Here is a 57,671-nt window from a genome sequence, read left to right on the forward strand (position 1 = left end):
CGCAATGCTCTTCAATCCAGCGTGTCGCTTCCTTGATGGTGGATGCAATGTTGGTGCTGGGCGTATCGCCAAGAAGCGGCTCGATCCAACGGCCCGAAAAGGGCATCAGACGCTCTGCGATGCTTTCGGCGGTTTCATAATCGAAATCGTCCTTGATGAGCGACAGGGCGGTAATGAGGGGCGAAGCCGCGTTGATGTCGATCACCAGTGTGTTGCCGGGAGTCGGGCTTAGCTGCCTGCCGGTTGGTCGTATCGGAATGATCGTGCCGCGGGCGTTGGGCAAGTTGGCGCCTTTGAGCAGGAGCGCGCCGCTACCGGCGGCTTGCGCGATCGGCACTGTTTGAAATGCGCACTTGAGCCAGTCCGCCGTCCGGCTGTCTTTAGCAGCAATAGACGCTCCTTGTCCCCCGGCAATGAAAAGCGCGTCGTAGCCGGACGGTGACGAGCCATCAAGCGAACGGGTGTCCATACCGATCGAATTGGAGCATTGCACGCGCCCACCTTCGCGGGAAAGCAACGATACCGAATAATGTGGATCCTCACCTCGCGTGGTGACCGCAGCCGAATTGGCGAGATCGAACGCCCCGAGGACCAATCCTATATCCACGAAAGAACAGTTCTCATAGACCAAAATCGCGATCCGCTTCTTTGTCGGGCATGTATGCCGCCAAGTGCCTTGTTCCGTTGAAACAATGCACCTCGAACCAGCCCAGGATGTTGCAACTGCAAAGTTCATATTTTTAATGTATTAGATAATTATTTGATACGTTTAACTAATATTTGGAAATTTCCTATTCCGTGCATCTCAATGAAGGGAAGAATCTCAGGAATTTCGCTGCTCTTCATGCCGCAACCGCTAAGCGACTAAATCTATAGGCAAAGTCGTGGTGGTTAGCAATCTGCGCGCCGTGTTCAGGTGGGTACGCCACAAATACTCGGACGGCGGCATGCCGGTCTCGGCCTTGAAATGGGGAAGAAATGTGCGCTCGACCATCGATACGCTCTGGGCCATATCGTCGATCGTGATCGGGCGGAAACAATGTTCTTCGATCCAGAGCGTGGCTTCTTTGATCGTGACGGCAACGTTGGTGTTGGGCAGATCGCCGATTAGTGGCTCAAGTCGGCGACCTGAAAAGGGCATCAAACGCTCTGCAATCTGGTAGTCGAAATCGGTTTTGATGAGCGAAAAAGCGGTAACGACCGGCGAACCCGCGTTGACCTTCATTACCGGATCGTTGCCAGGCGACAGCATCGGAATGATCATGCCCTGCGTATCGGGCAAGCTGGTGGCCTCAAGCAGGAACGGGCCGTTCCCACTGGCTTGGACTATCCTCGCTGTCCGAAAAATGCGCTTGAGCCAATCTATCGTCCGACCGTCGCTTGCCGCAACCGTCGCTCCCTCTCCTCCCGCAATGAACAGTGCATCAAATCCTGACGATGATGGACCATCAAGCGCACCGGTGTTGATCCCGATGGAATTGGCGCATTGCGTCCGAACCCATAGTGTGTTTGCGGCACAATTGGCGAGATTGAAAATCTCGATAAGCAGCCCGGCATCCAAGGAAGAACTATTCTTATAGACTAGGATCGCGATTTGCTTTTTTGATGCCTTTTATACTGCTGACTGCTTTGTTCGTTCGAGACCACGCACCTCACCCCCAAGATGCTGCAAGCGCCATGTTGATTTGCCGAGCTGATCGATGTGAAATCGCGAAATATAGCGTGAGTGTACAAATCACTATACCGTGCGTCTCAAAGATGGAAAAATGAGTAATCCGTTCCGGTTCCAGCGACATTACCGAAATAAATTCCAGCGAAAGCCGCTGCGCGGAGTAATTCCGAACGTCTCAATCCATTCTGGCTAGAGCCTCGAATTGGCCGAAAGGGCAATTTCCGCTAGGGCCAGATATCGAACCGACACCAACCGTTCCAAGTGAGTGATAACTCGCCCGGTTCAGGGGTTCTACGGGTGCTCGGCCGGTTCATTCTCGAGGGATTGTTGCTACCGGCTTGCGTCTTGGGGACCGCGCAGTGCGCTATGCAGGTAACGCTCGACTTGATCGCTTGCCGCGGAAAGTGCTGACATGGGCACGCTATGGAGTTGCCAATCATGCAGTGACACAATAGCAGCACACCGATCATAGCCATCAGCCTCGAGTTTCCACTGGCCTGTGCTCATGCCTTTTTCGAATAATGCCGCCATGATGGTCATGAGCGCCGCAAAATCTTCGGCACTGACGTGACCATGCCCGTTTCGGCCGAGGAAATAGGAATGGACGATGATATCGCGCAGGTGCGTGGCAAGATCGAGCACACCGTCACCGGTGCTAAGTGCCTTTAACGATAGATGGGCTGCGAGTGCAAGTTCAACAGCCGTAGCCCGAGGCATGGGCAGAAGACGGGCCTTGTTTGACTGCGCCAGCTGTGCCTGCGGGGAGAGTCGAAAGGGGCGAGAGCATACCATGCAAGGATTAAGGGTTAGGTCTACCCGTTGCCATGTAGACATTGTATTTTCTGACGGGACGGCGTTTGCCGGTTGACATGATATCGCTCGATGATCTCGACTGCAGCCTTGATTGTTTCAGATCGAGGCTGTGCAAGAAGCATTTGGGCTGATCGATCCCGAGCTCGCCGGCGAGCCCCTTGTAACCCTTGTTGCGCGCTTCGCACAAATTGCATCCGCCGCTACGGACTTTTGCTTCGGCCAGCGGTTCGAGCGCCGCGCGCAGCTTCGCCTTCCATTTTCGCAGGTCCGCATTCGTTAGCCACCCTAGCGGCAAATTGCGGCGACTTCGAGCAAAGACGCCAATCGATGCGTCTCATACGGTGCATTGCCACATGGCGCCGCAATAGCCACAAATTGACTCAGGTAGGCTTTGACGGTGCGGACAACTCGCATCTGCTTAAAAAGGCGAGAAGTTAAGCCAAATATAGCAAATGCATAACGGGATTTGCGTGCGCAGCCAACCTTGAAAGCTATGCGATTTTCGTGAGCTGTGCGGGAAAGTGCCTTCAATGCATTGAAGGCGCTCCTGGTCGTCGCGTTCCGCAGTGCCGGCGCGCCTTTATCCGTGTGGATTTCACAAATCGGAACCTGACCAGGCCTCAGGCTTACGCGAATAAAGCCTACAAACCGGTTACTACCATGCTTTCTTTCGGGCAACCCAAAGGCATACGCCGAAAGACACTCAAATCAACCAGCCTTTTCGCCGCTGATTCCATGAGTGATCGCTGAACGATAGTCGCATCTGCCAACGAGCGACAAACGTGAACGACGATTCCATCTTGAAGCTGCGCTTGCTCGAAGCGAACGCGGTGAAGATGTTTTTCAACTTATCCGTCAGCGGAACCTTGCAATTACCCACTTCTTTTAAGTTCAAAGCCCAACTGAATATCGATGAGACGACGTAATCCACGCCGGATGACGGTGTTGCCAGCAGGCGGATCGCTGGCGCGGGCGAGGTAACCCCCGAGCTGTGCGAGCTTGATAAGACTGCGCGATAACGGTGGCGCATGGGCCGTTCGGGCCGTGTCCTTGATCACCTGGTCGAGCAGTTCTACCGCAGCCTGCGTCAGCGCAACTTCAGAGGGTGCATCGGGAGCGTATCGATTGATCATGGTCAACCAAAATATCCGCCAGTTAAGGATACAAAAACACAGAAATCAGGTTGGCCAGCCGGTCGGCCGAGCGCAGCCTCGACTCTTCGGCCTTGCATCCAGACTTCAGAATTTTGCGAAACGTCTCGATTTTCCAGCGCATTGCGTACCAGTCGAGTTTTTCGATAGCGTCGCGACGGGAGTGCACTGGCAAATCCATGATCAACTTCCATTTGATCGGTTTCCTATCTGTCGGTTCACCTCGTTCCGTAGCATGAGTCACCGTCACTTGCAGCGCTGGATAGCGGCTTCGCTTACCGATCGGAGGCAAGACCGTGACCTGACAATATTTAATCTCGAGAAGTGCGTGCGACGAATGGCCTTTCGCGTCTCGGGTCGCTACGCGATGTAGCCCTTTGACCTGCACTGTGGACACTTCATCACTCATGGTGTGCTCGCCGTCGCCGGCCAACCGATCCTGACAGGTTCTCACGAGAAAGTGAGTTCCCAACTCCTTTGCCATACAGAATAATTCGTAGATGTCGCTCTCGCGATCGCCGACATGAATGCAACGATCTGGATCGCTGAAGCGAACTGTCGACTGCTGTAGATTACGCAGCCACCGAAAGCTCTCCTTTTCTTCAATCGGCACGCGTGTTGGATTGATTGCCTTTTTCAGTGCGTTACACCCCATGAATTTTTTGCGATTCCAGAATGTAATGGCTGCTAGTCCCAATGGCAAACCCTCAGGCGTGACAGCGGGGCTTGAATGCATCAGGATGCCGCATGCAGTACGCACCGGTGGATTGCCGCTCACCTGTTTCCTGTAAGGCATCTTGCCGATTGCGCCGATCGACTCCGGCTGGTCGCGTTGGTATGAAAACTCCGTCGTATCCTGCAGCACCAAAATCGGACCTTCCGTTGCGTGGAAGCGAGCGCACGTTGCCTCAAAGTGGCCGCTCAAAATATCGTGCTCGCTCACGCGATCGTTGGATAGAAATCGATAAGCTGCGTTGGTTTGGGCCCAATCCTGGCAAGCGAGCGGAATGCTCTGGCCTACGCTCCTCCACAATCGCTCGAGTAATGTCCGAAATCGTGCGGCGAGTCGGCCGTCCTGAAAATTGCTACCCGCGACCTCGCGGTCCATCCACTCTCCACCATCCGCTGTCGCCACTTTGTCTGCCTAATGTACCGCTTTAGGGTTGATCCGATTTTTCATCTTATCGATATGTAATCCTGATAGATAACAGAAAACCACGGAGATGTGGGTAATTTCAAGCAGCCGAACCCGTTGGGCGTTTGGGCGACTAGATGTCGACGATTTTTCGCAGTAAGGCATAGGAAACACGCCAGTGACCCTCGGTGTCATTGACGGCGATAGATGCTGTCTTGGCGTTTAGCCTGACGACGATTCCGACGCGTTCGCTTAAGTGTTTGTCGGTGAAGCCAACTGTGTCGCCGATGAAGAATTCTTCGCGCTGCGTTCTCAGGGGCAGTGTCGGTTCGACGTGAGGCTGACCACTGGATGTTTCGGGGATGATCGCTGCATAGAGCACGCCCCAACGGCGTCGAGTTACGCTGTCCTGAACCACCACCTGGGTCTGACGCAGTTCGACTATGGTGCCGTGCGCCGGCGGACCAAGTGGGTTGTCGCCAATATAGTTGACGGCCATACCGAGATGCAGGCGCTGACGTATTTCTAAAATGCGTCGAGGGTCATCAAGCATTTTGCCGATCGCAAGGTAGAGGCGATAAAGCTCGGCACTGGGTGCCTGCCGAAGCGAGTCGAGAATGTCCATGTTTAGAGATGTTTTAACGGGCGAGCGGCAACAGTTCGTGCACGCGATTGAGGGGATACGACGGCAATTGTTCAGGCGTCCGTTCGAGCCACGCATAGAGCTCGATACCGTTAAGGCGAGCCGTCCCGATGAGGGAATACATCGTTGCTGCTGCACGAGCCCCCCGGTGGAGAACCCGCGAACCGCCAGTTCGACCTTCCGAGGGCAATGGGCCTGATTTGTCTTTCAAGCGTATTGTTGTCCGGCAACCGGACGCCGTTCTCTGTGTATAGGACAAGCGCCTCCCAATGTCCCAACGCATAACCCAATGCTTTGGCGAGCGGGGCTTGCGGGAGCAAACCAATGCTGTTTGCCTCTAGCCATCGACGAAACTGCGCAAGCACGGGTAACGCCTCCGTTTGCCGGGCCGCAAGTTTGAGGTCCGGCGTTCGGTCTTTAACCCGCGATTCAATTGCATAAAATTTGGCCATCCACTGCAGCGCGTGCGCCGCGAGCCCCGGGTCCTTCTGAGCCTTGGCAATCTCGAAGAACCGTCGGCGACAATGAGCCCAGCATCCGACCTCGATAATATCGCCTTCCTCGTGAAGCGCAGCATGTCCGCTATCCGCGTCGGCCTGCAAATAGCCTCTGTATTCGTTCAGCTACAGCAGCAGATGAGCTCCATCACGCGACTAGGCGAACTGGACACGATCGCTGGCGGGTGACCGATCCAGACGCCACTTTCATTTTCGCTGGCCCGCGCCAAGATAGCCCCATAATCGTGCTGTACGCGCTGAAGGGTGACCTCGCTCGAGCAAAGACAGCGTCGTGTCATCTACGTGCATGCGCGGGGCCTTCAACTGGTGGGCGCGCAACCCGGGCAGCAGTACCGAGAGCAGCTCGGCCGATGCTGGTTTCCACTCGCACAGCGTGGCTCGCGACAAATACACGCCGTGCCGCGCGTAGCACATCTCCTGGCGATTCAACGGCAGATGATCGACATAGGTGTTGACCAGGATGTTGGCGAGCAGGCTGGCGCCTGCATGCTCTTTGGCAACGGCAACGGCTGAGCGCTGGTCACGATGTTGTCCGGCGCATTGCCCAGCGGCCTACCAGCGGCCTATCAGTGGCTGCCACGGCGGCTCCGACCGCCCCTTTATTAGCGCCCTTGTCAATCACACTCGCTCAAGCATAGATCACTTATCCGCAAAATTCCTGACTTATGTAAAGGATATCCAATGGGTTGCTACATTACCAAAATGCATTCACGTTGAAGGGGCCAGTGTGCTGCGTTTGTCTCAGCTATCGCAGCGGCATCGTGTACATGGGAGGGGCCCGGGACTGGTTTAACCGAAGGCCGCGGTGCGAAACATGCATTGTTGTCCTTCCCTTCGGCGTTCGAATCGACGCTCCCGGTGGGTTTTCGCCCACGAAGGCCATTCGTTCGGCTAGTGATCCGATTGAGTAGTCGCATCTTCACTGAACCAATCAGCCTTTGTTGGCGTAAATATAATATGCCCTTTGCCACTATACCGGTAACCGGTCGATGACCTAAAAAGTTCGAGACGAGACTCGTCGCAGGGCGCTGGGTGACAGGCCGAAACGTTCTCGAAAAGCCGTGGAGAAGTTAGCCCCCCCGCCATAGCCAAGAGACTTCCCAATTACCTGGAAGTCAAGCGTCGTCTCGCATACTAGTCTGCGTGCATTCTTCATGCGTTCTTCTCGCAGGTAATCGAACACTGTTACGCCGACGCAACGCCTGAATGCCAAATTCAGGCGGCGCGTATTTGTCCCTACGCTCTGCGCGAGCGCCGTCAGGTCCGGTGTTTCGCCGAGCCGTTCGAGCAGTAACCTGCTAGTCGCGCGAAACAGTACGGCGTCGAATGTACTGGCATCGGCGGTAAAGCCATCACTAACGAGAGGCAAATCGTCGACATTGTCCCTAATGTGAATGCTTAACCGCAAGCGCACTTCTTCGAAATCAAACGGCTTAGTGACGTAATCGATAGCCCCTGCCGCCAGCCCTTCGACTCGCTCGCGCGGCAAGGCAGCTGCAGTGAGGAACATCAGCGGAATTGGACGCGTCAGAGGACTTGCTTTGAGCAAGCGGCAAGCGACAAGCCCATCGCAGACTGGCATGCTGATATCCATCAGGATGAGGTCCGGCAGAAGCGCCTGGGCCTTGCCATATCCGTCATGACCGTCGCCCGCGATATAGACGCGATGACCCAGCTGACTCAGGAGATGCGTCAGCAGCGAACGATCGTCATGATTGTCGTCGACGACAAGGATGCGTAATCGTCTCTTCTTGGGTAGGGCGGGAGATTGCAGCATAGCCGCCATTTTTGCGGATTGCCGACCGCCATGGGAGTCAAGCGGGGAGCGGTTGCACAAGGGCGCAAGGTTTTGTCGTTTTCAGGAAAGGTTTTTTCGCGTGAATAGTGACCGGACGCATGTTTATGAAGCCGCGGCTCGTTGCAGGATCAGGTCGCGCTTTCGAAGCAGGGTTCGATACTTCCCCCCTCGCAACTGACGCGCCCCTATTTTTTGGGCCGCTCGGTGCGTTACAAAATGAATGCTCGGCGCTTTTCCAATTCGGAAAGCTAAGCATCCGATCGAGCCGTTGCCCGGGCAGAGCAACCTGAATGACCGACGCACTGGTCGACGGCAACCCATGTCTTCTGTTCAAAACGGGAAATTCATAAGATATTTTTCCTTTCAACAAAAGGCTTATACATTTACGCAAAGGGGTTGCCCCTCCTGTTGCCGTTTCTCAGGTAGATCTCCCGGCGTCTCGCGCGCAGCCGCGCTGCGGTTGGCAGCTATCGCGATAACGGGCTGATGCCCCCCCCTTGACCATCGTGCCCCGCGCGTGGTCACACGTCCGACCTTCCAGTGGAGTGAGCGGACATCGGGTCAGTAGCGACGTGCATCGCGAGTCAATTACATGGGCCGAAGTCTCCCGTTCGCGCTCGAACTAAATCGACTTTTTCTTCGGCTTATATATGGCATATACATCACATATGGGTTCGACTGATCGCTTCGATCGTCCTGACCACACCGGCCGGGATACAACTGGCGCACGCGCAGGCTTCCTATGCAGGGCAGTCCAAATCCACGTCGACTATCCCAGTCTCGGCCATACCCCCCGGTCTCGGCCATACCAAACGCAGCACCCGCAGGCAGCGCTGAGCCGAGCGATGCCAAGCAGGGCAGCAACGTCGCGACACTGACGGCGTTGAAGTGAGCAAGGCAAAACTACCGAACTGCGGTCCTCCTCGGCAACTGATTACCGGTCCCGGTTGCTCTTTTATGGCGATGGCCTGACGTACTATGCCGCCCTTGTGCAGCACGATGCCTATCGGCGCGTCGTAGTGACTTCGGATGCCAAAAGTACTGAGACCGTCTATGCCTATTTCGGTCAGCGCAGGTTACGTTTGTCTGAGGCGAGCCGGCAACGGCCCGGACTTGACGCTCACACGGCCAAGGTCAAACGGATGATTGCGGATGCGCAGGCTTGCCAGGCGCAGGCGCAAGCAGACTTCGACCACGCTCAGGAACAAAGCGAAAAGTCGACGGCCCTTCAGACGCAGGCAGCGCAAGAACTCACGGTCTTGCGGCAGGAGCAGCTCAGCGAGCAATCCAGCTCGCTGAGGCACGTCGGCAACTGCAGGCTATGCAGATGGTGAACACCAGTTTGCTGGGAAGCACTGAGGTTAAATCCAAGCGCGCGCCGCACGTGAGGGTGAAGCCGATCCGGACGAGATTGCCACGTCCTAACAGAAAATAACCGCGCCAGACGAGTTGCACCGTTATGTCACGGTTTCGTCGATGCTTGGTATTGCTGGCCGCAAGCGTGCTAGCCATCCTGCCGGCAGTGCGGGCCGTGCCTGCTATCCCAAACATCGGCGAATGGGTTTGTCCACGTCCGCCATTTACGTTCTGGCTTCTGCGAGGGCCGCTCCGAGACTTTCCTGACCCGCTGCGCCGTGCGTATGCTCATACTGGCTTTCGCGACGGCAACTTCCTGCGTATGGTCTTTGCGCTTGGTCATGTAGAGATGAACCTGTCGATCGATGATGTGGGTTCCAGACATTGGCGAACTGCTCTTTAGCTGCAGTCGACCATCCTATTCCCGCCGAATCAGCGCTGCCGGTGGCTCGTCGCTTACGGCGGCTACGCCACTTCTCAGAATAATTCGTAGATGTCGCTCTCGCGGTCGCCGACATGAATGCAACGATCTGGATCGTTGCAGCGAACTGTCGACTGCTGTAGATTACGCAGCCACCGAAAGCTCTCTTTCTCTTCGATCGGCACGCATGTTGGATTGGTTGCCTTTTTTAGCGCGTTACATCCCTTGAACTTTTTGCGGGTCCAGAACGTGATGGCCGCCAGTCCCAATGACAAACCCTCAGGTGTGACGGCGCGGCTTGAATGCATCAGGCTGCCGCATACGGCACGCACCGGCGGATTGCCGCTCACCTGTTTCCTGTGAGGCATCTTGCCGATTGTTGCGCCGATCGACTCTGGCTGAGCTCGTTGATATGAAAACTCCGTCGTATGCTGCAGCACCAAAATCGGACCTTCCGTAGCCTGGAAGCGAGCGCATGTTGCCTCAATGTGTCCCCTCGAAATATTATGCTCGCTCACGCGATCGTTGAATAGAATCGATAAGCTGCCCTGGTTTGAGCCCAATCCTGGCAAGCGAGCGGAATGCTCTGGCCTACGCTCCTGCACAACCGACTTTTCATGCGCGGCGACACGCCGCTTACGTCTCGGCTACTCGTACCTGTACTACTCGATGCCCGCACGCTGCAGGTGAGCGCCGTCGGCAAGCAGCCGTGGTATCTGGTGTCGCTCGAAGCATCCAGGCCGCTGCATTTCGGCGACTATGGCGGATGGCCGTTCAAGCTTATCTGGCCACTGTTCGACATCGCGACCATCGCTGTGCTCGGGAGCGGTCTCTTTCTGTGGTTCGCAAAACATCGCGCGCGTATGGCGTGCTGCACAGATCACTGACGATCTGCACAGTCAACTGAAACACAACGCCAACAGAACCCAGACATGACCGCTATGGAAAAATCGCATCGTGTCTGGTCGATGCCAACACTGCTCGCCGCCTCGACGCTCATTGGACTGGCCGCCGCGCTGCTCGGGAACGGCCTTGGGCTCGGGGTATGGTGGGTGGCGCTGGGTATCCCACTCGCCATAGCCGGATACCATATCGCGCGCGGTCGGCAAGACCATCTCCGCAAGCGGCGGAGGTAGATTACCCCGCGCGTGCCGCCGTAAGTGCATGGCGGGTCGATGGCGGCATGAGCACAGTCAGCACTGGAGCCCCGATGCCGGCATGGGCAGGATAATTTGCCGAGAACCCTCGGCAACCAGCACGCCTGAGCATGGCTGCACGATGTTGTCGACTGGCTGCGGTGGCACGAACCGGATCGGGAAACCGAGCTTCAGAGCCGGCGCGCTAGGATAGCAACCATCGCCTGAATTTCTGGCAACGGCTATTGGGTCGCCACTGCGATCACGATGTTCGATTGCGTGGAAGTTGAGCTCAGCCAATCCGCGGGGATAGGTCGACATCGCCCGCGAACGGGACTGACATGTAACCGTGCGTGGGCGATCGGACGCGCGCCAAGTATACCGGGCTCGAATCTGCATTGTCGGAGACGATCAATGCTCCAGGCGCAGACCTGATCGCTGCTGAGTGAATCGATCCTGTTCGCTACTCCCTCCGAAATTTCAGGGTTGTTACCCGGCGCGTCGATCCGTTGACTTGCATCCAGGACAGGTAACTATGCGCCATGCATCAGTAATGCAAATTCCTTCGGAATCCGACTAGTCTCACGTCGGTCCAGCCCGGTCTTGCCGGGCGCCCAATACGCTTTGGTCTGACAATGTCCCGTGCCGATACCCCACTGCCGAAGTAGCCAGCTCACGTGCTGGATGAATCTGAGATACCCTTGCGAGCATCCAGCAAGGGTATCAGCGTTGACGCGCAGCGAATCCCTCAAAGCGTGCTGCGCGCCAAGCGCCGCTCGGTTAGAACTTGTGACGGATCCCGATGCGCACGGCGACCTGGTTGTCCGCGCCTGTACCGGAAGGCTGAAAGAAGCTCGAAGCGGAGCTGCCGATCTGCGCCTGGACGTCCGTGCCATTCGGCAGCTTGCCCGATGCCTGCTGGTAGATTCCTAACAGGTAGACGTCGGTGCGTTTGCTGAGCGAGTAGTCGACCGAACTGTTGACTTGGTTCCAGTGCGCGCTGAACGCTCCAGACGCACGCGAATACGTGTAGCCGAGACCGCCAGCCAACGCTGACGTGATGGCGTACTTTCCGCCCACTTCGTAAGCGTTGTACAGCGTCGACGCACCCGCGATCGGCTCGAAGCGCGTGTTGGTCCATAATGCCCATAGTGTGGCCGGGCCGAACGCATATCGACCGCCGGCACCGAACGTACGCAGGTCACGGCCCGTTCCGGTCGTGATGTTGGCGAGGGCGGTCGAGAACGTCGGCGCTGCCGATCCAGGGAAGGTGATGTCCGTGTACGCGGCGCCGATGCTGAACGGGCCATACGCGTAGTTCGCGCCGAAGCTGTAGGTACGCGACGAACCCGGAGCGGTCGCGCCGGTAGCGGACGAGCCGGCGAACTCGCCCGCCTGGTTTGAGAAGCCGTACAGGCCGCCAAAGGTGAAGCCGGAGAAACTCGCGCTGGCGAACTTGACCGCGTTGTTGATGCGACTCGACGTGAGTTGATCGACGTCGTTCACGTGAAACGCATAGTTGCCCGCGACGGTGTTGGCGCCGGTGGAGTACTGCGCGCCGAGGATATCGGTGCTGAACGAATATTGACGGCCCAACGTCACTGAGCCAACGCCGTCCTTCGTGAGGCCAACGAACGCCTGACGGCCGAACTCCGCACCGCCCTGGCCCAGCGTGCCGGTGCCGCTGTTGAAGCCGCTTTCGAGCACGAAGATAGCCTTCAGGCCACCGCCGAGATCCTCGGTGCCGCGCAGGCCCCAACGGCTGCCCGACGCGACCCCGTCACCATACGAGAACGCCTTGCTGCTGCCCCCCGATGCGTTCTTCGTGTGGTTCACATAGCTGACGCCGGCATCGATCAAGCCGTACAGCGTGACGCTGCTCTGCGCATGCGTCGCGCCGGCAACGGAAGTAAGGACAGCGGCGGCTAGAATTTTCTTGTTCAATTTAATCCCCGACTTTAAGAAAAATTATGAATGACAAAACTATCCTCCGCGGCCATGCGAACGGTGGACGGAGATGTGTTGGCATTGGTAAAGCGAATGGGACAATAAACGGATCTACGAGCGATGTGTGCGAGGCATGTCGCTAATGCGACAAAGAGCTTGCTTTGGACTCGATTTGCTGAAACCATTGTCAGGACAGGCTTTAAAGCGACTAGAACCCAATTTGGCATGATTTGTTCAAGGATTTTCCACCGAGGATTGCTTATAATATTTATATATAAATTTATTCAAACTCACCTCATTTGATTATCTTTTATAAGATTAATGACCTCGTGTAATGAAATCATCTAAGTTGGCTTCGTTCAAACAAGTTGATTGGCGCGGTCAGTCGCAAGGTAGGTTCCGGTCTGAACGATATGGAGTGCAAATTATATTGGGCCAAAGAGTCCACAATCGCATTCTCGCATCGCGCCGCTTTGAGAAGACGGGTCGCACGCTGCATTATCGCCGTTGAGTTATGCACTCAGGGGAAGTCAACAAGTAGGTGCGAATTGGCCCGGTCACCTTGGTAAGCACCGCTTCCCTCGCCGTTGCCGTGAATCCCGTGCCACAGTGCGAAGACACCGTGCCAACCCTGGGCGCGATAACCGTCTCGTGCCCCACAAGGGGGCCGTCCTTATGCGTCCCCTCCGACCTGGTGCGACCGCTACGCGCTCACTATTGCCTCTAAACTAGTTTAACGAGACAATCATTGCCAGCGACAAAATGGGTCACCCTGCACACGCTACGAGCTGTCATGTCTGAAGCGTCAAATTTAAAATGGCGAAAGGCCTGCGTTTCGAGATGTTTATGGGTGGGGGCCTTCCGCCCGACATGTTGTTCGCGCGGGGTCTGATGCTCATCTGTCGGGCGAGGCGCCATTAGCCGAAACCAACGACGCTCAAGATTACCCTCCGGCAACTCGATATCGCCGAGTTTGCGTTTGCCGAAGGCAAATCATCTGGGTGGACGACGCCTTCGTTTTGGTTGTGTGGCTCGGGCAGGCTGACGAGTTCGACCCACGCCCGGTCCCGGCCCGGGCGCGTCTCGCGATAACCGCGATTTGCCGTTGGACGACGGTGTGCCTCGAACTCGCTGCAACGAATTCCTTTGTTGGCCTTTGAGCGGTACCTTGATTCGTGAAAAACTCTATCATCCAACCGAGCGCTAGCCTGCTGTCTTGCAGCGGTTTTTTTTCGCGGCCTGAACACACACCACGCCAACGCCGTTCTTCGGTCCGCGGCGTCAAGACGCGAGCAATTGAGTGAGAGAATAGGCCTCAGCGCACGGCGCTCTGGCTAACCGCTCTGCCATGTTCCTGAAACTATCGGATTGCGCAGATGGTTGAGACACGCCATCATCGGTTGTGGATGTAACCAACCGTGCGATGGCGGCAGTTTCTGGACGGGCCTTGTGTTCTAAACAAAATTCTCATCGCGATCGCGATGAGAATGCCCTGCCGTGCGGTTGAGATCGCCGGCCCCGCTCGATTCGACGATCGGGGCCGGGACCTCGAACAACACGGCCCATGGCCTGGCAACTGACACAAACCTCCGGAGGAACGAGCAGAAACCGAGAGCATCGGGCCGTGCGTCGCCGTGCTCATGCCGATTGTTTTCAGTGGTCCCGCCCGGACCGGGGGTCTCGTTGTGGATACAGTCAACCGCCATCATGGGGTAGTACGCGTTGGATGACTGCCACCCGGGTTAGAACTTGTGTCGAATCCCGACGATCGCAAGCGCTTGAGAATTAGTTCCGGAATTCACGCCGTACGAACCGATGGAGGCTTCCGCCTGCACCACCTGTCCATCACTGCCGAGCGTCGTGCCGCTGGCCTTTTGATAGGCAGCGAGCACATACAGCGTGGTGCGCTTGGATAGCGCGTAGTCGGACCCTAGGTTGAACTGGTTATATTTCGCCGAGGTCTGCCCGCTCAGCTTCGTATAGTTATAACCGCCGCCGAAACGCAGAGCCGGGGTGAGTTGGTAGTTAAGAAACACTGAGCCGCTGTTGAATTTCGCAGTCTCAGAAAACGCGGATAAGGCGTCGCGAGCGTATTGCGTATTGCTATACGCTGCGCCCGCTGTGACCGGCCCGAAGACGTATTGGCCACCGACACGAACGATCTGGATCGACTTCGCCGATGAGAAGCCCTGGTTGATCACCGTATTGAACAGCGTGTCGGAGCTGCTGGTCCACGTGCGAACACCATTCGTCGCTGTCGAGCCACCGTTCGCATGGAAAAAGGCCGCAGCAAGACCTAACGGACCGTTGGCGTAGGCCGCGCCGAAGCTATAGGTCTGTCCATTGCCGGTGCTTCCCGCGACGCCGCCGAGACCGTATAGTGCCTCGACCTGCAAGCCCGCAAAAATGGGACTGACGTATTTGACGGAGTTGTTGACGCGCAGGCTGTTGTCGTAGTTGTCGAGGTCGCCTGGAGACGCGAACGTCCCGCCGTAGTATGCATCTTCGGTATAGGTCTGCACCAGATCCACTACCGGGTCGTATTGCCGACCAATGGTGACCGCTCCCAGCGTCTTGCTGGATAGTCCCACGACCGACTTGCGGCCAAATTCGCGCGAACCCTGGCCCATCGTTCCGTTACCGACGTTGAAGCCATTTTCCAACTGAAATACCGCGGCAAGACCGCCCCCGAGGTCTTCAGTTCCCTTGATTCCCCAGCGACTCCCAAAGGTATTGCCACTGCTGAATTTAAAGAGAGTACTTTGATTCTGGCCGTTGCTGCCTTGGGCGTTGTGCACATAGGCAACACCCGAGTCAAGGATTCCGTAAAGTGTGACGCTCGATTGTGCGGATGCACCGCTAGCAGCCAATGTTGCTAGCGATGCGATCACCAGTGTCTTTTGTTTCATGCAGTGTTCCTTTTGCGGCTGATGGATTTTTGACTATTAAAAACGGCGAATTTAGTCGTAGACGGCCGCCCTTGACTCGCGTCAACTAACGTATGGAAACTGTCGAGAAGTCCTGCCTCCCGAACGGGCTCACCCGGTACCCCGAGACGTTGGTGCGCGTGATGGCCGATGCGGTCGGGTAACCGAGGGGAATCCACAACGCCTGGTCGTGGATCATCTGCTGGGCTTCGGTGTAGGCTTTGGTGCGCTTGGATACATCCGCCGTGGCCTTGCCTTCGCTGATTAAGCGATCGAGCGTCGGATCGCAGAAGCGCGCGAAGTTGATGCCCGAACTCACCGCATTGCAACTGAAAAGCGGCGAAAGGTAGTTATCCGGATCGCCGTTGTCACCCGCCCAGCCCATGAACAGCATGTCGTGCTGGCCCTGCTTCGCTTCCTTGATCAGCTCGCCCCACTCTGTCACCTTCACCTGCGCCTTCACGCCGATCTTTGCGAGATCCGCCTGCAGGAGTTCCGCGCCCACCTGCGGGTTCGGGTTCAGGATGCTGCCGGTCGGCCGCACCCAGATGGTGGTCGCGAAACCGTTCGGAAAGCCGGCGTCCGCAAGCAGCTTCTTCGCACGTTCGACGGAGTACGGGTACGGCGTCACCTGCTTGTCGTAGCTCCAGGTGTTCGGCGGATAGGGATTGACGGCCGGGGTCGCAGTGTTGTCGAAGACCGTCTTCAGGTACGTCGTGCGATCGAAGGCGATGTTCAGCGCCTGGCGGACCTTCGGATTGTCGAGCGGCTTCTTCTGCGTATTCAGCGCGACGAACGCGGTCATGAAGGCGGGTGTTTGCTCCACTTTCAGGTTCTTGTCGGCCTTTGCATCGGTCACATCCTGGGGCTTGGGCGACAGCGCGATCTGGCATTCGTCCGCCTTGACCTTCTGCGCACGTACCGAAGGGTCTGGCGTGATGGCATAGATCAGGCGGTCCACCTTGGGCTTCGTGCCCCAGTACGTCGGGTTGATGTCGTAGCGGATCACGGCATCCTTCGTGTAGCTCCTCAGCGTGAACGGACCAGTGCCGATCGGCGCGCTGTTGAGGTCGGTCTGCTTGCCGGCCTTGAGCAACTGGTCGGCATATTCGGCGGAGTAGATCGATGCGAATCCCATGGTCAGGATCGGCACGAAGGTCGCGTCCGGCTGGTTGAGCACGAACGTCACGGTATCGGCATTCGTCTTCGCCACGGACTTGATCAGCTTCACGAGGCCCATCGACTGCGCATGCGGGAAGCCGCTCGCGCCTGCCACCTTGTGCCACGGATTGTTTGCGTCGAGCATGCGCTCGAACGAGAAGGCGACGTCGTCGGCCGTGAGCTTGCGCGACGGCTTGAAGTAGCCAGTAGTCTGGAACGCGACGTTTGGACGCAGATGGAACGTATAGGTCAGGCCGTCGGGACTCACGTCCCACTTCTCGGCAAGCGCGGGCACCACCTTCTTCGCGACTTCATCGTAGGAGACGAGCGTGTTGAAGATCACGTCGGCCGATGCATTGGTCGTCACGAGCGAATTGAATTGCACGACGTCGAAGCCGTCCGGGCTCGACTCCGTACACACAATCAGCGGTTTGGCAAATAGGAGCGTAGGCAGCGTGGCGAATATAGCGGCAGCGAATAGTTTGATGCGCATTCGATTAACAGTTGAAGGTTCGTTGTTCGGCAAGCGTCGAGATCGCCTATAGGGGTTGAAAGCGCGAGGCGTATCTCGCCAAGGCGCTTCTTCAGGCGCATGAGAAGTTCCTCGTTACGAGGTTGCCCAGGAGAAAATTACAGAAAGGCTCGCGACAGCACAACGAAGTAATCTGCATATCCTTAGGGCACGCTACGGGCGTATCCGCTATTTGGAATCTAGAAAATGGCACGGCACCTTCATTTCTTCGTCAACAAAAGAGAGCACCGGCTTTACATAGGCCGCCGGGATCGTCTGGATAGCTGGCCGGGGTGCGCTCACGGAGGCGAGGTAGCTACGGATAACGGCTTCGCGCTGGGCCTGTTCAACCAATGCCTGTACCTGTGGATTGCGCTCCCAGCCCTTGGTCTTCGCTTCGGCCAGCACGGACTTGTCAGCAAGCTCGCTACGTATGGCATTTTCCAACGGGGCTGGGATTGGCTACCAGACGTGCCCGATCTTGTGCTCCCAGCATGCTTACCAGCGCCGCGGTCCGCCTGCGTCACCGACGCCTGGCCTGTACTGACGACTACATCGCTCGGAGCAGCCTAGACCGGTGACGCCGGCCACGCTGCAGCTAGCATGAGGACGCTTACGGCAGTCGCTTCATTTTTCAATTGCATTTCACGCTGCCCTTCCAGTAGTCGATTTTCATGTATCACGGATTGATATCGAGTCGACTCATAGAGTTCCGGATAGGCTCAGTCAGGTAAAGACTTCACGCTGGACGTTTGCCTCGGTGTTTAAACCCCTTGCTGAGCTGCAACCACACACGAGGGGAAGCCGTGCTGCCTTCCAGTTCAGGCCTGCCACCGATCGGCGCGGCGAGCGAGGCGCTGGCATTCAACTGGTACGGTCTCGCCCAGTTCGGGCCAATGCCCGCCCCGCTCAGATTGGCGATATTGGCGCCCCCGTTGCTATCTTCACTCCCCGATAATCGGGGTTTTGGCCAGCCAGGCTCGGCATGATTCCCGCCCCCAGTCGCCCATGATCCGGGGGGGGTATTGTCACCGGGCCTGGTGGGTGGCTGGTGATCGCTAATAGGGACTCGGCCAGAACATCTTGAGGCCGTCCGTAACGTGGATGCCGAGACTTGCCACCGATTTGCAGGCCAAACCGCTCAACCTGCATAAATTTCAATGCAAGAAAACCAACAACATAACTCGGTCGATGTCTTCATTGGCGTCGATGTCGGCAAAGGTCACCACCATGCCGTCGCCCTCGATCGCACTGGAAAGCGCCTGTTCAACAAAACTTTGCCCAACGACGAGACCAAACTGCGTGCCCTCATCACCGAACAAGGCATACGGCCAACTTCTGTTCGTCGTCGATCAGCCCGCCACCATCGACGCGCTGCCCCTAGCAGTCGCACGTGACGAGGGCGTTCTGGTTGCCTATCTGCTGGGTCTGGCCATGCGCCGTATTGCCGATCTGCATGCGGGCGAAGCCAAGACAGACGCCCGCGATGCCGCGATCATTGCAGAAGCTGCGCGTTCGATGCCGCATACGCTACGCTCGCTTCGACTGGCCGACGAACAGCTCGCCGAACTCACAATGTTGTGCGGTTTCGATGACGATCTCGCCGCGCAGAGCACGCAGACCAGCAACCGCATTCGCGGCCTGCTCACCCAGATCCATCCCGCGTTGGAACGGGTTCTGGGGCCACGTCTCGACCATGCGGCCGTGCTCGATCTGCTTGAGCGATACCCGTCGCCCGCCGAACTTGCCGCGACCAGCGAGAAAACCCTCGCCAACCGCCTCACCAAACTCGCACCGCGCATGGGCCGAAGCCTCGCGGCTGAAATCGTTCAGGCACTCAGTGAACAGGCCGTGATCGTACCCGGGACTCAGGCAGCAACCATCGTCATGCCTCGCCTGACGAAGCAACTCGCATCCTTACGTATGCAACGCGACGAGGTTGCCAGCGAAGTGGAACGCCTAGTTCACCCTCTCTGGCCGGTCCTGACCAGCATGCCGGGAGTCGGCGTCAGGACCGCCGCCCGACTCCTCACTGAAGTCGCCCATAAAGCCTTCGCTTCAGCCGCCCATCTTGCCGCCTACCTCGGTCTCGCCCGGTCACCCGACGTTCAGGTTCGTCCATTCGTGGCGAACACCCGTCCAGACGGGGCAACAAGGTGCTCAGGAGAGCGCTCTTCCTCTCCGCCTTCGCCGCCTTGCGGGATCCAGTATCCAGGGCCTATTACACTCGCAAGGTCCGGCAAGGAAAGCGCCACAATCAGGCGCTCATCGCTCTTGCCAGACGACGCTGCGACGTGCTGTTCGCCACGCTGCGCGACGGCACCTTCTACCAACCGAAATCCGCCCCCAATGCTTGACGAAGCACATAGGGCCCCCCCCCGCAAACCGCGCCTTATTGACCGACACGTGCTCGCTGTCGATAAAGGCGATCGCCCGCCATTGCCCGTACCACATCGCCCGGAACGTATGCCGCAATTCGGCAGTGAACAGATATCCCGAGTTACCCGACACCGCTCTGACATCATAGGCGCGCACCGCGTTCGGACCGCCCACGATCATCTGTTGCGACGGATCCAGATTCGCGCTCGCCCACTGCCCCGCCACGCTCAGATACAGCGCGTCGTATACCCCCAGGCTCGGCAGCCGCACCATGTTGCGGTTCCACTTCGAGAAGCCGCCTTGGGTACCCGCCGTCTGAGCATCGGCTGCCTGGGCCGAGCCGTCATCAAAGCCGACGTGGCCGCAGGTCCAGTTCGCGCTCCACGTGTTTACCGCCCCCGCCAGCGGCCCGTCGCGCACATCCGCCGACAGGCTCGCCGTCACGTTGTCCAGATGTCGGTTGGTCTCAATGCCACTCTACATTCACATTCAAACCCCGGTCGCGCGCGCGTGACGCGCGTGAGACCGGGGAACGGGATCCGATTTAAATCGGCGACAATCAGAGCAGAAGCTTGCTGGAGTGCCAAAAAAAAGTTTGCTGGAAGGAAAAATATTAAAAAATAGTCATTTCCAGCCCTCGAACGTGCAAACCAAAGGCCCCGGGTATGGAAAAATAGCGACATGACCGAATGCGCTACTGCCCTCCCAACCACCCATTTGCATGGACTGCGTGTGTTGATCGTCGACGACAATGACGAGGATCGCATGCTGTTGACGGACTTCCTGAGCCAGCAAGGCTGCCGCGTGTATATCGCCAAGGATGGCCGCGACGGCTGTAGAAAAGCTCAGACTGTGCTGCCCGACCTGATCCTGATGGATGTGGCGATGCCAATCCGCAACGGCCTCGCCGCCTGTCGTCTGCTCAAGGCCCATCAGGCAACGCGCCTCATTCCCTTGATCTTCCTGACAACTGCTGCGCTGCCGCGTGAGCGCGTCGAAGGATTGACCGCCGGTGCCGTTGACTACGTCACGAAACCATTCGATTTCGAAGAAGTACGCCTGCGATTGAGTATTCACCTAAAGGTGGACCTAGACGTCAAGGGCAACCAGTTCGAGGACGCCCCTCTTGATGCTGCCGCGGACGTACTCGACACCATGCTGTTTCGCGCCACCCGCAAACTCCTGCTTGAGCATCTTCACGAGACGCCAGAACTGGCCGTGCTTGCAGAATCGGTTGGTTGCCATTCGCGCCGGCTGACCCTCGCATTCAGACGGTGCGTCGGGGTGACGATGTTCGATTTCCTGCGCGAGGAGCGGATGAAAGAAGCGCGTCGGCTGTTGTCCGACACAGCGGTCGACGTACACACGATCGCTACAACACTGGGTTTCAGCAGTACGGGCAACTTTTCCACCGCGTTTCGGGAGCGCTTTGGGCTGTCACCCAGTAGCCTCCGACAGTCGCAGGAAGGACGCGCATGAGGGTCAGCCATTTGGCGGTCGGCTGCGCAACTCGCCTTCGAATCGGGCTCTGGTTCTTGACGATTGTGCTAACCGGCTTCCTGCTGGGCAGTGTTTCCGCTCAGGCCTCATCACAAGACGACGGCTTAGACCTTGCAACGGTGTCTAGCCACTTGCGCCTGACTCGGCAATTGTCGCTTCTCGAGGACAAAACCGGGCAGCTTGAAGTCACTTCGGCATTGACGGGTGCGGGCTGGCACCTCGCCTCGCCCCGAACGCTTCAGCGCGGCTTTACAGCCTCGGCGTTCTGGCTGAAGGGCACGCTGTACAACAGCAGCAATCAGCCTGTGACGCGTTGGCTGTCAGTCGGCGTGGAGCGCCTGGAAGACGTTCGCTACTTCAGCTTTGCACCCGGCGACCGGCTACCGCGAGAGATGCTGCTGTCAGGCAACCGCGAGCCCCTCGGTCTCCGACCCATCAGGGCCGCCTTGCCGGTCTTTCCGGTGACGCTGGCACCTGGAGAGCGAATAAGCTTCGCACTGAGGATACAGAGCCGTTCGACGATCAATATGGACGTCGATGTATGGAACCCGAGAACATTTCGCCAGGTCGAGGAACGCGACTCGATGATCGAGATGCTTCTCGCGGGCTCCATGCTGACGGTCACGCTCTACACGCTGATTCTTGGCGCCATTCGGCGCGACCGGGTATTTTTGCTGCTCGGATGTGCGGTCGTTGCAGAGGTTTTTTACAGCCTTGCATTCCACGGATTTCTATATCGCTACGTTTTGACTGGCGGGGGCGAATGGGTTCTGCGTTCCCCTACCCTCTTCTCATCCGTTGCAGCCGCGTCGTTTAGCGCAATGGCGGTGGCGTTCATGGGACTCGAGCGCGTCTCGTACTGGAGATGGATTTATCGCGCGCTGATCGGGGCACTGATTGCGGCCACCCTCTGGACCGCCGTTGGCGACTATCGCGCGAGCGCCAACGTCGCAATCGATCTTGTGATCCTGTGCAACGTAGTGTGGGCCGCTTCCGCGCTCGACGGCTGGCGCCGCGGCTTCGCCAATGCGCGCCTGTTCCTATTGTCGTTCGCTCCGGACTGCGTGACGCTGTTCTTGAGAATTGCGGTCATCCTCGGCGCGTTCCCGCAGCGGTGGGTCGCCGGCACCGAGATGGCCTGGGATAATCTGTCCGTTTTACTGATGATGGTTCTGATCATCGCCGGACGCACAACGCAGTCTCATCGGGCACAGCGCCAGGCGCAGCAGGATCTGCTGGACGCGCGGGAAAGGGAGCAGGAGCGCCTGGAACAAGCTGTGAACGAACGCACGCATGAGTTGCAGGACGCGCGGATCGCCGCCGACGAAGCAAACGGCGCCAAGACCGACTTTCTGGCCCGCGTCAGTCACGACTTGCGCACCCCGCTGACGTCGATTATCGGTTTTGCCGACCTCGTGCAGGCCGCCGGGCGCGAGGACGCCGAGCGCGGCCGCATCATTCGCCGCAGCGCAAACCATATGTTGACCATGGTGAATGACCTGATCGACTATGCCGGCGGGTCGAATCCCGATGCCTTACGTCCGGAGCCCGTCTATCTCCACGGCCTGCTCGATTCGATCGCGCAGGAAGGTGCAAGCCTGGCCGACAAGCGTGGCAATCGCTTTGTTCTCGATATCCGCGGCGAGTTGCCGCCGATTCTTGAATTGGACAACAAGCGGATCCTGCAGGTGCTCGGCAACCTGATCGACAACGCAACGAAGTTCACTCAGAACGGCACCATCACGCTGTCGGTCGATTGCCAGGCAGGTACACCCAATGCGCCTGTGACGCTGTTGTTCGTGGTCGCCGACACCGGCTGTGGGATCGCGCCTGAGGATAAGGAGCGCATTTTTGAGCCCTTTCTGCGCCTGGACGCTGCGCGCCATGTCCCCGGAATCGGCCTCGGGCTGGCCATCGTCAGGCAATGGATTTTGCGCATGGGAGGTGCCCTTGAGGTCGATAGCGTGCTCGGGGTGGGCACGACAGTTCGCGTTTCATTGACGGCGCGTCCGGTCGACGAGGCAGAGATCACGCGGCACTATGTTTCAGACGCCATCGGCGTGCTCCCGTTGATCGACGGCAGCGGGCTGCGCATTTGGATCGCGGAAGACACTGCGGAAATTCGCCAGTTCCTCACAGACGAACTGTCCAGCCTCGGCTTCATCGTGGAGGCGCTATCGGACGGGCGCGCCATCATCGAGCGCATCATTGAGTCTGATGGTCCGCCCCCTGACCTGATACTGACCGACCACATGATGCCCGGTGCAGACGGTACAGCCGTGCTCGCTGCCACGCGCCGATGCCTTCCCACCGTCCCGGTAGTCGCCGTGTCAGCCACGCCTCAGGCCGTCAGAGCACGCCGGGATGAAGGCGGACTCGGCTACGATGCATGTTTGCTCAAGCCAGTCAATCTGGCCGAGTTGCGCAATACACTGGCTAGACTGCTTCAACTGACGCGCGCGCCATCCGTTGACGATACCTTGAATGACGAGCCCCTGATTCGACCGTCGACGCAGACATTGGCCGAGACGAAGTTGCTCATCGAGTTGGGCGCAATCTCCGACATCATCGACTGGGCTGAAAAGCTCGCGACCGATGACCCGCAATGCGAGGTATTTGCCCTCAAGGTTCGTCATCTCGCCCGGCTCGGCGACCTGGCAGAGCTGCAGTCGCTCTGCCGAGCACCGTGACTTCGCTGCGAGGCGCGCCCACGAGGGACGAAAGCCGCCCAAACTTTCCTCACGGCCGCCACCGCGTCCGTTTCTATCTCAAGTGTGAACGGCGGTCAGAGAGCAACACTAGATGGCGACGTCGATCAGAAACGCGAAACAATTGTGGTCTTCAGAACGATTTCGCGACGGCTGGCGCGGCTCGTCTCAGATGGCTCAACCGACAGCGACGGCGGACGCGCTATGGTCTGTAGAGCAGATATTGAGGGCTGGCAGCTTCGGTGCCGTGATTTTCTGGCAGCAACACGTCCGGTCAGAGCCGTTGAGACGCCTGATATTGGCCGCTCAGTCGACGGAAACGCTGTTTTTCCTGCAGCGCCCTGTCGCGGACGCGATGAACTCCTCGCCGGCGACGCTCCGCCTTGCCGTTCACCCGCTGAAAACGGCGTGTCGGTCGAGATCGTGAAGCGAAAGGGGCCCGCGTCGGCCGGACCGATCGTCATTCGAACGGATCCGATGCCAACCTTGCTCAGTCCGCACACACGAGCTCGCCGGAGCCAGCCGCGGGAAGTCCTGGGATATGGCAACGATTTGGTCGATGCGAATGTCCTGCCGTGAACCGGTAGGCAGTAGCGCGCGTGGCGCAGCGATGCACAATAGCGAGCATGTGAGGCAGAATTGCTCGCCGCTCTATGAGCGTCGACTCGGCGCTGGGACGACTCGATCGCGGCACCGAAGCCGAGCAGTTTAAAACGCAGAGAGCAATGTGAAATTCAGCTACAAGAGTGTCCAAATCGATATAACGTCGCAAGTGACCGCCACCGGGTTTCGAGCGCGGGCGAAGCTTCAGCGCGCGCAACTCGAGGGACAAGACATGGCAGGAGAGCAACATGCGAGCGACCTGGGAAGTTGTTTGACGGCGCAAGAAGCTGTCGATCGCGCGCGGACGTGGGCCATCGCCTTCTGCGATGAAAACTGGGCCTGACTCGCCGACTTGCGTAAAACGCAATCGGAGGAATTCGACGTGAATATAAAGGTCGGAGCCGCCATCGTGAATGGACCCCCACGTCATGCTCTGAGCCCGACCGGGTGCGGGTCCCGCGACGTCTTTGGTGTGAGGCTAATACTGCCAGAGCAGGCTGTTTCCCCACGGCTCAGACTTACTGATGTCACGCGCATGGGGCCTTAGGGCTCGGCCATCCCTGTGCCGCGATCCAAGGTCAGCGACTTGTTTAGGCCTGAGGCACTTTGCAGGCGCGCGTCAGTTTCCGGTGCAGATCACCGCCTGTTTTCAAGAAGTCAGCGAGGAAAGGATCAACTGTTGTCAATCAGGCAGGCGACGGGGACTCGAGGTGACCGCGTCGTAAAGGAATGCGCAGTCGGGATGGGCCACGAATCTGGCCCATAGCCGTCTCTGGCGCGTGCTCATTGCCTTCTTCGCCAAGGTCGTTGCATTGGCAACACACAAACTCGAGCGAGGCACGGGAACATGACTAGTGCCCAGCATGCTGGGCATGCGCTGACTGTTACCAAACCATGGCCCTGTTCGTCGCGAGCGCTCCGGCCACCGCGCATCGCAGATTGACCAGTTTGAAGCAGCAAGGGCTCGTTTCCGTCGATGAAAGCAGTAGGGATCTTCGCGTCAAGCTCGTGGTTCCGACGCGCAAAGCGTTAGGACGACACACCCGGGCTTTCAGTGACCGGTTAAATCGGGGCGATACTTACCAGACAAACAAGCTCCATGCACTATGGGCGCACCTCATCGCAGAAATTACCCTGAACAGGGGTGTTTTCCCGTATGAGGAGGATTGGTGGTCCGTCGATGGTCTTGTGACACGGATGTCCAGTGCGCCTCTAAAGCAGCCGTTTGTCGTCGCCACACCGAAGGACGGCTTCGGATCGGTACAGCCAACCGATCGCGAGGGTAGGCGACCACTGGAGGTCGCCGCGGCAATCCGCGGCAATCGGACAAAATCCCGCAAGTAAGGAGCGTCAAAATGTTGATTGCCTTCGGAGGAGAACCGGGAACCCGAAAGACAACGATAGCGCAAGCGCTCGCTCGCAAGCTCGCCGCAGTTTATCTGCGTATCGATATGTTGGAACAGGCCTTCGGAGCCGTCATGCGGATATTGGCCCCGCTGGCTATTTAGCCGGTATGCGGTTGCTCACGATAATCTACGTTTTGGGTTGACCGTCGTCGCGAATTCGGTCAATTCGTTACATGTTACGCGTAGCTCCTGGAGAAATGTGGCGCTCAAGGTAGGTGCGCGGACCTTCGAGATTGAGTTGATTTGCTCCGATACAACGATGCATCGTCTGAGGAGCGACGGGCCGACATCCGCGGTCATGAGCTTCCGACATGAAAGAGAGTGCTCGAACGTCAATACGATCCATGGGACTCAGCGCATCTTGTAGTCGACACAGGTAACGTCTCGGTAGAGCAGGCCATCGAAACGATCATCCGTGGTCTGTCGACGCCATCTTTTGAGACTCTGATGCTTTCGCCTACGAATGAAGTCGGGTGCGTCCCTGAATAACACAACGTCCTCTGCTACCGCTTTGGAGCCGCGCATTTGTCTCTTGTCGGTCGACTTCTGCCCCGCGTGGACCGACCAATGGCGGCCCACTGCGCCAGTTCAACGTCGGACCGGGTTCGGCCCATAAACGGTCACTCGACGGTTCGGCCAAAATCGTCAGCGATCTGAGATCCCAAGCGAGAAGCCTGCGGCCGATGCCATTTGGCCGGCGTACGTGGCAACCGTGGATCACATTGATGAGGTGGAACAAAAGTCAAGCCTATTGACTGCAGTCAATAGGCTTGAGACCACGGCGCTCTATGCCCAAGTCGCCACCGACATGCTGCCTGAGGTGGTCAGCCCTCTTGAGAGTTTTCATCCTGAGTAGGTCGCCGTCGTGGCACATTACGCGCGGGAGGTGGCCGACGTTGTTCCGCACATCACAGCGGACCGCCTTACTGGAACCCACCCCGCGAAGCCCGTCAGGCGGCCCCCCTCAAAGAGGCCGCCTGAGCTGCAAACCTGTGTCCAGACAATCCGAGATCCGAGCCGGTCCAGTACCGAGTCGTAGGTTGGTATCAAACCGGTACTGTGACGTTGACCCGGTCGGCCAAAGCTTGAGTCACGAAGAAAACGACGTATCCGCAATATCGATCCAGGCTACGCCGTTACGTAATCACGCGGGAAGAACCTGCATCCACCTTTTCGAGTTCGTTAAGCGCTAGTGCAGACGAGATAACACATCGGGCATCTAAGAGAGAAGCCGCGCGTCCACTCTTTCCCGATACTGGCCATTAGAACCGTGTCACAGCCCGGACAAGCAGGAACGTCGGCAGTGTTGGCGGAACTCCGAATGACCGGGGCGCCATCTGCTGGTTCTGGCGTTGTCTTCTGCTCATCGACAGTCCCGGCGGTCTTGGATTTAATTCGGGTCATCGGAACTCAGTCACATGAAAAAGGAAGTCGAAAACCTGCCAGCAACAACTAATGCTGACAGATCTAGGACGCCCTCAAAAAACGAAACCTTGCCGCAATCCGACTTTTTCATGCTTATAGTTTGCATCGGCGAAACGGAACACGAACTGCTGGCCAAGTTGGCCAAGAGAATTGAAACGTTGATTGCAGCCGACAGCGCCGGCATAGGTGCATTCCCTTATACAGAAGTGTCGTTCCCATAGTCGTCGCGTAAGATGCACCAGCGTAATGTGTCTCGGACACGGGCGAAAGCCTGTGATGCTGTATCAAGGATGGGAGTAGGCCCTGGCCTTCGCGATTACCATCGCCATCGCCGCTGTATCGCCGGCCGTCACCGTACACCGGCTCGGCGCGCGCACTCCATCACCCGGTGACAATTTCCAGCTCCTATCACCCAGTTCGAAGGCGACATACAGCCGGCCGACGATCGTTGTATCTTGCCCTCGAAGGGCCATGACAGGCGTATTCATTTTCGTGCTCCTTTCGAAAAACGAGTGTCTGAATCCTCGTTTTACTCCCCAGAACTTACTTTAGCTGGCCCCTTACATAGTATCTAGTTGTTTGAGTGGCGGTTCCTTCAGCTCGTCGAGATGGCGGCTAAACAGCGACTTCTCGTTCGTCTGCTCTTTTGCACCACAGCCGCCGTTACGATCTCCATTGTCGAACTGTGCGCGCCGCTCTAAGACTGCCATTTCAGCTTGATGAGATCACGTGAATGCGCTAGTTTTTCTTCATCGCTCTCTTTGCATCGGTGTGCGAAATACCCCAATAGGCTTACCACGCATTCCCTCAAATCCGTCAAAATGACGCGGTGGCGAGCGCGGCTCGAACGATCGGCTGCGCTTGAATCACATCACATACCAAAGGAGACAGCACGTGCAATCAAGCAGACTGGCATGCAAGATTCTCAGCGTCGCGTTTTTTGTCGGGTTCGCGATTTCGGCATCAGCTCAAGTGGCAACAGGCGATACGTCATCACTGAAAATCGCGCTATCGAATAACTATGCCGGCAACAGTTGGCGCCAGATGATGCTCAACAGTTGGTCCAATGTAGCGGACGCCGCCGTCAAACAGAAAGTAGTAGCGGCCACGCCCACATTTACCACGGCCGAAAGCCAGGCGACCGAACAAGTCCAGCAGATCCAGAATCTGATCCTCCAGGGCTTCAAGGCAATAGTGGTCGATGCTGTCTCCCCCACCGCGCTCAACGGCGTGATCAAGCAGGCTTGTGCAGCGGGTGTGACGGTCGTATCGTTCGACGGCATCGCAACGGAGCCTTGCGCATACAGAATCGCCGTCGACTTTCAGGGCATGGGCAGAATGCAGGTGGATTATCTGGCGAAGCGGCTCAATGGTAAGGGCAACCTGCTCGAGATCCGCGGACTAGCTGGCGTATCGGTCGATGACGAGATTCATCGCGGCATGGTCGACGAACTAAAAAAATATCCCGATCTGAAGGTGGTCGGCTCTGTGCATGGCGACTGGACACAAACGGTTGCGCAGAAACAAGTGGCGAGCATCTTGCCAACGTTGCCGAAAATCGATGGCGTCCTCACCCAGGGCGGCGATGGTTTCGGCGCAGCGCAAGCCCTGAAGGCCGCCGGCAGGCCGACACCGATCATCATTCTCGGCAATCGCCAGGAAGAACTTGCGTGGTGGGCTGATCAGAAGAAGAGCGGCTATGAAACTATGTCGGTGACGATTCCACCGGGTGCGTCGACCTTTGCCTTCTGGGTGACACAGCAATTGCTGGCAGGCAAGAAGATGCCGCACGATATCCGTATGCCCGTGCTCCAAGTGAAATCGGAAGAGCTAGAAGCTGTGCTGGCGAAAACGCCGCCGGGATCTCTCGCGAACAAGGAATACACGCGCGAGGAAGTGGTTGCAGTCGTGGACGGCAAGTAACGAACGCAGCGCCGGCCGATTTGACTGGCCTGCGCTGCGCGTTATTTCCGCCTCAGCGTGCGGCGCCCCGGACGCCGACATGCAGGGCATAGACCGATGAACTCGCTGTAATGAACAGCCGGTTGCGGTTCAAGCCGCCAAACGTCAGGTTGGCCACCACTTCGGGAATCAGGATCTTGCCGAGCAAGGTGCCATCTGGTGCATAGCAGTGCACGCCGTCTTCCGCGCTCGTCCATACGTTGCCGTGTTCGTCCGTCCTCAGGCCGTCCGGCACGCCGCTTTCCATCTCCGCGAAGATGCGTCCGTTGCGCAACGCGCCGTCGCTGGCGACATCGAAGACGCGGATATGGCGTGGCCCATGCGCATCATGCGACGCACCGGAGTCCGCAATGTACAGACGCGCTTCGTCCGGAGAAAACGCGAGCCCGTTAGGCTTGACGAAGTCGTTGGCAACGATGCGCACGTGCGCATCGTCTGGCGAAACACGATACACATTGCAGCTGCCGATCTCACTCGACGCGCGAAAACCTTCGTAATCGCTCAGGATTCCATAGTCAGGATCGGTGAACCAGATCGCGCCGTGCGAATCGATGACAAGATCGTTCGGGGAATTCAGCCGTCGGCCTTCATAATGCGACGCGAGCACGACAACGCGGCCATCGTGCTCTGTGCGCGTGACCTGACGGCCGCCGTGCTCGCAGGTCACCAGGCGTCCTTCGCGGTCGCGCGTATTGCCGTTACTGTAATTGGCGTTGGATCGGTAGACACCCACGCCCATGCTCGGTGCCCAACGCAGCATGCGGTTGTTGGGGATATCGCTCCAGATCAGCAAGTCGGTGGCCGGAAAGTACACTGGTCCCTCTGCCCACAGGCACTCGGCGGTCAGCTTTTGCAATGGCGCATTAAGCAGGACCAGCGGGCGAAAACGGGGGTCGTGCACTTCAAGCTCATCAGATTTCATTTTCTTGTCCTTTTGAAAGCGCATTCAGCGCAACGCCTTGCCGCCGGCCGCGACCGTCACGACAATGATCAGCGCGCCATACACTATCGAGCGCACACCCGCATCAGCGCCGACCGCATTGAGTACGGCATTCGTGAGGAACAGGAACATCGATGCGCCCCAGACCCCGGCGATGGTCGGCTTGCCACCCGTGACGAGCGTGCCGCCGATCACGACCACGGCGATCGATATCAGCATGTACTCCACGCCCATGTCGAGCGACGCGCCACCGGAGACGGCTGCAAGCAGCAGCGCGGTGAACGCGGCGATCACCGACGACAGCACGTAGGCAATGCACCGTGTCCAATGCACATCGACGCCTGCGAGCCAGGCCGCGCGCGAATTCTGTCCGATGGCGGACAGCCGGCGGCCGTAGATGGAACGATGCAGCAGAATGGCGAGCGCAAGCGACAACACGAGCGCCACCAGTGCAATGTATGGGATATGCGCGAGGCTACCGGTTGCAAACGCGCCGAGCACGGCAGGCGGAGGCGGCAGTTGACGGCCTTGCGTGATCGCGAGCGATTGGATGATGAAGCTCGACGAGAGCGTCGCGATGATTGGCGGAATGCGCAGCAGCCGGATCAGCGCGTAGTTGGCGAGCCCGACCGCGATACCCACGCCGAGCACCGCCGCGATACCCAGCGCGATCTGGCCGTTCGCCCCGTTCATCACGTGCATGCTGACGACACCCGCAAGCGCGATCGTGGACGGCACTGACAAGTCGATGTTGCCCACGCCGGACGTGATGACAAGCATTTGCCCGAGACCGACCAGCACCATGAACACGCCGTACACCAGCGCCGTCTGCACCACGTTGCTCGCAATCGAAACCCCAAAGATCCCGACGATAACCAGCCAGACCAGGACCGCACCCACGAACGACCAGGCCCACGGTGCCTGAACGCTTTTGAGCCGGGCAGCTTCTTTATCGTTGCGCACTTCGCTGGAAGTTTGCGGGCTCATTGGCGGTCTCCGCGTTGCAGCAGCACACGCAACGACAGCACGACGATCAGGATCGCCCCTTGCATGCCGACCTGCCAGTCCGACGAAATATTCAGGAAGGCTAGAAACGACGCGGCAAGCGTCAGCGTGATGGCTCCCAGCACGGCACCGATCACGGACACGCGCCCGCCAACAAATTCCCCACCGCCCAGGATCACGGCCGCGATCGACAGAAGCGTATAACGCAAGGCAAGATTGGCATCGGCGGAGGTGGTCAGGCCCAGCAGCGACAAACCCGACAACACGCCGAACAGACCCGCGATGCCATAAAGCGTCGCCTTGCTGCGCACGAGCGACCAGCCGAACCGACGCATCGCGCGCGGATTCCCGCCGGCTCCACGGATTCGCACGCCCGCCGACGTGCGCATCAGCAGCAGATGCCCGAGCACGGCAATCAGCGCGGACCAGACGATAGGCGCCGCGATCCACGGTGTCTGGTAATTCATCGCTGTGCCGAGCCACTCAGGGCTTGTGCCGCCCGGCGAAGGCACCAGCACGATCGCGAGCCCGCTCCAGACGAACGCCAGCCCAAGCGTCACCACAATCGATGGAATCTGCCGCAACTCGATCAGCGCTCCGACCGCTGCGTATGCCAGCACGCAGCCCGCCAGCGCCAGCGCGCCGAGCCACGGCTGCTTCACCAGCAGCGTTGCGCCAATACAGGCCACGAGGCTTACGAATGGTCCAATCGACAGATCCAGGTCGTTGACCGTGATGATCGCGAGTTGCGCGAGCGTCGCTAGCACGATAGGCACAGCAAGGTTCAACAACAGGCTCGAACCGAAATAGCTCATCGTGGCCGGCTGCAGGAACAGGATCGGCACGAGCACGGCGACTAGCGAAATGGCCGGAAGCAATGCGCGCAATCGCGCGTGGGTAATCGCAAGCGTCATGCGGCACGCTCCTCGAAACTGGCGGCCAGGAGCGCTTCCTCCGTGCATTCGTCAGCGTGTAGCACGCGCGTGACGGATGCCGAACGAAACACATAAGTCCGGTCGCAATACATCAGTTCCTCGTTCTCGGTCGTGTACCAGATGAAGGTGCGGCCCTTCGCCGCTTCGTCGCGCACGAGTTGATAAATATCCCGTTTCGTGCCGACATCGACACCGCGAGTGGGATCATCCATCAGGATCAAGTCAGCATCCGATGCGAGCGCGCGGGCGAACAGCACCTTTTGCTGGTTACCGCCGGACAGCGAAAGAATGCTCGCGCTCATCGATGCCCCACGAATCCCAATCTTCATCCGCCACGCCTCGACGACCGCGCGCGCCGCAGCAAGATCCACGAGCCCGCGAATCGACGGCCACTTCCCCCTCGCCCTACTCGCTTCAGCCATGCCACCGCTCAACCAACGCAGATCGAGGTTCTGCGCGATCGACCACACGGGAAACACGCCGTCGCGCCCGCGATCGCCTGCCACGAAGGCCACCTTCGCGCGACCAGTTCCGCGGCTTGTGGCGGCTTCGTAGATGGCGAGCAGTACCTCCGTCTGCCCTTGTCCCGCGAGCCCCGCAAAGCCGATCACCTCGCCGCGCGAACCATCGATCTTCGTTCGCCGTCCCGCGCCGAGCGCCCATTGGTATTGCGGCTCAGCGGACTGCTCGACACGGGCCCGCAGGGCGGCCGGCGTCTTGTCGGCGTCGAGGTGCTGCCCCATCGCGAGGATGATTGCGTCGCGGCTGAGATTGTCCCGCGCGAGCACGCTAACAATGCTCCCGTCACGCATCACCATTACGCGGTCCGCAACGCGCTGTATCTCGCCCAGCATGTGGGTGATGAGCAGGCACGTGATGCCGCCCTGCGCCGCTTGGCGCACGAAGGCGAGCAACTGTTCCGCGGTATGTGCGTCGAGCGACGATGTGGGTTCGTCGAGAATCACGAGACGCACGGGGGTATCGGTGATGGTGAAACCGCGGGCAATCTCAACCATCTGCCGTTGCGTGAGCGTGAGATCGGAAACCAGTTCGTTGCCGCTCAATCCGTTGCCGGGAAATATCTCTTCCAGCTTCTCACGCATGAGGGCGGTGGCCCGCCTCCGCCAGCCGCGCCCACGCAGTTGCGGATGCACGATGCACATGTTCTCGGCAACGCTCAGGTTCGCGCAAAGCGACAACTCCTGGAACACGCAGCGCACGCCGGCGTGGCGTGCAGCATTGGCGTCGTAGCGCGGCGACGGTGCGCCACCGACTTCGATGTGTCCTTCTGTCGGCTCGAAGACGCCCGCGAGCACGGCCATGAGCGTCGATTTTCCAGCGCCGTTGTGCCCGGCGATGCCGACGCACTCGCCCGGCAGGAAGCTGAAGTCGATGTCCGTCAGCGCGCGCACGCGGCCGAATGTCTTGCCGATGCCGTGGAACCGGATCAGCGCTTTGCGCCTTGTGTCTTCCGTCTCGCCCGCGCTTATTATTTCGCCCATTTACATGCTCCGCGTGTCTGCTTCGGACATACCCCAACACCCCAACCGCCCGGGGTCGGGTGAACGCGCCTGCCGCCAGCGGGCGCGTCCAGCTTATTTCTTGTCGAGCTGCGCGACGGTCTGCGGCAACGTATAGGTCACATCGCTGATGCCGCCCTGCGGCGTCGCCGACAGCTTTGCCTGCAACTGCTCCTGCGAAATCTCGAGGAGCGGCACGTTGATGGTCACATCCTTCGGGATATTCTTGCCGGCCAGCACCTGCTGTGCAACCCAGAAGGCAAACGATACCGCGCCCGGGGGATTCGACAGCGAACGCGACTGATAGCCACTTTTCGATTGCTCGTTCCACCAGTTGAGCTCTGCATACGTGCTGCCGATAATCATCGGCGGCACTGGGCGGTTGGCCGCCTTGAAGGCCTGCGCAATGCCAAACGACATCTCGCCTTCGGTCGCCACGCCATCGACTTGCGGCAGCGTCGGCAGGATGCCGGCCACCGCCTTCTGCGCCACCGATTGTGTCCAGTCTCCGTTTACCGAACCGACAAGCTTCATGCCCGGGTACTTCTTCAGTCCCGCGAGCACGCCCTCGTGCATGAGGTTATCGACGGAGATGCCTGCCACGCCTCGCACTTCGAGAATATTGCCCTTGCCATTCAAACGCTTCGCCAGATAATCGACGCCCGCCTCGCCCCAGCCGCGAAAATCGAAATTGACCCGATACGCGCACGGTTCATCGACGACGCCATCGAACGACACCACGACCACGCCAGCGGCGCAAGCCTTCTTGATCGTACCGTTGAGCGCGGTGGGCGAAACGGCGTCGATCACGATCGCGTTATAGCCTTGTAGGATCAGGTTCTGCACCTGCTGGGCCTGCTCCGTCACCTGGTTCTCGGCGGTCGTAAACGCAGGCGCAGCAGCGACTTTCTTGTCCTGCACCGCAGCGGTCGATACCGCACCCCAGCTCTTGAGCATCGACTGCCGCCAGGCGTTACCCGCGAAGCTATTGGACAGTGCGATCTTTTTTTGCGACGTGTCGCCGGTGGCCACCTGTGCGTGCGCCGAAGACACCACCATGCACGACGCCAGCGCAAGCGCGGCGAACCCCTGCTTTTCTGAACAGTTCATCAATTTCGTCTCCTGATTACAGCGTTTTGGGTTTTAGTGCTGCGGTCGCGTTACGTTTTGCGCCAAGCCGGTTCCTTCGCCTTGCGTATGCCTTCCCAGAGGCCGTTCAGATAGACCGCGCCGAGTGCGCGATCGTAGAGGCCGTACCCTGGCTTGCCGGTCTCGCCCCATATCATGCGGCCGTGGTCCGGACGGATATAACCGGTGTAATCTGCATCGCTATAGGCCTGCATGATCGCCGCCATGTCGAGCGAACCATCGGCCGTTCGATGCGCAGTTTCGTGGAAGTCGCCTTTGTCGTTCACCTTGATGTTGCGCATGTGCGCAAACGGGATGCATCCCCGGGCAGCGAATTCGCGGGCGATCGCGGCGACGTCGTTCGCGGTGTCAGCACCGAGCGAGCCGGAACATAACGTGAGCCCGTTCGCGGGGCTATCCACAATGGCAAGTACGCGTTCAAGGTCCGCGCGGTTCTTGACGATACGCGGCAAGCCGAAAATGGGCCGTGGCGGATCGTCGGGATGGATCGCCATGCGGATCCCAGCTTCTTCCGCCACGGGAATGATGCGTTGTAAAAAGCATTCGAGGTTGGCCCAGAGGCGCTCTTCATCGCAGGACGCGTATTCGGTCAGCAGCGCACGCAATTGGCCTGCGTCGTAGCTCATATCCCAGCCGGGCAACTGGATGCCGTCATCCGGGTCGATGCCCGCGACAGTGTCTACGTCGAACGCAAGAGTGGTCGAGCCATCGGGCAGGCGCTTCTCAAGCGTGGTCCGGGTCCAGTCGAACACCGGCATGAAGTTGTAGCACACAACCTTGATGCCGGCCGCGCCCAGATTGCGCAGCGTCTGCGCATAATTCGCGATCAATGCGTCCCGCGACGGCTTCCCCAGCTTGATGTCTTCATGCACCGGCACGCTCTCGATCACGTCGAGTGCCAGGCCTGCCGCATGGATGGTGTCCCTCAGTTCGACGACTTTCTCGAGCGGCCATACTTCACCGACCGGCACGTCATAGATGGCTGAAACAACGCCATACATGCCCGGGATCTGACGGATATAGTCCAGCGTGACGGGGTCGTCCCGACCGAACCACCGGAAAGTCATCTTCATGTCTTGGCCTTTTAAGGACGCATCCTGAACTCACGGGATGCTATGCTCGCAAACAGTAGTTTGGTCTGGTGGTCAGGCCACTAGACCACCGAAGAAGTATAGCGGGTCGCTTTTGGGCGCGCAATTTAATTGATGGAGTGAAGCGATGGAACTGCCGAGCCTCAAAGCGGAGCGCTTGTACCAGAAGATTTCGACGTTGGTCATCGCGCTTATTAAGGACGGCACGTTTAAACAAGGACAGGCATTGCCGGCCGAGCGCGAACTGGCGAAACAACTTGGGGTCGGCCGGTCATCGGTGCGCGAAGCCCTGATCGCACTCGAAATAGCAGGGTGGGTCGAAATCCGCACGGGCACTGGCGTGTTCGTCCGTCAACCTGATGAAGTCCGCATCGAGTCCGCACTAATAGACGCGGAGTTCAGCGCGACGGATTTACTGTTCGCGCGCGCGGTGATCGAGGGCGAGATCGCGGCGCTTGCAGCTAAAAACGGCACTGAGGCGCAGCGAGAAGATCTGGCGCGGAACATCGGCATGCTGGAGGCGCAATCGGTGAACAACGCCGCGTTTCTCGAGGAGGACAAGCGCTTTCACTTGCTTATCAGCGAAATGACCGGCAACGCGGTGCTAACCGAGGTGATGACGGTTCTCTGGAACAAGCGTTATAGCCCTATGTTCACTCATCTCGAGACCTTTTACGCCGACGAGCACATTCCTGTCGCGATGAATGCGGACCATAGACGAATTGGCGAGGCGATCCTGAATCGCGACGCGCGCGCGGCAAAAAATGCGATGCGTGCGCATCTGCGCAATGTGCATCGCAGACTGTTCGCGGACGCACCGGACGACGTGCTGCCTGACAATGGCTAGGAATCGCTCCATTTCGATCACCGGTTCCCGGCTGCGCCGCGAGCGCTACGGCCGGCCGCCGCTCCCCTGCCCTCGGGAACCGACGGATATAAGGTTTGCGAGGCATCAGTAATTCGACGAGCTTTCCCGTCTGCTTTGGTTGTTGCGTACGTTGCAGGGGAAACGACAAGTTCTCTGCGCGAAACCACAACTAGACACGGCGGGCTGTTCCGAACTCGCTAAAGCGGGTGAACACCGCACGCAGCGCATCGACAACGGCTTCGTCAGGGCGTCGCGGTCCTTCACCTTCAGCCTCGTGCAGCCCATCGACGTCCAATCCGACAACAGCCGCGTGGTCGGCCGTTGTCTGACGCGATTGTGAGCTCCCTTCGTTGTTGATAGGCAAACGTGAGGCGCGACACAACGCGCGCACATCGGTTCTCGTTCGATTAACGCCGCCGCAGGGCGATCATTCGCGCACAATGTTCATCGAACGCTTCGGGTCGAGAGTCTAAGCGGCTTTCAATGACATTGACCACACGCGCCACGCTGACATGTCGCTGCCGACTCGAAAAGAACCGGATCGTGCGCAGCCGTAGGTAATGGTAGAGCTCATCCGCCTCAAGTATCGATTCAGGCAAAAGCGGATGCAGCGCGCAAGGGAGAGTGGCCGCAACGGCGAGACTTTCAACCAGGCATGCGTGCTGCAAGAGCAACGAGCGCAGGCATCGAACGGCGGCAGCTTGTCGTCGGACCGGTGAGGTGCGCAGCACTACTTCACCCCCTTCGTTGATGACGCTTAGCGTTTCTGCATCAGGGCCCGGCGCAACACGTCCCCGAAGCTGCATTGCCATCGCGACGAACGCACCGAAGGGCGTCACAACCAGTACGTCGAGCTTTGTCGTGGGAAAGCGTGTCCCGGGTGCGTGTATCAAGATCACGCGCTCGCGTAAGACATAGTCGTCAACGCCCAGACGATCCAGCGTTTGCCGAAATATATCCGACACTGAGAGCGTTGCTGAGCCCACGTCGGTCGGAATGCAGGGCACATTTTTATTTACGGTGTCGCGTGCGCTCTCAGAGCAATCGGGGGTGCCGGTTTTGCCTACAGCTGTTTGGATCAAGATACTCATCTCGTTCAGTTAGGTTAATACCAGCCTACTGAGAAGGTGAGAAAGTCAAGCAACGACGCCGGCAGATCGGGACAGTCAGGCACGAATCGAGCGACCTAGGTCGCTCACTCCTAAGGAGCGCCGGAAGGTAGCGCGACGTTCCGCGACGCTTCGCACCTTCCCTCAAACAACTAAGCATCGTCGGCACCGGCGGACCGTGCAGGGCCATCGGCTTCGGTTTCGGAGTTGGCTTCGGCTTCGGCGTTGGCGAACTTTCCAAGCACGCGGTACAGCGCCTGGCGCGAAATGCCGAGCGCCTTTGCAGCATGCGATTTGTTGCCTTTCGCTTGTTCGAGGGCTGCGAGCGCCTGCGCATAATTGACAACAGGGGTGTCCGCTTTCCGGATCGCCGCGAACGACGAGATGTATGCACTCGCCTTCGTTGCTAGCCCGTGGCCTGCGGCCGCCACAATTCGCTCCATTGCCAATTGGTGCAACTCAGGATTTGGGCGGTGGTCGGGGCGCTTGATAGGTGCGGGTACCCCGGTTATCCTTTCGTACATGCGCTGGAGGTACGCGTGGCGCAAGCCGTGAACCGTCACGCCCAAGGCCTTGCGTGCAACGCCTTGGCCCTGCAATACGTCATAGAAATGACGATACCATTTTTTAAGCGTCCATGGCTCAGGAATCATCGAGCCCGTGCGCTGGTTCGACAGGCGAGCCGCACGGATCAATAACTCGTATTGCCACTCCTCCTCAATGGGTACCACGCGCGGACGGCCTCCTTTCGTGCCATCAACAATTTGCAGATGCCCTGAAAGACGCAAACACTGCAGTGGCCGCAACAGCATGCTCTCCTGCGCACGCAAGCCGAATGCCGACTGTAACTCAACCTGGATCGCCACCCAGCGGTCTCGCTCAGTCAGACGCGCGATAACATCATCGACGTTCACGTTCGCCGCTTCCCACGACTTATCCTTCTGCGCTACGTAATAGCGCCGATATCCTTCGGGTCGCTCGATGTAGTCATCTACCGTCCCGACGAGTTGATGTTTGCCCATCCATGCGGCAAGCGTGCGCCAATAGGTCAGTTTGTTTTCGACCGTCCCTGGACTTTGCTTCTTTTTGTTCACCCATAGGTTCACAAGATGACGTATGTGTTTCTCCGCAAGATTCCAGGGCGTCTCAAGCGCAAAACCATCGGCACGAAGTTCTTTAAACCCGGCAATTAAGCTGACGACGCGACGCTCCTGCGTCTTTATCGAAATTGCGTTTGCGGTTACGCGCGTTTTGCTGTGTGCGCGGAAAATATGTTTCTCGAAAAGCTTTTGAAGCTCATCTCTCAGACGCTTTGGAAGCTTTGAGGTGTCTAGCGCACGCGAAAAATTCAAAATAACTTTCATGTATCGGCCAATTTAAAAAGCGGCGTCATCCCTATCAAAATGACGCCACGGGTTGATGATTAACTGCACGCTTGCATTCCTGGACTTTAGCGATAAATTTTTGATCCACCCGAGCCAGGGAAGCACTGAGCTCTGATGGTCCTCGCCCTATCGCAAGGACGCGGCTACCCAACCACTGCGCTCAGGCAGCAACTAGGCAATTCTTCTTGCGCGTTTTTTTATTCGGCAGCGCGAGCCGATCGATATGGTTTAGAAACCCGCACATTGATGTGCAGATGGTTTCCCGCCCGTGTTCAAGCGAATGCATCACGGTCGCGTTGTATTTGGACACGTGTGCATTCAGCCCAGCGTTTGCTGATCGGGCGACGACAAAAAGCGAGCGATTGGCCGATATGTACGGACCTAAATAGCCTCAGTCGGGCGTGGTTTTCATAGTCAACTGAAAACCTCACCTCAGCGGATGGTCCGGAGCACTCAGTTTCCGAACGTTGACGCGGTAAAAAATGAGCAACAACGTTGCTTACAAAACAAGAAACACATCCGTCGAAGAGCGGACGTGCGTGTGCACAAAATTGAGTGCGTCGCACTCGGGTCGATGCGTCTCGGACGCAGATAGGTAAGTAGAATAATAGTCATCCAGACAGACGAGAATCGTCTGAAAGCTCTGAATTTTGATACGGCTTTTTCTTTTAGCCCGTCACGGTGAGATTAAGGCCGATTTACTCCTCGTTTTTTAGACGCGTTTTCCTTACTGGAAATTTCGTCAATCACGGGCAAAATGAAATCTGCTTTCGACAGCTATCGCAACTTCGGGCAGGAAGTCGAGTCGCGTATCGGCCGGTATCATATAAACGCCCGAGGGTGATCGTGCCGGCACAATGTAGAGAAAACCGCCCTGCCTTTTGTCGTTGTAGGTTCGAGCCAAACGACTCTGCGAGCATCGACATACCATCGCTTTTATGCACGAGAGGGTGTCGTCGTTACAGGTCGAACGCGAAAAAACCTGTGGGCGCAGTGGGCGACTAGAGCAAGAATGAACGAATCCGAAAAAAGGCTCCGACGAAAGTCAGCCGTCGTTGATTGACGTCCTTCAGCATGGCTGATCTTGACTCTCGAAAAGGCCTCTAGCCCCAAAAATAACAATTCAGAATGCCGCTTGGGTGGAGTCTTAAGCGATTCGGGCGACAGAATCAAACGGTGCGTGCAACATGTTGAAGGGGGTAACCCGGAAAGCTCACGAAATACACATAGCTTTCCGGTTAGCAGGCGTGCCGAAGTGTGTCAGGTTTTTTGTCATATTCGCTCAGCCCATTCACCGGCCCTGTCGGTTGGCCGTTGTGCAAAACCTAGACCACAACTAGACCACAACACCCCAACCTCCTGCCCGGTGTTGGCCGTATCGACATAGTTGTCGCTCTCGTGGATGTCGTCGGATAACCCTGCCGACGCTCCGATTCGTGCAGAACACGGCCCCTTACGCCTTTCCATGTCGCATTAGTGAAGATCGACTCGAGAAGGATCTCCGCTCGCTGCGCAGAAGGTAACGATTTATGGGTCTGCACGAGACGGGGTCAATCAAGCAACGCGAGTAACACCTTTATCCGAGACTGGTGGATGGGGAGTAACTCGAAAGAACTTTCAATAAAAGCGATTCTTCTGCGCCAATAGGCCATATCCAGGCCGTAGATCGGAGTGTACGGGGCGGCCCCGGCTATAAGCCGCATGACCTGTTCGAGATGGTTTAGCTCTGCGTCTGCGAGCAGTGACGGGCGCGCTTTCGTGCGGGTCGCCGCCGCCCGTAGTTTCGTCAGATTCAAATTCTTCATCTGCAACGCCCGATGAGACCGCAATTGGCGTGTGCGGGGCCGACCAGGCCCGTCGACTCAATGCGACCCGGTGGGCGTGCGATAGCGATCGCTACAGCCGTGAGACGGGCGGATATCTCAGGCGAAGCGCCGACCCTGCACGCGGCAAGGCTAGTGATCGGGCGTGGAACCCGGTAAACATCGAAGGATCGGAACATGTCGAAGGAGGATCAAATGTGATAACCCAGCTTCTCAGTTCGTGCGCAAAGTCAAGCATGACGAAGTATTGCCCATCATTCTTCGCAGCTCTTTTAAGGCGAATACTCCCTGCCATTACAAAAAATCCACCAGTCAGTTTCAGATGTTCCATGCTTCGTCTGCTCTAGCCATAGTGTCTTTAGAACATCGCTGAACGTTGGACACCTTCAAGCCCAATGATTTAACCCGGCCGATCGTCTTGTTGCACGTGTATTCACGTTGGTGTTTCCTTGCCTTCAGTAAATCATTTCTGCGTTTAGCTGAAAGGCGTTGCAGATGAATGCCGGCGACCGGCACGGCTTCTCGCGTATTCAACACAAAACGCATCCCGTTGGGAGAGATATCGGCGCGAGGAAAAAATGCACGACGCGATTGCGCGGCCAACATACGATCGAGCCGCCCATAAAGCGCTGCTCCTCACTTTCGTATCACAGTTGCCACAAGGATCTGCACCTTGGGCAGTGGGCGAGATCCACCCCCAGCCCTCCCGGCATGCGGATCAGCGCCGGGCGGATCGAGAAGTTGGCTCATGGGAGCCAGAGAAATACCAAGGCTGTCAACGTAAGAAGACGTGAGCACACGGTGTGAGTCAGAAAGGTCATAGCTGAACCCAATCAGCCGCCATCATCGGAATACCGCGCGTGGAAAGAGCTATATAAATTGCGAGCTTTTCAATTCCCGTGCCACCCCACCGCGCCGTAGACTCTCTCCATTCCCGCGCCATTGCGCATCGATCCAAGCCGACCAGCTCGCTGGTCGCTTCTTTTCTTGTTCGCTGTTACGCAAGACGCTTCTCGACACGCAATGCGCCACGCGTCCTGCCCTTCTGATCTCAAGTATGGGCCGCCCAATGGCCTCCTAGGCAGTGACGGCTCACGTGCCCTGCAACTTTTAGTTCAATGCGTTTTCGCGTAAACGCCTCCCGAACGAACACGGCCGGATGGCGAACGTGCGACCGATCTTCTACAAAACGCTCGCACTGTAGTCGCGGTCTTTTCCGTCGCGTGTGCGATCGCTCGCATGGCCGTTCTTCGCAGTTCGCAGGCAAGCTTGCCCCGCCGCCGACACGAAGGTCACGGCTGTCAGCCGGCGTCCGGCAACGATTAACGCGCTTGATTGTTCTCTGTTTTGCAGTGTTCGGACAGCGCACCTGCGTCGTCACCCCCACCGATGCGACTGGTCTGAACGAACGTGCTTTCCGGCTCATATGCGCTCGGGCACCACCGTGATTGAACGCGTTTTCTATTGGATGATGCGTGCTTATAAGGGCTTGGACAGCTTATACCGAGTGCACACCGGAGCTTCACTTGTCATGAAAATTGATGAATAACAGCAAACCATCAATCGAATTTTTCCCCAGTGGGCCGGTTTTCCCAATTGCCCACTGATCCACGGCGTCATTCCTTCAAGATGACGCTTCCCTTGCGGGGCGGTTCCCGCAAGGAACCGCCTCGTTTTCTTTGAGGTTAAATCATGAAAACTTTAAACATGCTACACGGGGATCGCGCTGGCGCTCACGCGATCGCGGTCGTGTGTTACGGCTCTGGCCACGGCATCACCCAGCACGTCGGTGAGGACCCGCGATTATCTACACGCGTGAGCGCAACCATCGGGCCACCGGCACACTTCGGTGCTTCCCTGTCTGATGCTGTACTTCGTGTTCCTCTCAGCATCCGTTCGCTTCTCGGCAATGTGGAGCAGAAGCCACAGCGCCTTGGCGATGCGCTTGGCTATAGCACTCCGCACGGGCGCTCGGATGTCTTGGGGGGCGCGATCGGCATGTGCCAGCCACTCTGGCTGAATCACTCAGTAACTACGCGTCACCGCCGCGCTCTCTGCGCATTGTCGGTAACCACAACGAAACAGAGGGAGGTAATCGATGAAAATGGCCGATGCAAAAATTGAGTATCGTTGTGGCACGATCATCATGGACCGCGTGTCGCTAGATGTACAAACCGGTGAAGTTTTAGTTCCCCCCCGGTTAAGAGAAGTGATGAACGAGATGGAGAAAAGCGAAACATCATCAACTTTCAGTGTCGAGTGCCAAGGTCGCGTGTTCGTTGTAGCGGTCGATGCAAACGGCGGGTTCCGTGCTACGTCGCCTAGTGGGAATAACCCCATGCGTCGAAGCGCCTTGCGGTCCCTGGTTTTCCCATCAAAGGATCAGCGGCAGCAAAACGGTCGGTTCGTCCATATGCTGAGCGCTGCGTCGCTTACGGGAGCCGCGTTCAGCGCCCTTTGCACGGTGAACTGGACCGCACCGGCGATCGCCCAGACGGCCAGTCTGACGGTATCTGGACTGCTTCTAGCAGCAGTCGGTTTTTATTGCATCAAGGAAGACTGACCATGGGCGCCTCAATCTTTACGATATTGTTTGCTGTCATTCTTGCGGTTTTCTTCGGATGGACATCCCGCAATGGCCGAAGGTCGGAACGAGAACGAGATCAGAAGTAGCGCGTGAACCTCTAGAGCGCAGCAGCAGTTTTGATTGATAAAATCAAGCACGAAAGCCGTACCCTCAAGGGTGCGGCTTTTTCGTTATGCGCTAACTACCGGCGTCCTTGGGAGCATTTTTTTAAAGCGACCCGGCGTTCCACCTCAAGGAACGCACCTGCGTAATCCAACTCCCACGCGACGAAGACAGGCAACGTGCGGCACTCGCACATGAAAGCGCGCGCAGGCTGATGGCTTCACACCAGGTCGTTACCAACTCAGCATGCACCTAGGTTACGACTGACGGAACAGCCGGTTCCTCTTCTGGCCCAAACCAGATGGAACAATCCTTTACGCGATTCTCTTGTCGCACTAACTGAACCGCATCACCTGCATTGCCGGGGGTTTTTCACCCGTACGAATCGCGTTATTAGTGCCGCAGGAACACGTTCCAGAACTTCATGAAGATCCAGAAGCCCTTCAGGAAAATCACGTACAGCTTCCAGACGTTCCACGCCCACGACCAAGCCGCGAAGAAAAGCAACGTCATCCACTTGCCGGCATCCGAGTATCCGAAGCCGAGAAAACTCACGGCCATGAGCAGGTAGAACACCGCGCCGAGAATCCCGCGGCGAACCACAAAGGGCAGCGCCATAAAGCGATTGCAGAGTGCAACGGCGATCTCTTGCATTACTTGCTCGCACGGTGGGTTGCAAATGTGCGGCCGAGCAATACGGCAGCGTTCCAGGCCGAAACTGCGGCGCCAACCAGCAGCCAGAATCGCGCTGCGCGTCTCCAATCGAGTTGCATGAGCGAGTGCGAGAGTTCCATGTAAGGCTCCTTTAGAGAAGGCACCGAATCTCGATGCCGATAACTCATCTTGGCAGGTCCCGTGCGAAGTCAAGCATCCGGACGTGCAGCGCTAAAAACCTGCAAACGGGCCTGCAATCGCGTCGGCCTGAAAGCGACTCAGTGCGTCATCGCAGGCCGGGCCCACGTCGATTGCCGGCGAAATACGCGTGGACCCATGCTCAGTAGCGACCGTCGCTCCCGTTGGATTTTCAGATTCCTGTTCAAACGGCGATCGCGTAGCGGGTTGACCCGCTTCTGGACCGGGTACGGTACTGCCAAAGTAGCGCACGGGATCGTCAGCAAGCCGCTTGAACACGCCGACCCGCGCCGCGGATTGGCAATCTCTATCAGCCTGCGGTATAGATCAGGAAATATGTCTTCATCGATTGTTACTTTGATGTCGAGCTTGCCCGTCACGCGGTTGCTCCTGCCGGCTTACGCTCGCGCACCGGGGTGGGCCGTTCGCAGGTAGCGAGTGGGGATGGGTCAGGGCACGTTTCTTCCGCGCGGTGTGTTAATCAGGCGGAGCCGCCAGCGGATCGGATGGCGGGACCCGACGGGGGACGCGCAGCACGATCGACGCGGCACGGAGATGGGCTCCCGAGCGGCTCTCGTACAGCGCAACGGATACGAAATGCAAAATACGGCGGCCGCGCTGCGCCGGGGGTGTGGCTGATGCCCGGACGCTGGCTATGCATACGGGGAGAGTTGGAGCGTGCAATGGACATAACGAAAGAGGCGGCCGAGCGGCTTGTATTGCGCCGCGTGGTAACAGGTGGCGTCGTGGTCCGGTCGTATCACCTGGCCATCGGTCCCAGTGTGTTGGTAATTCGTCGACAACTCGGACTGCAATCGCCGTATCACTTCGGTCTGGCGACGGATATCGAAGGCGCACATCGATTCCGTAGCGGACAGGTGCCGTTTCGCAATTCGCAGCTCACATTTGGTCGTGCAACCAGGAGGAGGGAGACCCTGACAATCACGATATTCGCGAAACAGCCATGAGCTATGCCACGGGGACGTTTGGGATTGAGCCACCGACGCTCAAAATTGTGTTCGACTAAGCGCTGGCAAGCGTCCGCAGTGGAGGCTCCGTCGGCTTGAGCACAAGCTGGCGCCCCCGCGGAGCGTTCAACATGTTGAACTGTAAAACTGAGGCCTCAGATAGATGAAAATCTTTTGTTTTCAAATGTTTAGGTGTTGATTTCCTGAATATCTAAATCCGCACGATCCGCACGATTTTTCGAAATATTTGCGACGCTGGTCCACGACGCATCGAAATGCTTCTCCAGTCCGGCACTCGCCTACCGACTTGCGAGCCGGACAAACCGAGGATCGGTCATTGCGTGGTAGCTCACGGTCGCGCAGAGCAAGACAAAAGCTGCGAAGGGAAATGCCAGCTCCGCCCGATTGCTGGTGACACGACGCACGAATGAAAGAGAAGACATTGTGGGCTCCTGAGTTTAGGCCATGCCGGAATGATGGCTTATTGCCTGTACCGGCACGGATTTTCTGCACACGGTTTTGCAACTCAAGCGGCCTCTTTGAGGGTGGCCGCCTGACGGGCTTCGTGGGGTGACGTGAAGCGCCGCTTTTCGAGTCGCCAGTGGCGGTTGTAACGATCCTTGAACGCGACGACCGCGGCCCCAACTTCCTCCAGGTTTCTGAAGACGCGCCCATGAATGGCCCGATTTCTCACGGTCCGGTCGAAGCGCTCGTTGACGCCGTTCGTTTGTGGCTCAGCAACGAAGGCAAAGCTCGGCGTGACGCCCCAGAACCTGACCGGGTTGAGGAAGTAATCGGCCGTATATTGCGAACCGTGATCCATGCGCAGCGTCAGGCCGCGACCGACATCGGCACCTGTACCACCGAATTCGCTCAACAGCTCCTGTGCAATCGGCTGCAGGGTGGCGAAACGGCTGCCGGTCTTGACCGCATGGATGCCGACGCAGCAGGCGTCGCGATGATCAACTGCGGAGAACACCCAGACCCAGCCGTCGCCCACCGTCTCGATGCGCACGCCATCAGTGCCCCCAATTTCGTTCGGGCGGCTCGCCGTGATCGTGCCGTCGTGCTGTGCAGACTTGCCCTGGGGGCGCCGATGTGGCGAGGGCAAGGCGTTCTCCCGCATCAGACGCAGCACCCGGGCGCGGGAGACCCAGATATCGCGCAGGATACGCAACTGCGCCCATACCATGCGTGTCCCTCACCGATAAACGGCGAGGCCGCCAGATCGGCCCTGATCGCATTCAGAAGGTCGGTCGGGCATCTTTGGCTTCGGGCCGGGCCGCTGCGCCACCAGTGGCACCACGTTGCTCGACGCGCGCGCACGAGCGGCATAGATCGTCGAACGCGGGAATCCTCGCCCCGATAGACTCGCTCCAACCCGTAGGGCTTGCCGATACCAGCGGAGACCGTTCGCCTCATTTCGACGACCTCCGGTTGACCAAGGATGTCGGACCTGCCGTTCCTTGCGCAGCAGTTCGTTTTACATGACCAGTTCGCCAATGCGCCGGGTCGCCTCGCCAAGCTTCGCCTCCAGGGGATCATTCTCGCGCTCCTTGAGGCCAGCATCGATACCAGCCAAGGCATGCTCGCGCCATTCTTCGCTTCGAGCCGGTATATAGTTACCGAAACCTCGCGCGAAATGGCGTCCACCGGCTTGCAGGGCAACAAGGGCAAGACGACTTGCTTCTTCCAATTGGCCGACCACCATTTCACTTCGGCGGATCAGCATCTTCAACTCCGCTTCCAGAAACACGTTTACCCCCAAAATTCGTGTCCGGAAAAATCGGAGGCGGTTTAAGAATTTGTTCGGAGACCTATAAAATCACTGTCCCGGATTACCGTCTTCTTTGCGGCCCGCCGTCAGCTCAAAATCGCTACCTCCGTGCCCATTGCACAATTCGCCAGCAGGGGTTGCATCGTGGGAAACACAACGCTCGAGCGAAAGCCCTATGCAAATTGTGAGCTTTTCACTCCGCACGTCGCTCCACGCGATATAGACTCTCTACATCGCGCGCTTTTGGCGGGTCAAAGGTGGTTTTAACTCATGAAACTTGATAGTTCATGAATGTAATGGCGGAGCCAACAGAGCTGTCGCTTGGAGTGTGACTTTTATCGCCGTCCGCGATTACCGTCGGTAATCACTGAGGTTACAGAAAATAAAAGTATCTACAAACACCTCGCTGAACCGACCCATCTCGAAGTCAATCGTGCGCCGATAGGTGCCCTAATACTGGAGCTAGTAGGCGCATAAAATATGCCGTCGATTTTCCATCAAACGGTTCGACATTCTCGCTCGTGCCGTGGCGTCGGGTTGAGTCGCTTCGATCGCCCCCGAACGAAACTCCCGGGGGCGCTAAAGGCAGGAGAGCCGGCATTAATTTTATAGCGTACACAAGAGGCTCGTTATTCGAAGAATTTTGACTGATGTCGAGGGATATTGATTAATCGAGTACCGAGGTTGTTAGCCATCAGAGATGTAATTTGAAAATTTATTTATTTCGTATATCTAAATGATTGAAAAAATATGATCGAAATTCTTAACGTTCGTGCCACGCTTAGTCGCTACCATTTGCCACCGGATTTTTCCGGAGCGCTGGAGCGCCTGTTCCTTGATAACGTAAGTCGCGCACATAGCCGCACGCGCATCAGTGACAAGCCCCTCATGATTAAGACGCAGGAAACTCGAATGATTGCCATCTGTAAGGCCTTCGAAGAACTGCATGAGAATGGATACGTCCTGGTATCGCCGTACAACGTGAAAGCGAAACATCTGAAATTTTTGGTCGACCACTGGGTCAAATGTGGGCACAGCGGAGGAACGATCGAGAACAAGCTGACGTATTTTCGTGCATTCGCGAGTTGGATGGGAAAACCGAATCTCGTCGGACCGCTCGATGACTACGCGGACCGCAAGTCGAATGGCCTTGTACGCTCGTATGTAGCGACCGAGGACAAGTCATGGGAAGCGCACAACGTCGATGCGCTCGCGAAAATCGAGGAGATCGCTCGCGCTGATCCGTATGTTGCTATCCAACTGAAGCTGCAAGCCACCTTTGGTCTATGTGTCGCAGAAAGTTTTATGCTCAACCCGATTGAAGCGGTCCGCGATGGCCACATGCTTGACGTGACGCGGGGGACGAAAGGCGGTCGTATCCGCGAGGTGCCAATCGACTGGAAGAGAGATGTACTGGCCGAAGCAGCACTGTTGTCCAATGATCTCACCGGGTCGACCATGCCCGCTGATCGAACGAAAGCACAATGGCGCAATCGTTACTACTCCGTGCTTGCGAGACACGGAATCACTCATCGGGGACTGGGCATTACCAGCCAGGGGCTGCGGCACCAATACCTGCAACAGATGTATGAGCGCCTCACGGGCGTGCCGGCGCCGGTAAAAAAAATGGACAATCGCCCGGACCTCGAAACACATCGCAAAGCGATGAAACGGATCATGGAGACGGCCGGTCACAGTTGCACTCAGAAGGCGAGTGTTTACCTCTCCACGTTTTCAACTCGCTCGAAAACAACCGCCCCGATCACGACCGTCGAGCAAGCTAGAGGGGCCCTCATCACCGCTGGCGGCAATAAAACTCGAGCGGCGCAGACCCTGGGCATATCGCGGCAGGCTTTGTACCGACTGCTCACCCGCGAAGAAGAGCCCACGGGCCATAGCATCACACGCACGCGGCTACAAAACCTGCGCGCGCAGAGCGTATCGAGCATCTGTGGCGTGACCGGCAACGACGCAGGAGCTAACGGCGTTTCGGATGATCTATCGCAAACGTGAGGCAGGGGTTGGGTCGGCGAGCTTCGCCCCATCAGTAGCGAGTTTGCAAACTGGACGGCGACAATCATTTTGGTACTCGCCGCTTAAGACGTCATAGCGCGCGACGACGCATTGCCACAATCGGCAACTCGTCGAAAGAGGCTTCTGGAGTGCTTGCGTTCGCTCTCACAGGTCGGCAAGGCATGTCGCCGTTCGGAGCGGATGTGAAGAGTCGTCTTCAGATAAGCACTTACAGTAGTTGTAAGCTGAAAAAAGTTGACTATGAAAATGCTCGTCTCCGACGCGTCGCTTCGCTTCGCAGCGACAGAATTTAGGAGAGGCAGCACGTCGTGATTTTCTAAATGTGAGATCTAGGACTTTCTACGAACTTTCGGCAACACGTCATAAAATTTGGCGAGCTCATCTTCAGAAAACAGCTCCGATTCATCCCGCTTATCGCGCCTCATCCGGATCAAGCGCCTAATCATCGCTTCAATCTCTTTCCTATATCGCGACACAACGATCATATGACTGCACTCAATCTTCAGGTATTGGTTTTGGTACCCTTGCCTGACTCGAATTTTGATTTTTTCGGGTGATGCTGTGCCGCCAATCGCCAACTCGTCAAGAATAACTCGCACTGGCCGTATGGCGGACCACCCCTCGGTCAAGTATGCGTTTCGTTGTAATTTGCTAATGCCAATGTCGTTCTTTATTTCAACAAGTTCGGCGCCGACGGCGAGCGTGAGTTTTTCTCGTGGCAGCAGTTTCTTTACGTATTCCGGTAACGCATCGATTGATAAAGCGCGACTGACCGTTGTTCTCGGAAATCCGAGGCGCCTAGCACCCTCTGTAATTGTCGACCATTCACCACGCGCCTTCCCGTCCTTGAACTGTCGCGCGATATCGAGTGGCAGCCGTTTCCGGACGCCGTCAACATCACGGCGAGTCGTTTCTGGGAAGGTTGTGAGGGCCGCATAGGAAGACGTTTTTTTTGCGCGGACTTGCCGTTTTAGTGGGCGCGCTCGCAGCGCAGCCATCACTGCGGCAGCGCTTCGGTCATCAGAATGTACGGCGTGATTGTTTGCCCGGGTTAGCACCGTTGGTAAGCCGTCGCTCTTTATCGTTTCGAGAAGCTTCCGAGCGACGTAATCTGTTATGTCGTCGGCCGAAAACAAATCCAAAATTTCATTCGGGAGCGCCGCGACCTGCACGCCCCGTGAAAGTTCTGGCGCTGTGGCGTCTAATTTCTTTGCTGCCGCGGCCCGAGTCGTCCAAAGGCCGATCCGAATTCCGACCGGAAAGATCCTCCCAAGCTGCAGCGCTGAAAATTTCTGGACTTTTAGCGTGGTTTTTGAACGTTTCATTTTGACTATGCTTTAAATTTTGGTGTTTTCCAGAGGTCAAACGCGTGCGCACGGCGATCAGCGCGTGAAGTGTTAGCCCGCCTGCAACGGATGTCGATAGAAAAGTCAACTTCACAGCCTGTTTGGGGACGACACGCCGCCGTCAGGGCACGCGAACACGACGCACAGGACATCAAATCGCCGGCACCTAGTTCGACCGGAAGCGGCATAAAGGATGGTGTTCTCAACTTTGCGAGGGCACGGGAAATCATCCTGTTAAAGGTTGATTTATAAGCCATCTCTGTGGATAACCAATTGAATTTAAGACTAAATTTCATGTTTTTGGAGAACTGCCACCTGAGAACAGTGCGCACAAAACTTCGCCAAAAACAGTATGTCGTGACGCAAAACGTGATGACTGCAACGATTTAGCAGTTGATGGAATGGCAGGGATCTTCACAACGAAAAGTTAATAGCATGGCGAACACCAGCCAAAGTTCATCAAAACCGATCCCGAGCGTAACTGGATTATCGGCACGCTCGCGAGGAACCTTAGCCGTCGTTGTGGAAAAGTTCGCGTGGCACCGGAATCGCACGAACGGGCACCGCTCACGCATGTGCAGGCTGGAAAGATGCGCACTCACACCTGATCAATTTTAGCGGAAGCGAGTCTCGTCGGGCCGGTGACGAACCGGTGCGTCCAACATGTTGAAGGTACTTTCCCAGAAAGCCCCCGAAAAACGCATCCCTTTTCGGGCTAAAGCTTGCCAACGCCTGTGATACGCAAGCGTTACATTGACGTCCATCTCTTCGTCGTCCAACATCTGGCCGAACAAGCCCGGTGGCGCGCCCATAGCGCGTTAAAGGTCCGGCGCGGTGTCGTCCTTGAATGTAGCAACATGAAATTGTGCACGAGGGATCGGTGCACGTTGAGGCGATAGAGCATTGCCCGGAATTGTCTTCGGCTTTACGTCGGCCGCTACGGCAGCCCTCGCGACCGTATCAGGAATGGTCCAGGAAACACGAACTAGCATGCGTTACCGTTGCTTGTCTGACAGTGGCTGTGATGACGTTGCTCGATTTCCGATCACAGCCGTATTACGTGATCGATCGCAGCGCTCGACATCAATAAAATACGATAAACGAAAGAGTCGCGATCGCTCAAATCGTGCACGCGATAAGCCGCTGCGCGAACATGAGCTTCCGCTGTAGCGGTCACCGTCGATCCGAGCATGCGCGTTGACCGTGTTCACAGGGCAGCAAGTTACCGGCACCGGCGAGATTCTCACGAGCGGGCGGATCAACGATCAGACATTTGGATGTGTCGCACTTCGCCAACCAGGCTGAGGGAGTCGCGCAGCAGTGCAATTCAAAAATACGCTCACTACTCGCAAGTAAGTAATTAACGGAACTTTCGCACGTGCGAGTGTATTCAGCCTCGAACCGATTGAACGCTTTGCAAAACCGGCGGCATGGTCGTCTGATACTCCGGAACCCAGCGCCGTAGGTCACGCCTCACTTCATCATCTGGCAACACACGATGCTGCATCAGCCACGGCAGCAATTCATCGAGGAAGTGATTCGGCACCTCACGCGCCTGCGCGATCCGCAGCTTCGGATGCGGCGTGCGCGTGGTCGTTTCATCGTCGGCAAGCAACTCCTCGTAGAGCTTTTCGCCCGGCCGCAAGCCCGTGAACACGATCCGGATCTGCTCCTCCGAGAATCCGTACAAACGGATCAAGTCGCGCGCCAGATCCACGATCCGCACTGGTTCGCCCATATCCAGGATGAAGATCTCGCCGCCACGGCCCATACTCGACGCCTGCAACACCAGTTGCGCCGCTTCGGGGATCGTCATGAAGAACCGCGTGATCTCCGGATGCGTGACCGTCACCGGGCCGCCCTTCGCAATCTGCTGCTGGAACTTCGGAATCACGCTGCCCGCGCTGCCCAGCACATTGCCAAATCTCACCGTTTCGAACTGCGTGCGCGGAGCTGTCTGCTGCAATGCCTGGCAGGCCATCTCGGCCAGGCGCTTGCTTGCGCCCATCACGTTGGTCGGGTTGACGGCTTTATCGGTGGAGATCAGCACGAAATGGCCGACCTGATGACGAATCGCTGCTCGCGCCACGCGCAACGTGCCCAGCACGTTGTTGCGCACTGCCGCCCACGCGTTCTGCTCTTCCATCAACGGTACGTGCTTGTACGCGGCCGCGTGAAACACGATATGCGGGGCGAAGCGCGACATGGTCTGATCGAGCAGCAGCGAATCCTTCGCATCGCCGATCACCGGGATCACCGACAGATCCGGAAACCGCTCATGCAATTCTTCGACGAGCAGATACATCGCGTATTCGCTCAGGTCGTAGGCCACCAGTTGCGCCGGCGAGAAGCGCAGGATCTGCCTGCACAACTCCGAACCGATCGACCCGCCTGCCCCCGTGACCATCACCACGCGCCCATGCAACAATGCCTCCACATGTGGCATGTCAATCTTCACAGGCTCGCGGCCCAGCAAGTCTTCCAGGTCGATCTGGCGAACCCGTGAGAGGAATGCCTGGCCCTGTGTAAGCGCGGTGAGCGCGGGCAGCACCATCGCCTTGACGCCCGCGCGAACGCACATGGTTGCGACGCGCCGCTGTGCATCTACCGATGCCGACGGGATGGCGATGATTGCGGTATCGGCCTTGAGTTGTTCAGCCCAGAGCGGCAACTCGCTCATCGATCCGAGCACCTTGTGGCCGAGGATTTCGCGGCCGCGCTTGGCGGGGTCGTCGTCAAGGAGACCTACCAGACGCCATTCGCTAGAACGTGCGAGTTCGCGCACCAGGCTCGCGCCCGCCGTACCCGCGCCGAGCACGATTACTGGCTTGCCTTGGCTGATCAAACCGCCGTACCGATAAAACTCCTTGATCGCCCGATAAAGCGCGCGCGATCCGCCCGTCGCCATGAACAACAGCAACGGCGACATGATCAACACAGAACGGGGAATGATGGGCGAAGGTTGCAGCATGGCCGCACCGATCATCACGATCAGCGCGCCGCTGGCGACCGCCTTGGAAATTCGCATGAGGTCGGGCAGGCTGGCAAACACCCACATGCCGCGATACAGCCCGAAGATACGGAACATCAGCCCGTAGATCACTACGACCCACACCAGCGCGTTGATGCCGCCGTGCCAGAAATCGTCGGGGACAGAGCCATTGAAACGCAGCGCATATGCAGCGAGCCACGCCACGGCAACAGCCACGAGGTCGAAGCCGAATGCTGCAATCGAAAGCAACGAAGGCCTAATTCGCATCGATATCGTTACCTTGAGTGAGGATGAATTGCCGCCAACAGCGGTCGATCTGCCAGCCAACCAAGGCTAGGACAACGTACCACGCTCCGAACAAGGTCCATTGGACCGTTGGCGGCACGCGAAGTGCTAAGAGCGCTACGCAGCCGCTGCCCAACATGAGCAAGTAATACGCCACAGCCACGTGAACGTGGCTTTCAGTCAGTCTCACTAAACGCTGATAATAATGCTCGCGATGCGCGACCCATACCTTTTCGCCCCGCGCAAGACGGCGCGCCAGGGTCATGGTGGCATCGGCGACGAAAGGCGCAAACACCCCGGCGGGGAACCAGATCGGCCAGACGCCGTGCTGCCAACCCCAGAAGCCCAGCGCCCCCGCCAGGAAACCAAGCGGGATAGAACCTGCATCGCCTAGGAATATCTTGGCCGGATGATGGTTAAAAATCAAGAAGCCAAATCCTGCGCCGGCTACCGCGGCAGCCGCCACGGTAAGCGTTGGCTGCAAAACTGCCGCCGCAACGGCGTAAAAACCGAAACCGAACACGGTCATGCCGCCTGCAAGGCCGTCAGAACCGTCCATGAAATTGTAAAGATTGACCACCCAAACCAAAGCGAAAGCGGCAAGGACTGCCATCCACCAAGCGATCCCGACAACGCTCAACGCGATGCCCGCTGCAACCACGACTACATGAGCCCCGAATCGGACGCGCGCAGGCAGGCCACGCCGGTCATCGATCTGAGAAATCACGCCAAGCAACAAAGCGCCGAGAGCAATCAGGCGAAAATTTGGTGCGTAGAGAAAAATAGCCAGCGCCAGCGCCGGCAAAACACCCCATCCACCTACCCGTGGCGTGGGACGAGTGTGCAGAGAGCGGTCATTCGGGATATCAGTGGCCAAACGCCACGCCAGCCCGGTCTTAAGTAACGCCCACAAAATGGCCGCGCTCACGCACACGCCTATCAGTACGCAAATGAAAGCGTCGCTCGCCGTACCGGCGTGTGACAAATCTGGCTGCATACGGTTGTCTCAATGTGTCGAGCGATACCAGTCCGCCGTCAACGACAGACCTTCCTCAGTCGAATAAGGCGGGTGCCAGTTCAGCGCTTCGCAAACCAGGCTCGTATCGAGTTGCAGGCTGCTGATCAGCCGCTCCACTTGTTCTGTCTTGCCGGTCAGAGCGCCCGCGAATCGAAGCCACGATGCCGGAACGGGCAAGAGCCGCGCGGGCGCGTTGAGCTTGGCCGCTAGCATGCGAGCCAGTTCGGTTACCGTGAGGTCGTGGGTGTCCGTGACGTTGAAAGTGCCGCCGGCAGCGCGCGGGTCTGTTGCGCACTGAATCAGAACGTGGGCGAGATTCCCGACGAAGATCATGCTTCGCCGCGCGGGGATTGCGCCGAGAGGCAGCGGAACACCTGCGGCGAGCCCGCGCATCAACCGAAAGAAATTGGCTCGCACCCCGGGTCCGTAGACCAGGGGCGGCCGCACGATCACGATCTCCAGACCGCTTTCACGACCATACGCAAGCAGCGCCTGCTCGGCTTCCAATTTGGACACGCCGTAGGGGTCGTTCGGAGCGGGTTGGTCGGACTCGCGCAGCGGTCGGCCATGATCGCTATCGCCCATCGCCTTGACACTGCTGACAAAAACGAAACGCTGGGCGCCAGCCGCACGGGATGCTTCGGCAAGCCGCAAAGTCCCTATGACGTTGGTCTCCCGGTACGCAGCCAGCGGATCAGTAGCAGTGTCCTGCATCATATGCACGCGGGCGGCGAGATGAATGACGGAGCCGCATCTGTAGCCGGCAGGCCAGCTATCCTCGATGCCGGCAAAACCGTCCCCGTCAAGCACCCATTCACGTCCGCCCGGCATATCTGATTGCGCACGCCGCACCAGACCGATGACGTCATCGCCCCGTTCGATCAATGCCTTTACTACTGCACGCCCAACGAATCCGTTGGCGCCCGATACCAGGACGGCAGCGCTCATGGACGCCCTTCACGGCCGCCGCTGATGCTACGGGACGCAGGCGAGAGACGATAGGACCTGGCGGCGTTGGTACTGATACATAGCATCGATAGACCTCAGTTCTGCAGTATCCCGAAAGGCCGCTTTCGCGAATGGCCGGAAACAATCCTCCTTGCTGCACGGATTTCTGCAAGAGTCTATCAAGCCGCATCGGCTAAAAGGTAACGAGTGCTCTCATTTCGTTACCTGTCGTTTCGGCGATGCTACGGCATCTTTGTAGAGCCGCAGCAAATCTCCGGCACTGCGCTGCCAGTCGAACTGCGCAGCCTGCTTCACGGATGCAATGCTCAACGCGTCCCGCTCGTTGCGATTGGCTGCAAGTCGGAGCATGGCTTGGGTCCAGCCGTTTGTGTCCTCGGGGTCAAGCAGGATTGCAGCATCGCCCGCTACCTCGGGCACCGAGCTCGAGGTGGTAGTGATGGTCGGCGCGCCGAACTGCATCCCTTCGAGGACCGGCAATCCGAAGCCCTCGAATAGTGACGGATAAAGATTTGCGTAGCAGTTCCTGTATAGCCAGATCAGCTCTTCGTCCGTCACATAGCCGGTCATCACGACCTGCGCCTCAATGCCAAGCTCGGCCAGATGCTTTTGGAAATCCTCCATGAGCCAGCCCTTGCCACCGGCCAGCACGAGAGGCATGGGCACGCCACCGGCCTCGAGATAGTTAGCGTAGCTTTGCGCCAGACGCCGCTGATTCTTCCTGGGCTCGACCGTACCCACGTTCAACCAGAAGCCCTTCGCCGGGATATCGTCGAGCGCCTTCGGACGCTTTCCCACCGCCGATGAATCTGCGAAGCGCGAACACGGATAGATCACGCGGATTCGATCTTCCGGGAAATGCGGAAAGACCTTCAAGTAGTGCGCACGGGATGCTTCGGAGATCGCCACTACCCAATCGGCCGTAACCGATGAACGAAAGACGCCCTCGAAGCATCCGAGCCGGTTGGCCTCGGTGGTCCACGTCGGGTCGATGAGGAAACCCATATCGTAGAATGTGTATATCAGCCGGCTGGAGGTCATGTGCAGCGGCGACCAGAAGTTATTCGAATGGACGACATCGGGCGAGCCGATTGACCGCTCCGCATCCGTGCTGGTCCAGAATGCGCGTGCGGTCTCTCGCGTGAGATGGCGGGGACCATACTCAACGCTCTTGCCTGAATACGGATTCATGACCGGCATCAGGGCATCGAAGTAGAAATCGCCGAAACTCGGATACAGCGAAAAATTATGCTCAGGCGCGATGTTGATCATGGCGTGGGCCAGCGCATGCGCAAAATAACCGCACCCGGCCTTCCCGGAACCGGTCTGCGAAATATCAAATCCAATGTGCATTCTCAAGTCCTATTGCACGGCTGATCCCAGGCACGGGCGGCCCGACGATCCTCTCGCGAAAGCTTTAAAAGCTTCATTCGTGCGCTTTCGTTTTTATATGTAAAACCACGCAAAACAACACTCGGTCCGTACCAGCGCCGCTGACGGACCACGGAAACGCGATGCGAAAGCCAACAAGCGATGCAAAGCCGAAGCACGAACGCATCGGCTACTGACCAGTACGGCGACGGATTTTACCGCAGGTAACAATTTTAGAAAGATTTGCGCAATGGTGCGAGCGGGCGTTGCGCGGATTGCCACAGGAGCAAGTTTTCGGCCAAAGAGATCCCCCAGTGAAGCAAACCAAATTTTTTCGTTACAAACTGAGACGTTTCTGATTGAAATGCAACGTCAA

48 protein-coding genes and 4 pseudogenes (1 of these 52 cut by a window edge) are annotated in these 57,671 nt (G+C 57.8%); 15 read left to right on the plus strand and 37 right to left on the minus strand.

Annotated elements, in window-relative coordinates:
• From ACSQ36_RS15205 to ACSQ36_RS15250, 10 genes and pseudogenes are all read right to left on the minus strand, one after another.
• Window positions 1-736 (minus strand): annotated as a pseudogene (locus ACSQ36_RS15205) (GlxA family transcriptional regulator) (its annotated part extends 248 nt beyond the left edge of the window); the annotation flags it as partial.
• A gap of 120 nt (window positions 737-856) precedes the next feature.
• The gene (locus tag ACSQ36_RS15210) at window positions 857-1,561 is read right to left on the minus strand and encodes a hypothetical protein (RefSeq protein WP_436182501.1); all 705 of its coding nucleotides are present in this window, start codon (window positions 1,559-1,561) and stop codon (window positions 857-859) included.
• A 441-nt stretch (window positions 1,562-2,002) separates the two neighbouring features.
• Complete coding sequence (locus ACSQ36_RS15215) at window positions 2,003-2,314, minus strand: hypothetical protein (RefSeq protein ID WP_436182502.1); 312 nt, start codon at window positions 2,312-2,314, stop codon at window positions 2,003-2,005.
• 157 nt (window positions 2,315-2,471) lie between these two features.
• Window positions 2,472-2,780: a hypothetical protein gene (locus tag ACSQ36_RS15220; RefSeq protein WP_436182503.1), complete on the minus strand. Its 309-nt coding sequence runs from the start codon at window positions 2,778-2,780 to the stop codon at window positions 2,472-2,474.
• Window positions 2,781-3,357: 577 nt separating this feature from the next.
• Complete coding sequence (locus ACSQ36_RS15225; protein WP_436182504.1) at window positions 3,358-3,624, minus strand: hypothetical protein; 267 nt, start codon at window positions 3,622-3,624, stop codon at window positions 3,358-3,360.
• A 16-nt stretch (window positions 3,625-3,640) separates the two neighbouring features.
• Window positions 3,641-4,744, minus strand: a complete 1,104-nt coding sequence (locus tag ACSQ36_RS15230) for an IS4 family transposase (protein WP_436182505.1) — start codon at window positions 4,742-4,744, stop codon at window positions 3,641-3,643.
• 160 nt (window positions 4,745-4,904) lie between these two features.
• Window positions 4,905-5,396 (minus strand): hypothetical protein, encoded by a 492-nt coding sequence (locus tag ACSQ36_RS15235; protein ID WP_436182506.1) that lies wholly within the window; start codon window positions 5,394-5,396, stop codon window positions 4,905-4,907.
• Window positions 5,397-5,409: 13 nt separating this feature from the next.
• Window positions 5,410-5,538: a transposase domain-containing protein gene (locus ACSQ36_RS15240; RefSeq protein ID WP_436182507.1), complete on the minus strand. Its 129-nt coding sequence runs from the start codon at window positions 5,536-5,538 to the stop codon at window positions 5,410-5,412.
• Window positions 5,507-6,361: pseudogene (gene tnpC, locus ACSQ36_RS15245) on the minus strand (IS66 family transposase). The gene ACSQ36_RS15240 and the pseudogene tnpC overlap by 32 nt, the downstream one beginning before the upstream one ends.
• Before the next feature lie 565 nt (window positions 6,362-6,926).
• Entirely contained in the window at window positions 6,927-7,709 is a 783-nt protein-coding gene (locus ACSQ36_RS15250; RefSeq protein ID WP_436182508.1) for a response regulator transcription factor, read from the minus strand.
• Between the two features lie 968 nt (window positions 7,710-8,677).
• Between ACSQ36_RS15250 and ACSQ36_RS15255 the strand changes: the two genes are divergently transcribed.
• A complete protein-coding gene (locus tag ACSQ36_RS15255) occupies window positions 8,678-9,064 on the plus strand; it encodes a DUF2968 domain-containing protein (protein WP_436182509.1) in 387 nt (128 codons plus the stop codon).
• Window positions 9,065-9,563: 499 nt separating this feature from the next.
• On the opposite strand, the gene ACSQ36_RS15260 is transcribed toward ACSQ36_RS15255, so the two are convergent.
• Together ACSQ36_RS15260 and ACSQ36_RS15265 are read right to left on the minus strand one after the other, a co-directional pair.
• Entirely contained in the window at window positions 9,564-9,857 is a 294-nt protein-coding gene (locus ACSQ36_RS15260; protein ID WP_436182510.1) for a hypothetical protein, read from the minus strand.
• Between the two features lie 164 nt (window positions 9,858-10,021).
• A complete protein-coding gene (locus ACSQ36_RS15265) occupies window positions 10,022-10,126 on the minus strand; it encodes an IS4/Tn5 family transposase DNA-binding protein (protein WP_436182511.1) in 105 nt (34 codons plus the stop codon).
• Between ACSQ36_RS15265 and ACSQ36_RS15270 the strand changes: the two genes are divergently transcribed.
• Both ACSQ36_RS15270 and ACSQ36_RS15275 read left to right on the plus strand, forming a co-directional pair.
• Window positions 10,089-10,394, plus strand: coding sequence for a PepSY domain-containing protein (locus ACSQ36_RS15270; protein ID WP_436182512.1), 306 nt, complete (start codon window positions 10,089-10,091; stop codon window positions 10,392-10,394). The two genes, ACSQ36_RS15265 and ACSQ36_RS15270, sit on opposite strands and share 38 nt — an antisense overlap.
• 45 nt (window positions 10,395-10,439) lie before the next feature.
• Complete coding sequence (locus ACSQ36_RS15275) at window positions 10,440-10,643, plus strand: hypothetical protein (protein WP_436182513.1); 204 nt, start codon at window positions 10,440-10,442, stop codon at window positions 10,641-10,643.
• A 780-nt stretch (window positions 10,644-11,423) separates the two neighbouring features.
• Here the strand turns inward: ACSQ36_RS15275 and ACSQ36_RS15280 are convergent.
• The 4 genes from ACSQ36_RS15280 to ACSQ36_RS15295 all read right to left on the minus strand — a co-directional run bounded on the left by ACSQ36_RS15280 (window position 11,424) and on the right by ACSQ36_RS15295 (window position 17,636).
• Window positions 11,424-12,587 (minus strand): porin, encoded by a 1,164-nt coding sequence (locus ACSQ36_RS15280; protein WP_436182514.1) that lies wholly within the window; start codon window positions 12,585-12,587, stop codon window positions 11,424-11,426.
• 1,745 nt (window positions 12,588-14,332) lie between these two features.
• Entirely contained in the window at window positions 14,333-15,499 is a 1,167-nt protein-coding gene (locus tag ACSQ36_RS15285) for a porin (protein WP_436182515.1), read from the minus strand.
• Between the two features lie 85 nt (window positions 15,500-15,584).
• On the minus strand, window positions 15,585-17,171 hold the full coding sequence (locus tag ACSQ36_RS15290; RefSeq protein WP_436182516.1) for an ABC transporter substrate-binding protein: 1,587 nt from the start codon (window positions 17,169-17,171) through the stop codon (window positions 15,585-15,587).
• A 207-nt stretch (window positions 17,172-17,378) separates the two neighbouring features.
• Window positions 17,379-17,636, minus strand: coding sequence for a hypothetical protein (locus ACSQ36_RS15295; protein WP_436182517.1), 258 nt, complete (start codon window positions 17,634-17,636; stop codon window positions 17,379-17,381).
• Between the two features lie 657 nt (window positions 17,637-18,293).
• On the opposite strand from ACSQ36_RS15295, the pseudogene ACSQ36_RS15300 reads away from it, so the two are divergent.
• A pseudogene (locus ACSQ36_RS15300) lies at window positions 18,294-19,546 on the plus strand (IS110 family transposase).
• Here the strand turns inward: ACSQ36_RS15300 and ACSQ36_RS15305 are convergent.
• The gene (locus tag ACSQ36_RS15305; RefSeq protein ID WP_436182518.1) at window positions 19,455-20,012 is read right to left on the minus strand and encodes a ShlB/FhaC/HecB family hemolysin secretion/activation protein; all 558 of its coding nucleotides are present in this window, start codon (window positions 20,010-20,012) and stop codon (window positions 19,455-19,457) included. The pseudogene ACSQ36_RS15300 and the gene ACSQ36_RS15305 overlap by 92 nt on opposite strands.
• 237 nt (window positions 20,013-20,249) lie before the next feature.
• Between ACSQ36_RS15305 and ACSQ36_RS15310 the strand changes: the two genes are divergently transcribed.
• From ACSQ36_RS15310 to ACSQ36_RS15335, 6 genes are all read left to right on the plus strand, one after another.
• Window positions 20,250-21,047, plus strand: a complete 798-nt coding sequence (locus ACSQ36_RS15310) for a response regulator transcription factor (RefSeq protein WP_436182519.1) — start codon at window positions 20,250-20,252, stop codon at window positions 21,045-21,047.
• Window positions 21,044-23,758 (plus strand): hybrid sensor histidine kinase/response regulator, encoded by a 2,715-nt coding sequence (locus ACSQ36_RS15315; RefSeq protein ID WP_436182520.1) that lies wholly within the window; start codon window positions 21,044-21,046, stop codon window positions 23,756-23,758. The genes ACSQ36_RS15310 and ACSQ36_RS15315 overlap by 4 nt, the downstream gene beginning before the upstream one ends.
• Window positions 23,759-23,870: 112 nt before the next feature.
• Window positions 23,871-24,203 carry a hypothetical protein gene (locus tag ACSQ36_RS15320; RefSeq protein WP_436182521.1) on the plus strand — a complete coding sequence of 111 codons (333 nt, stop codon included), beginning with the start codon at window positions 23,871-23,873 and terminating at the stop codon, window positions 24,201-24,203.
• A gap of 1,070 nt (window positions 24,204-25,273) precedes the next feature.
• On the plus strand, window positions 25,274-25,723 hold the full coding sequence (locus ACSQ36_RS15325) for a hypothetical protein (protein WP_436182522.1): 450 nt from the start codon (window positions 25,274-25,276) through the stop codon (window positions 25,721-25,723).
• Between the two features lie 11 nt (window positions 25,724-25,734).
• A complete protein-coding gene (locus ACSQ36_RS15330) occupies window positions 25,735-25,887 on the plus strand; it encodes a hypothetical protein (RefSeq protein WP_436182523.1) in 153 nt (50 codons plus the stop codon).
• A gap of 1,316 nt (window positions 25,888-27,203) precedes the next feature.
• A complete protein-coding gene (locus ACSQ36_RS15335; protein WP_436182524.1) occupies window positions 27,204-27,431 on the plus strand; it encodes a hypothetical protein in 228 nt (75 codons plus the stop codon).
• Window positions 27,432-27,494: 63 nt separating this feature from the next.
• Here ACSQ36_RS15335 and ACSQ36_RS15340 read toward each other — a convergent pair whose 3' ends face one another.
• Window positions 27,495-27,698 carry a hypothetical protein gene (locus tag ACSQ36_RS15340; protein ID WP_436182525.1) on the minus strand — a complete coding sequence of 68 codons (204 nt, stop codon included), beginning with the start codon at window positions 27,696-27,698 and terminating at the stop codon, window positions 27,495-27,497.
• 421 nt (window positions 27,699-28,119) lie between these two features.
• Here ACSQ36_RS15340 and ACSQ36_RS15345 point away from each other — a divergent pair, with 421 nt between their 5' ends.
• The gene (locus ACSQ36_RS15345) at window positions 28,120-29,133 is read left to right on the plus strand and encodes an ABC transporter substrate-binding protein (RefSeq protein ID WP_436183197.1); all 1,014 of its coding nucleotides are present in this window, start codon (window positions 28,120-28,122) and stop codon (window positions 29,131-29,133) included.
• Window positions 29,134-29,185: 52 nt separating this feature from the next.
• Here ACSQ36_RS15345 and ACSQ36_RS15350 read toward each other — a convergent pair whose 3' ends face one another.
• From ACSQ36_RS15350 to uxuA, 6 genes are all read right to left on the minus strand, one after another.
• On the minus strand, window positions 29,186-30,094 hold the full coding sequence (locus ACSQ36_RS15350) for an SMP-30/gluconolactonase/LRE family protein (RefSeq protein WP_436182526.1): 909 nt from the start codon (window positions 30,092-30,094) through the stop codon (window positions 29,186-29,188).
• 24 nt (window positions 30,095-30,118) lie between these two features.
• Window positions 30,119-31,099 (minus strand): ABC transporter permease, encoded by a 981-nt coding sequence (locus ACSQ36_RS15355; protein ID WP_436182527.1) that lies wholly within the window; start codon window positions 31,097-31,099, stop codon window positions 30,119-30,121.
• Window positions 31,096-32,031 carry an ABC transporter permease gene (locus ACSQ36_RS15360; RefSeq protein WP_436182528.1) on the minus strand — a complete coding sequence of 312 codons (936 nt, stop codon included), beginning with the start codon at window positions 32,029-32,031 and terminating at the stop codon, window positions 31,096-31,098. The genes ACSQ36_RS15355 and ACSQ36_RS15360 overlap by 4 nt, the downstream gene beginning before the upstream one ends.
• Window positions 32,028-33,554 (minus strand): sugar ABC transporter ATP-binding protein, encoded by a 1,527-nt coding sequence (locus ACSQ36_RS15365; protein WP_436182529.1) that lies wholly within the window; start codon window positions 33,552-33,554, stop codon window positions 32,028-32,030. Before ACSQ36_RS15365 ends, ACSQ36_RS15360 begins: the two co-directional genes overlap by 4 nt.
• A gap of 93 nt (window positions 33,555-33,647) precedes the next feature.
• The gene (locus tag ACSQ36_RS15370; RefSeq protein ID WP_436182530.1) at window positions 33,648-34,682 is read right to left on the minus strand and encodes a substrate-binding domain-containing protein; all 1,035 of its coding nucleotides are present in this window, start codon (window positions 34,680-34,682) and stop codon (window positions 33,648-33,650) included.
• 50 nt (window positions 34,683-34,732) lie between these two features.
• On the minus strand, window positions 34,733-35,794 hold the full coding sequence (uxuA, locus tag ACSQ36_RS15375; protein WP_436182531.1) for a mannonate dehydratase: 1,062 nt from the start codon (window positions 35,792-35,794) through the stop codon (window positions 34,733-34,735).
• Between the two features lie 145 nt (window positions 35,795-35,939).
• On the opposite strand from uxuA, the gene ACSQ36_RS15380 reads away from it, so the two are divergent.
• Entirely contained in the window at window positions 35,940-36,659 is a 720-nt protein-coding gene (locus tag ACSQ36_RS15380; RefSeq protein ID WP_436182532.1) for a FadR/GntR family transcriptional regulator, read from the plus strand.
• A 428-nt stretch (window positions 36,660-37,087) separates the two neighbouring features.
• On the opposite strand, the gene ACSQ36_RS15385 is transcribed toward ACSQ36_RS15380, so the two are convergent.
• The 4 genes from ACSQ36_RS15385 to ACSQ36_RS15400 form a co-directional block, all read right to left on the minus strand.
• Window positions 37,088-37,645, minus strand: coding sequence for a nuclease-related domain-containing protein (locus tag ACSQ36_RS15385; protein ID WP_436182533.1), 558 nt, complete (start codon window positions 37,643-37,645; stop codon window positions 37,088-37,090).
• A 296-nt stretch (window positions 37,646-37,941) separates the two neighbouring features.
• Window positions 37,942-39,153 carry an integrase domain-containing protein gene (locus tag ACSQ36_RS15390; protein WP_436182534.1) on the minus strand — a complete coding sequence of 404 codons (1,212 nt, stop codon included), beginning with the start codon at window positions 39,151-39,153 and terminating at the stop codon, window positions 37,942-37,944.
• 1,571 nt (window positions 39,154-40,724) lie between these two features.
• On the minus strand, window positions 40,725-40,979 hold the full coding sequence (locus tag ACSQ36_RS15395) for a hypothetical protein (protein ID WP_436182535.1): 255 nt from the start codon (window positions 40,977-40,979) through the stop codon (window positions 40,725-40,727).
• Between the two features lie 336 nt (window positions 40,980-41,315).
• Complete coding sequence (locus ACSQ36_RS15400) at window positions 41,316-41,603, minus strand: hypothetical protein (protein WP_436182536.1); 288 nt, start codon at window positions 41,601-41,603, stop codon at window positions 41,316-41,318.
• A gap of 1,492 nt (window positions 41,604-43,095) precedes the next feature.
• On the opposite strand from ACSQ36_RS15400, the gene ACSQ36_RS15405 reads away from it, so the two are divergent.
• Window positions 43,096-43,560, plus strand: coding sequence for a hypothetical protein (locus ACSQ36_RS15405; RefSeq protein ID WP_436182537.1), 465 nt, complete (start codon window positions 43,096-43,098; stop codon window positions 43,558-43,560).
• Window positions 43,561-44,079: 519 nt separating this feature from the next.
• On the opposite strand, the gene ACSQ36_RS15410 is transcribed toward ACSQ36_RS15405, so the two are convergent.
• Both ACSQ36_RS15410 and ACSQ36_RS15415 read right to left on the minus strand, forming a co-directional pair.
• Complete coding sequence (locus tag ACSQ36_RS15410) at window positions 44,080-44,340, minus strand: hypothetical protein (RefSeq protein WP_436182538.1); 261 nt, start codon at window positions 44,338-44,340, stop codon at window positions 44,080-44,082.
• Window positions 44,340-44,480: a hypothetical protein gene (locus tag ACSQ36_RS15415; protein WP_436182539.1), complete on the minus strand. Its 141-nt coding sequence runs from the start codon at window positions 44,478-44,480 to the stop codon at window positions 44,340-44,342. Before ACSQ36_RS15415 ends, ACSQ36_RS15410 begins: the two co-directional genes overlap by 1 nt.
• Before the next feature lie 741 nt (window positions 44,481-45,221).
• Here ACSQ36_RS15415 and ACSQ36_RS15420 point away from each other — a divergent pair.
• Window positions 45,222-45,506, plus strand: a complete 285-nt coding sequence (locus tag ACSQ36_RS15420) for a hypothetical protein (protein ID WP_436182540.1) — start codon at window positions 45,222-45,224, stop codon at window positions 45,504-45,506.
• 526 nt (window positions 45,507-46,032) lie between these two features.
• Here ACSQ36_RS15420 and ACSQ36_RS15425 read toward each other — a convergent pair.
• Both ACSQ36_RS15425 and ACSQ36_RS15430 read right to left on the minus strand, forming a co-directional pair.
• Window positions 46,033-46,698, minus strand: coding sequence for a transposase (locus ACSQ36_RS15425; RefSeq protein WP_436182541.1), 666 nt, complete (start codon window positions 46,696-46,698; stop codon window positions 46,033-46,035).
• Window positions 46,699-46,989: 291 nt separating this feature from the next.
• Window positions 46,990-47,244 (minus strand): hypothetical protein, encoded by a 255-nt coding sequence (locus ACSQ36_RS15430; protein WP_436182542.1) that lies wholly within the window; start codon window positions 47,242-47,244, stop codon window positions 46,990-46,992.
• 789 nt (window positions 47,245-48,033) lie between these two features.
• Between ACSQ36_RS15430 and ACSQ36_RS15435 the strand changes: the two are divergent.
• Window positions 48,034-49,152: pseudogene (locus ACSQ36_RS15435) on the plus strand (helix-turn-helix domain-containing protein); the annotation flags it as partial.
• 494 nt (window positions 49,153-49,646) lie between these two features.
• Here the strand turns inward: ACSQ36_RS15435 and ACSQ36_RS15440 are convergent.
• The 5 genes from ACSQ36_RS15440 to ACSQ36_RS15460 form a co-directional block, all read right to left on the minus strand.
• A complete protein-coding gene (locus tag ACSQ36_RS15440) occupies window positions 49,647-50,642 on the minus strand; it encodes a hypothetical protein (RefSeq protein WP_436182543.1) in 996 nt (331 codons plus the stop codon).
• A 1,411-nt stretch (window positions 50,643-52,053) separates the two neighbouring features.
• Complete coding sequence (locus tag ACSQ36_RS15445) at window positions 52,054-53,922, minus strand: polysaccharide biosynthesis protein (protein ID WP_436182544.1); 1,869 nt, start codon at window positions 53,920-53,922, stop codon at window positions 52,054-52,056.
• Entirely contained in the window at window positions 53,912-54,937 is a 1,026-nt protein-coding gene (locus ACSQ36_RS15450; protein ID WP_436182545.1) for an MraY family glycosyltransferase, read from the minus strand. The genes ACSQ36_RS15445 and ACSQ36_RS15450 overlap by 11 nt, the downstream gene beginning before the upstream one ends.
• Before the next feature lie 9 nt (window positions 54,938-54,946).
• Complete coding sequence (locus tag ACSQ36_RS15455) at window positions 54,947-55,906, minus strand: UDP-glucose 4-epimerase family protein (RefSeq protein WP_436182546.1); 960 nt, start codon at window positions 55,904-55,906, stop codon at window positions 54,947-54,949.
• Window positions 55,907-56,119: 213 nt separating this feature from the next.
• Complete coding sequence (locus tag ACSQ36_RS15460; RefSeq protein ID WP_436182547.1) at window positions 56,120-57,277, minus strand: glycosyltransferase family 4 protein; 1,158 nt, start codon at window positions 57,275-57,277, stop codon at window positions 56,120-56,122.
• Window positions 57,278-57,671 lie beyond the last annotated feature (394 nt).

This window comes from Caballeronia sp. LjRoot34 (assembly GCF_964253815.1).
In the GTDB taxonomy this organism is placed as follows: Bacteria; Pseudomonadota; Gammaproteobacteria; order Burkholderiales; family Burkholderiaceae; genus Caballeronia.

What these genes read in the sequence shown, in the direction of transcription:
- ACSQ36_RS15230 (WP_436182505.1), bottom strand. Translation starts at nt 4,744, where the DNA reads ATGGACCGCGAGGTCGCGGGTAGCAATTTTCAGGACGGCCGACTCGCC.
- ACSQ36_RS15235 (WP_436182506.1), bottom strand. Translation starts at nt 5,396, where the DNA reads ATGGACATTCTCGACTCGCTTCGGCAGGCACCCAGTGCCGAGCTTTAT.
- ACSQ36_RS15240 (WP_436182507.1), bottom strand. Translation starts at nt 5,538, where the DNA reads ATGTATTCCCTCATCGGGACGGCTCGCCTTAACGGTATCGAGCTCTAT.
- ACSQ36_RS15250 (WP_436182508.1), bottom strand. Translation starts at nt 7,709, where the DNA reads ATGCTGCAATCTCCCGCCCTACCCAAGAAGAGACGATTACGCATCCTT.
- ACSQ36_RS15270 (WP_436182512.1), top strand. Translation starts at nt 10,089, where the DNA reads ATGCTCTGGCCTACGCTCCTGCACAACCGACTTTTCATGCGCGGCGAC.
- ACSQ36_RS15265 (WP_436182511.1), bottom strand. Translation starts at nt 10,126, where the DNA reads ATGAAAAGTCGGTTGTGCAGGAGCGTAGGCCAGAGCATTCCGCTCGCT.
- ACSQ36_RS15275 (WP_436182513.1), top strand. Translation starts at nt 10,440, where the DNA reads ATGACCGCTATGGAAAAATCGCATCGTGTCTGGTCGATGCCAACACTG.
- ACSQ36_RS15285 (WP_436182515.1), bottom strand. Translation starts at nt 15,499, where the DNA reads ATGAAACAAAAGACACTGGTGATCGCATCGCTAGCAACATTGGCTGCT.
- ACSQ36_RS15290 (WP_436182516.1), bottom strand. Translation starts at nt 17,171, where the DNA reads ATGCGCATCAAACTATTCGCTGCCGCTATATTCGCCACGCTGCCTACG.
- ACSQ36_RS15310 (WP_436182519.1), top strand. Translation starts at nt 20,250, where the DNA reads ATGACCGAATGCGCTACTGCCCTCCCAACCACCCATTTGCATGGACTG.
- ACSQ36_RS15315 (WP_436182520.1), top strand. Translation starts at nt 21,044, where the DNA reads ATGAGGGTCAGCCATTTGGCGGTCGGCTGCGCAACTCGCCTTCGAATC.
- ACSQ36_RS15320 (WP_436182521.1), top strand. Translation starts at nt 23,871, where the DNA reads ATGGCGACGTCGATCAGAAACGCGAAACAATTGTGGTCTTCAGAACGA.
- ACSQ36_RS15325 (WP_436182522.1), top strand. Translation starts at nt 25,274, where the DNA reads ATGGCCCTGTTCGTCGCGAGCGCTCCGGCCACCGCGCATCGCAGATTG.
- ACSQ36_RS15330 (WP_436182523.1), top strand. Translation starts at nt 25,735, where the DNA reads ATGTTGATTGCCTTCGGAGGAGAACCGGGAACCCGAAAGACAACGATA.
- ACSQ36_RS15335 (WP_436182524.1), top strand. Translation starts at nt 27,204, where the DNA reads ATGAAAAAGGAAGTCGAAAACCTGCCAGCAACAACTAATGCTGACAGA.
- ACSQ36_RS15340 (WP_436182525.1), bottom strand. Translation starts at nt 27,698, where the DNA reads ATGAATACGCCTGTCATGGCCCTTCGAGGGCAAGATACAACGATCGTC.
- ACSQ36_RS15350 (WP_436182526.1), bottom strand. Translation starts at nt 30,094, where the DNA reads ATGAAATCTGATGAGCTTGAAGTGCACGACCCCCGTTTTCGCCCGCTG.
- ACSQ36_RS15355 (WP_436182527.1), bottom strand. Translation starts at nt 31,099, where the DNA reads ATGAGCCCGCAAACTTCCAGCGAAGTGCGCAACGATAAAGAAGCTGCC.
- ACSQ36_RS15360 (WP_436182528.1), bottom strand. Translation starts at nt 32,031, where the DNA reads ATGACGCTTGCGATTACCCACGCGCGATTGCGCGCATTGCTTCCGGCC.
- ACSQ36_RS15365 (WP_436182529.1), bottom strand. Translation starts at nt 33,554, where the DNA reads ATGGGCGAAATAATAAGCGCGGGCGAGACGGAAGACACAAGGCGCAAA.
- ACSQ36_RS15370 (WP_436182530.1), bottom strand. Translation starts at nt 34,682, where the DNA reads ATGAACTGTTCAGAAAAGCAGGGGTTCGCCGCGCTTGCGCTGGCGTCG.
- uxuA (WP_436182531.1), bottom strand. Translation starts at nt 35,794, where the DNA reads ATGAAGATGACTTTCCGGTGGTTCGGTCGGGACGACCCCGTCACGCTG.
- ACSQ36_RS15380 (WP_436182532.1), top strand. Translation starts at nt 35,940, where the DNA reads ATGGAACTGCCGAGCCTCAAAGCGGAGCGCTTGTACCAGAAGATTTCG.
- ACSQ36_RS15390 (WP_436182534.1), bottom strand. Translation starts at nt 39,153, where the DNA reads ATGAAAGTTATTTTGAATTTTTCGCGTGCGCTAGACACCTCAAAGCTT.
- ACSQ36_RS15395 (WP_436182535.1), bottom strand. Translation starts at nt 40,979, where the DNA reads ATGAAGAATTTGAATCTGACGAAACTACGGGCGGCGGCGACCCGCACG.
- ACSQ36_RS15400 (WP_436182536.1), bottom strand. Translation starts at nt 41,603, where the DNA reads ATGTTGGCCGCGCAATCGCGTCGTGCATTTTTTCCTCGCGCCGATATC.
- ACSQ36_RS15405 (WP_436182537.1), top strand. Translation starts at nt 43,096, where the DNA reads ATGAAAATGGCCGATGCAAAAATTGAGTATCGTTGTGGCACGATCATC.
- ACSQ36_RS15410 (WP_436182538.1), bottom strand. Translation starts at nt 44,340, where the DNA reads ATGCAAGAGATCGCCGTTGCACTCTGCAATCGCTTTATGGCGCTGCCC.
- ACSQ36_RS15415 (WP_436182539.1), bottom strand. Translation starts at nt 44,480, where the DNA reads ATGGAACTCTCGCACTCGCTCATGCAACTCGATTGGAGACGCGCAGCG.
- ACSQ36_RS15420 (WP_436182540.1), top strand. Translation starts at nt 45,222, where the DNA reads ATGGACATAACGAAAGAGGCGGCCGAGCGGCTTGTATTGCGCCGCGTG.
- ACSQ36_RS15425 (WP_436182541.1), bottom strand. Translation starts at nt 46,698, where the DNA reads ATGGTATGGGCGCAGTTGCGTATCCTGCGCGATATCTGGGTCTCCCGC.
- ACSQ36_RS15440 (WP_436182543.1), bottom strand. Translation starts at nt 50,642, where the DNA reads ATGAAACGTTCAAAAACCACGCTAAAAGTCCAGAAATTTTCAGCGCTG.
- ACSQ36_RS15445 (WP_436182544.1), bottom strand. Translation starts at nt 53,922, where the DNA reads ATGCGAATTAGGCCTTCGTTGCTTTCGATTGCAGCATTCGGCTTCGAC.
- ACSQ36_RS15450 (WP_436182545.1), bottom strand. Translation starts at nt 54,937, where the DNA reads ATGCAGCCAGATTTGTCACACGCCGGTACGGCGAGCGACGCTTTCATT.
- ACSQ36_RS15455 (WP_436182546.1), bottom strand. Translation starts at nt 55,906, where the DNA reads ATGAGCGCTGCCGTCCTGGTATCGGGCGCCAACGGATTCGTTGGGCGT.
- ACSQ36_RS15460 (WP_436182547.1), bottom strand. Translation starts at nt 57,277, where the DNA reads ATGCACATTGGATTTGATATTTCGCAGACCGGTTCCGGGAAGGCCGGG.